The organism is Olivibacter domesticus (genome assembly GCF_900109575.1).
Classification (GTDB): Bacteria; Bacteroidota; Bacteroidia; order Sphingobacteriales; family Sphingobacteriaceae; genus Olivibacter; species Olivibacter domesticus.
On sequence record NZ_FOAF01000009.1, the window covers coordinates 173,015 to 230,685 of the forward strand.

Annotated in this window: 49 protein-coding genes and 1 tRNA gene (1 of these 50 cut by a window edge); 29 read left to right on the top strand and 21 right to left on the bottom strand. The window is 36.9% G+C overall.

Features of this window, described 5'->3' with window-relative positions; all coding sequences use genetic code 11:
* From BMY50_RS23220 to BMY50_RS23230, 3 genes are all read left to right on the top strand, one after another.
* Positions 1-287: the 3' portion of an N-acetylmuramoyl-L-alanine amidase family protein gene (locus BMY50_RS23220; protein WP_093329762.1), read on the top strand. Its footprint begins 586 nt before the window's first position; the window shows 287 of its 873 coding nt (coding positions 587-873); its start codon lies off the left edge, out of view; its stop codon occupies positions 285-287.
* Positions 287-1,165, top strand: coding sequence for an N-acetylmuramoyl-L-alanine amidase family protein (locus BMY50_RS23225; protein ID WP_093329765.1), 879 nt, complete (start codon positions 287-289; stop codon positions 1,163-1,165). Before BMY50_RS23220 ends, BMY50_RS23225 begins: the two co-directional genes overlap by 1 nt.
* 79 nt (positions 1,166-1,244) lie before the next feature.
* Positions 1,245-2,189, top strand: coding sequence for an MlaD family protein (locus BMY50_RS23230; RefSeq protein ID WP_093329768.1), 945 nt, complete (start codon positions 1,245-1,247; stop codon positions 2,187-2,189).
* Here BMY50_RS23230 and BMY50_RS23235 read toward each other — a convergent pair.
* The 4 genes from BMY50_RS23235 to BMY50_RS23250 all read right to left on the bottom strand — a co-directional run bounded on the left by BMY50_RS23235 (position 2,186) and on the right by BMY50_RS23250 (position 5,511).
* Complete coding sequence (locus BMY50_RS23235) at positions 2,186-3,097, bottom strand: ribonuclease Z (protein WP_093329772.1); 912 nt, start codon at positions 3,095-3,097, stop codon at positions 2,186-2,188. The genes BMY50_RS23230 and BMY50_RS23235 overlap by 4 nt on opposite strands.
* Positions 3,094-3,483, bottom strand: coding sequence for an STAS domain-containing protein (locus BMY50_RS23240; RefSeq protein ID WP_093329780.1), 390 nt, complete (start codon positions 3,481-3,483; stop codon positions 3,094-3,096). The genes BMY50_RS23235 and BMY50_RS23240 overlap by 4 nt, the downstream gene beginning before the upstream one ends.
* Positions 3,484-3,508: 25 nt before the next feature.
* The gene (locus tag BMY50_RS23245; protein WP_093329784.1) at positions 3,509-4,456 is read right to left on the bottom strand and encodes a phosphoribosylaminoimidazolesuccinocarboxamide synthase; all 948 of its coding nucleotides are present in this window, start codon (positions 4,454-4,456) and stop codon (positions 3,509-3,511) included.
* Between the two features lie 92 nt (positions 4,457-4,548).
* Positions 4,549-5,511, bottom strand: coding sequence for a PhoH family protein (locus BMY50_RS23250; RefSeq protein ID WP_093329787.1), 963 nt, complete (start codon positions 5,509-5,511; stop codon positions 4,549-4,551).
* 278 nt (positions 5,512-5,789) lie between these two features.
* Here BMY50_RS23250 and BMY50_RS23255 point away from each other — a divergent pair, with 278 nt between their 5' ends.
* The 4 genes from BMY50_RS23255 (at position 5,790) to BMY50_RS23270 (ending at position 10,420) form a co-directional block, all read left to right on the top strand.
* Entirely contained in the window at positions 5,790-6,572 is a 783-nt protein-coding gene (locus BMY50_RS23255) for an SAM hydrolase/SAM-dependent halogenase family protein (RefSeq protein ID WP_093329791.1), read from the top strand.
* Between the two features lie 19 nt (positions 6,573-6,591).
* Complete coding sequence (locus tag BMY50_RS23260; RefSeq protein ID WP_139202324.1) at positions 6,592-7,104, top strand: hypothetical protein; 513 nt, start codon at positions 6,592-6,594, stop codon at positions 7,102-7,104.
* Positions 7,105-7,180: 76 nt separating this feature from the next.
* On the top strand, positions 7,181-9,013 hold the full coding sequence (locus tag BMY50_RS23265; protein ID WP_093329799.1) for an ABC transporter ATP-binding protein: 1,833 nt from the start codon (positions 7,181-7,183) through the stop codon (positions 9,011-9,013).
* A gap of 18 nt (positions 9,014-9,031) precedes the next feature.
* A complete protein-coding gene (locus BMY50_RS23270) occupies positions 9,032-10,420 on the top strand; it encodes an MBL fold metallo-hydrolase (protein ID WP_093329803.1) in 1,389 nt (462 codons plus the stop codon).
* Positions 10,421-10,645: 225 nt separating this feature from the next.
* On the opposite strand, the gene dprA is transcribed toward BMY50_RS23270, so the two are convergent.
* The 3 genes from dprA to BMY50_RS23285 all read right to left on the bottom strand — a co-directional run bounded on the left by dprA (position 10,646) and on the right by BMY50_RS23285 (position 13,566).
* On the bottom strand, positions 10,646-11,737 hold the full coding sequence (gene dprA, locus BMY50_RS23275; protein ID WP_093329807.1) for a DNA-processing protein DprA: 1,092 nt from the start codon (positions 11,735-11,737) through the stop codon (positions 10,646-10,648).
* Positions 11,738-11,842: 105 nt separating this feature from the next.
* The gene (rsmG, locus tag BMY50_RS23280; protein ID WP_093329811.1) at positions 11,843-12,478 is read right to left on the bottom strand and encodes a 16S rRNA (guanine(527)-N(7))-methyltransferase RsmG; all 636 of its coding nucleotides are present in this window, start codon (positions 12,476-12,478) and stop codon (positions 11,843-11,845) included.
* Between the two features lie 32 nt (positions 12,479-12,510).
* Positions 12,511-13,566, bottom strand: a complete 1,056-nt coding sequence (locus BMY50_RS23285) for a glycosyltransferase (protein ID WP_238383864.1) — start codon at positions 13,564-13,566, stop codon at positions 12,511-12,513.
* A gap of 236 nt (positions 13,567-13,802) precedes the next feature.
* Between BMY50_RS23285 and tgt the strand changes: the two genes are divergently transcribed.
* The 3 genes from tgt (at position 13,803) to BMY50_RS23300 (ending at position 17,025) form a co-directional block, all read left to right on the top strand.
* Positions 13,803-14,933: a tRNA guanosine(34) transglycosylase Tgt gene (gene tgt, locus BMY50_RS23290; protein ID WP_093329819.1), complete on the top strand. Its 1,131-nt coding sequence runs from the start codon at positions 13,803-13,805 to the stop codon at positions 14,931-14,933.
* A 91-nt stretch (positions 14,934-15,024) separates the two neighbouring features.
* A complete protein-coding gene (locus BMY50_RS23295; RefSeq protein WP_093329824.1) occupies positions 15,025-16,101 on the top strand; it encodes an LptF/LptG family permease in 1,077 nt (358 codons plus the stop codon).
* 15 nt (positions 16,102-16,116) lie between these two features.
* A complete protein-coding gene (locus BMY50_RS23300; protein ID WP_093329827.1) occupies positions 16,117-17,025 on the top strand; it encodes a DMT family transporter in 909 nt (302 codons plus the stop codon).
* 27 nt (positions 17,026-17,052) lie between these two features.
* Here the strand turns inward: BMY50_RS23300 and BMY50_RS23305 are convergent, their stop codons facing one another.
* Positions 17,053-18,234, bottom strand: coding sequence for an acyloxyacyl hydrolase (locus BMY50_RS23305; RefSeq protein WP_238383865.1), 1,182 nt, complete (start codon positions 18,232-18,234; stop codon positions 17,053-17,055).
* Between the two features lie 1,384 nt (positions 18,235-19,618).
* On the opposite strand from BMY50_RS23305, the gene BMY50_RS23310 reads away from it, so the two are divergent.
* Positions 19,619-22,477, top strand: coding sequence for a hypothetical protein (locus BMY50_RS23310; RefSeq protein WP_093329841.1), 2,859 nt, complete (start codon positions 19,619-19,621; stop codon positions 22,475-22,477).
* A gap of 162 nt (positions 22,478-22,639) precedes the next feature.
* Complete coding sequence (locus tag BMY50_RS23315; protein ID WP_093329845.1) at positions 22,640-22,951, top strand: hypothetical protein; 312 nt, start codon at positions 22,640-22,642, stop codon at positions 22,949-22,951.
* 4 nt (positions 22,952-22,955) lie between these two features.
* Here the strand turns inward: BMY50_RS23315 and BMY50_RS23320 are convergent, their stop codons facing one another.
* Positions 22,956-23,636, bottom strand: a complete 681-nt coding sequence (locus BMY50_RS23320; RefSeq protein ID WP_093329849.1) for an MCP four helix bundle domain-containing protein — start codon at positions 23,634-23,636, stop codon at positions 22,956-22,958.
* Positions 23,637-23,827: 191 nt separating this feature from the next.
* Here BMY50_RS23320 and BMY50_RS23325 point away from each other — a divergent pair, with 191 nt between their 5' ends.
* On the top strand, positions 23,828-25,822 hold the full coding sequence (locus tag BMY50_RS23325; protein WP_093329853.1) for a tetratricopeptide repeat-containing sensor histidine kinase: 1,995 nt from the start codon (positions 23,828-23,830) through the stop codon (positions 25,820-25,822).
* Between the two features lie 16 nt (positions 25,823-25,838).
* Positions 25,839-25,985: a hypothetical protein gene (locus tag BMY50_RS28245; RefSeq protein WP_162276662.1), complete on the top strand. Its 147-nt coding sequence runs from the start codon at positions 25,839-25,841 to the stop codon at positions 25,983-25,985.
* Between the two features lie 59 nt (positions 25,986-26,044).
* Here BMY50_RS28245 and BMY50_RS23330 read toward each other — a convergent pair.
* Positions 26,045-26,134, bottom strand: a tRNA-Ser gene (locus BMY50_RS23330).
* A gap of 124 nt (positions 26,135-26,258) precedes the next feature.
* Positions 26,259-28,289, bottom strand: coding sequence for an HD family phosphohydrolase (locus BMY50_RS23335; RefSeq protein ID WP_093330000.1), 2,031 nt, complete (start codon positions 28,287-28,289; stop codon positions 26,259-26,261).
* Between the two features lie 359 nt (positions 28,290-28,648).
* Here BMY50_RS23335 and BMY50_RS23340 point away from each other — a divergent pair, with 359 nt between their 5' ends.
* From BMY50_RS23340 to BMY50_RS23385, 10 genes are all read left to right on the top strand, one after another.
* Positions 28,649-29,503, top strand: coding sequence for an SPFH domain-containing protein (locus BMY50_RS23340; protein WP_093329857.1), 855 nt, complete (start codon positions 28,649-28,651; stop codon positions 29,501-29,503).
* Positions 29,504-29,590: 87 nt separating this feature from the next.
* On the top strand, positions 29,591-29,776 hold the full coding sequence (locus BMY50_RS23345) for an Arc family DNA binding domain-containing protein (RefSeq protein WP_093329862.1): 186 nt from the start codon (positions 29,591-29,593) through the stop codon (positions 29,774-29,776).
* A 57-nt stretch (positions 29,777-29,833) separates the two neighbouring features.
* Entirely contained in the window at positions 29,834-31,012 is a 1,179-nt protein-coding gene (locus BMY50_RS23350) for an acetyl-CoA C-acyltransferase (RefSeq protein ID WP_202907927.1), read from the top strand.
* A 74-nt stretch (positions 31,013-31,086) separates the two neighbouring features.
* Positions 31,087-31,938, top strand: a complete 852-nt coding sequence (locus BMY50_RS23355) for a hypothetical protein (protein ID WP_139202325.1) — start codon at positions 31,087-31,089, stop codon at positions 31,936-31,938.
* Positions 31,939-32,192: 254 nt separating this feature from the next.
* Positions 32,193-34,370 carry a S9 family peptidase gene (locus BMY50_RS23360; RefSeq protein ID WP_093329870.1) on the top strand — a complete coding sequence of 726 codons (2,178 nt, stop codon included), beginning with the start codon at positions 32,193-32,195 and terminating at the stop codon, positions 34,368-34,370.
* 138 nt (positions 34,371-34,508) lie between these two features.
* Positions 34,509-36,146: a peptide MFS transporter gene (locus tag BMY50_RS23365; protein WP_093329875.1), complete on the top strand. Its 1,638-nt coding sequence runs from the start codon at positions 34,509-34,511 to the stop codon at positions 36,144-36,146.
* Between the two features lie 24 nt (positions 36,147-36,170).
* Positions 36,171-37,883 (top strand): peptide MFS transporter, encoded by a 1,713-nt coding sequence (locus tag BMY50_RS23370; protein ID WP_093329879.1) that lies wholly within the window; start codon positions 36,171-36,173, stop codon positions 37,881-37,883.
* Between the two features lie 252 nt (positions 37,884-38,135).
* Positions 38,136-38,864, top strand: coding sequence for a polyprenol monophosphomannose synthase (locus BMY50_RS23375; protein WP_093329884.1), 729 nt, complete (start codon positions 38,136-38,138; stop codon positions 38,862-38,864).
* Between the two features lie 122 nt (positions 38,865-38,986).
* On the top strand, positions 38,987-40,009 hold the full coding sequence (ruvB, locus tag BMY50_RS23380) for a Holliday junction branch migration DNA helicase RuvB (protein WP_093329887.1): 1,023 nt from the start codon (positions 38,987-38,989) through the stop codon (positions 40,007-40,009).
* A 107-nt stretch (positions 40,010-40,116) separates the two neighbouring features.
* A complete protein-coding gene (locus BMY50_RS23385) occupies positions 40,117-41,631 on the top strand; it encodes a bifunctional GNAT family N-acetyltransferase/carbon-nitrogen hydrolase family protein (protein WP_093329891.1) in 1,515 nt (504 codons plus the stop codon).
* 13 nt (positions 41,632-41,644) lie between these two features.
* Here the strand turns inward: BMY50_RS23385 and BMY50_RS23390 are convergent, their stop codons facing one another.
* Positions 41,645-42,208, bottom strand: coding sequence for a hypothetical protein (locus BMY50_RS23390; protein ID WP_093329895.1), 564 nt, complete (start codon positions 42,206-42,208; stop codon positions 41,645-41,647).
* A gap of 85 nt (positions 42,209-42,293) precedes the next feature.
* Between BMY50_RS23390 and BMY50_RS23395 the strand changes: the two genes are divergently transcribed.
* Positions 42,294-43,916: an ABC-F family ATP-binding cassette domain-containing protein gene (locus BMY50_RS23395; protein ID WP_093329902.1), complete on the top strand. Its 1,623-nt coding sequence runs from the start codon at positions 42,294-42,296 to the stop codon at positions 43,914-43,916.
* A 96-nt stretch (positions 43,917-44,012) separates the two neighbouring features.
* Here the strand turns inward: BMY50_RS23395 and BMY50_RS23400 are convergent, their stop codons facing one another.
* Together BMY50_RS23400 and holA are read right to left on the bottom strand one after the other, a co-directional pair.
* Complete coding sequence (locus tag BMY50_RS23400) at positions 44,013-44,669, bottom strand: TetR/AcrR family transcriptional regulator (RefSeq protein ID WP_093329907.1); 657 nt, start codon at positions 44,667-44,669, stop codon at positions 44,013-44,015.
* A gap of 248 nt (positions 44,670-44,917) precedes the next feature.
* Positions 44,918-45,925 (bottom strand): DNA polymerase III subunit delta, encoded by a 1,008-nt coding sequence (holA, locus tag BMY50_RS23405; RefSeq protein WP_093329912.1) that lies wholly within the window; start codon positions 45,923-45,925, stop codon positions 44,918-44,920.
* Positions 45,926-46,156: 231 nt separating this feature from the next.
* Here holA and BMY50_RS23410 point away from each other — a divergent pair, with 231 nt between their 5' ends.
* The gene (locus BMY50_RS23410) at positions 46,157-46,621 is read left to right on the top strand and encodes a type I restriction enzyme HsdR N-terminal domain-containing protein (protein WP_093330008.1); all 465 of its coding nucleotides are present in this window, start codon (positions 46,157-46,159) and stop codon (positions 46,619-46,621) included.
* A gap of 49 nt (positions 46,622-46,670) precedes the next feature.
* Here the strand turns inward: BMY50_RS23410 and BMY50_RS23415 are convergent, their stop codons facing one another.
* Complete coding sequence (locus tag BMY50_RS23415; RefSeq protein ID WP_093329917.1) at positions 46,671-47,315, bottom strand: hypothetical protein; 645 nt, start codon at positions 47,313-47,315, stop codon at positions 46,671-46,673.
* Positions 47,316-47,525: 210 nt separating this feature from the next.
* On the bottom strand, positions 47,526-50,171 hold the full coding sequence (locus BMY50_RS23420; RefSeq protein ID WP_093329925.1) for a valine--tRNA ligase: 2,646 nt from the start codon (positions 50,169-50,171) through the stop codon (positions 47,526-47,528).
* Positions 50,172-50,294: 123 nt separating this feature from the next.
* On the opposite strand from BMY50_RS23420, the gene BMY50_RS23425 reads away from it, so the two are divergent.
* Positions 50,295-51,578: an alpha/beta hydrolase gene (locus BMY50_RS23425; RefSeq protein WP_093329929.1), complete on the top strand. Its 1,284-nt coding sequence runs from the start codon at positions 50,295-50,297 to the stop codon at positions 51,576-51,578.
* An 81-nt stretch (positions 51,579-51,659) separates the two neighbouring features.
* Here BMY50_RS23425 and gyrB read toward each other — a convergent pair whose 3' ends face one another.
* Positions 51,660-53,618, bottom strand: coding sequence for a DNA topoisomerase (ATP-hydrolyzing) subunit B (gene gyrB / locus BMY50_RS23430; RefSeq protein WP_093329932.1), 1,959 nt, complete (start codon positions 53,616-53,618; stop codon positions 51,660-51,662).
* 179 nt (positions 53,619-53,797) lie between these two features.
* On the opposite strand from gyrB, the gene BMY50_RS23435 reads away from it, so the two are divergent.
* The gene (locus tag BMY50_RS23435) at positions 53,798-54,406 is read left to right on the top strand and encodes an OmpH family outer membrane protein (RefSeq protein ID WP_317040861.1); all 609 of its coding nucleotides are present in this window, start codon (positions 53,798-53,800) and stop codon (positions 54,404-54,406) included.
* A 37-nt stretch (positions 54,407-54,443) separates the two neighbouring features.
* Here the strand turns inward: BMY50_RS23435 and BMY50_RS23440 are convergent, their stop codons facing one another.
* On the bottom strand, positions 54,444-54,587 hold the full coding sequence (locus BMY50_RS23440; protein ID WP_093329937.1) for a 30S ribosomal protein THX: 144 nt from the start codon (positions 54,585-54,587) through the stop codon (positions 54,444-54,446).
* 84 nt (positions 54,588-54,671) lie between these two features.
* On the bottom strand, positions 54,672-55,106 hold the full coding sequence (locus BMY50_RS23445; protein WP_238383866.1) for an META domain-containing protein: 435 nt from the start codon (positions 55,104-55,106) through the stop codon (positions 54,672-54,674).
* Between the two features lie 327 nt (positions 55,107-55,433).
* On the opposite strand from BMY50_RS23445, the gene BMY50_RS23450 reads away from it, so the two are divergent.
* On the top strand, positions 55,434-55,688 hold the full coding sequence (locus BMY50_RS23450; protein WP_317040862.1) for a hypothetical protein: 255 nt from the start codon (positions 55,434-55,436) through the stop codon (positions 55,686-55,688).
* A 25-nt stretch (positions 55,689-55,713) separates the two neighbouring features.
* Here BMY50_RS23450 and BMY50_RS23455 read toward each other — a convergent pair whose 3' ends face one another.
* Both BMY50_RS23455 and rpiA read right to left on the bottom strand, forming a co-directional pair.
* Positions 55,714-56,442 (bottom strand): phosphatase PAP2-related protein, encoded by a 729-nt coding sequence (locus BMY50_RS23455; RefSeq protein WP_093329946.1) that lies wholly within the window; start codon positions 56,440-56,442, stop codon positions 55,714-55,716.
* Between the two features lie 262 nt (positions 56,443-56,704).
* Positions 56,705-57,403 (bottom strand): ribose 5-phosphate isomerase A, encoded by a 699-nt coding sequence (gene rpiA, locus BMY50_RS23460; RefSeq protein ID WP_093329949.1) that lies wholly within the window; start codon positions 57,401-57,403, stop codon positions 56,705-56,707.
* Between the last annotated feature and the right edge of the window lie 268 nt (positions 57,404-57,671).

Here is a 57,671-nt window from a genome sequence, read left to right on the forward strand (position 1 = left end):
GTTATATTGTATTTTCGTTGATGAAAAATCAATACCGCGACTTAAGTATTAAATTTGCAACTGTTATTCAAGAACAATATATTAATGCCGGGAGAACTGATAGAGGTGTTAAAGAGCAAAGCCTTGCTGTATTAGCCAGAGCCGGTATGCCCGCCGTTTTGACAGAAATGGGCTTTATAAGTAATCCTGACGAGGAAGCATATATGAATTCCCCACAAGGACAAAAAGAAATTGTTGATAATTTAGTAAATGCCATTAAAAATTATAAAAAACAGATTGAGAACTGATGTATAATATTCGCTTATCCATTACCTTTTTAATTTTAGTATTAGTAAGTACACTATTTATTTCTGCGGCTCCACCTATGAAACCAAACGGGAAGCCTCAAGAGTATCGCATGAGAACCATCGTTATCGACGCTGGACATGGGGCTCATGACACAGGTGCTAAAGGACGCATATCTGTGGAAAAAGACGTTGCATTACAAGTTGCATTAAAATTGGGAAGAGCTATACAGCGCGACATGAAAGGAATTAATGTAATCTATACACGTACAACAGATACGTTCATCCCTCTCTATGAGCGCATAGGCCTAGCTAACAGTAAAAAGGCTGACTTGTTTATATCTATACACTGCAACTCCATGCCAAATGTGAAGAAAAGAACAATTACTGGTTACAGGAGAAGAAACGGGAGGAGAGTTCCCATATACCGCACTACCAGTGTTCCTAACACAAGCACTAGAGGCACAGAAACATTTGTATCGGGATACGGCAGGCTGGACGAGCAAGATGCAGCGGTAAGAGAAAATGCTTCCATGTTATTAGAAGACAATTATAAAGATAACTACGAAGGCTTTGACCCAAAAGACCCGGAAAGTTACATTATCTTTTCACTCATGAAAAATGCCTATCGTGATCAAAGTATCAAATTTGCGTCTTTTATTGAGGGGGAATATGTTAAAACTGGTCGTGGTAGCCGTGGCGTAAAAGAATTGAGCTTGGCGGTGCTAGCTCGGGCAGGAATGCCTGCTGTTTTGACGGAGATTGGGTTTATCAGCAATCCGGACGAAGAACGTTACTTAAACTCCTCTAGCGGACAAGAAGAAGTAGTTAATAATTTATTAACTGCGATTAAAAGCTATAAAAAACAGACAGAGAATTAAACAAAACTATTATTTTGTTGTTCCAAGTAATGGATAAATGCCGTATAACATTATATTTACATTTCATTAAATAAAACGGATGAGGATTTCTAACGAAACGAAAGTGGGAATTTTAGCCACTGTAGCCATTGCTGTTCTTATTATAGGATATAGTTTTTTAAAGGGAAATGATGTTTTTACAAGTGAAAATACTTTTTACGCCAGCTATGATAGAGTGGATGGTTTGAGTGTTTCTAAACCTGTAATGGTTAATGGGTATCAAATAGGTCGCGTTTCCAAAATGCAATTACAATCGAGCGGAAAAATTCTCACCGAATTTAAAATCAAACAAGATTATGCTATTCCGGCAAATACCATCGCCCGGATAGCTAGCACAGATCTATTGGGCGGAAAAGCTATCGTTTTCGAGCTAGGCGACAGCCCGACATATGCAAATGATGGTGATACATTAAGAGCAAACATTCAAAGAAATATTCTTGAACAGGTTGAACCTGTACAGAAAAAGGCTGAAGCCGTGGTAGCGGTGCTCGACTCAGTGTTGAGTTCTATTAATAATACAATAAATGCAGATTTCCAACACAACTTTAATCGTAGTATTGCAAGTATTGCTAATACGTTAAATACCTTAGAGCATACCACAACGCAGGTAGATGCCATTGTTGGCACACAACGGACTAAACTTGCCAATATCTTAAGTAACGTAGAAGCCATTTCAGCCAACTTCAAAAATAATGGCGATAAAATAACCAACATTTTGGGTAACCTAGAAAGTGTTAGTGACAAAGCGGCTAAAGCCGATTTTGAACGAACCATTAACAATGCGAATGCAGCTGTCGCTGATTTACAGAATATTGTAAATAATATAAACAGCGGTAAGGGCTCTGTAGGTTTATTGTTAAATGATGAGAAGCTTTATGATAACCTAAATAATGCCTCGAAGAATTTAGACAATTTAATGATAGACTTAAAAGAGAATCCGAGCAGATATGTTCATTTCTCTATTTTTGGAAAAAAGAGAGATTAAATCTCAAATGTTTGCCCTTCTATAGCTAATGCGGTATTTGCAAACAATGTTTTACTTTCATCCAACAGTGGCTGCAAATCTTTATACCTCGCGGAGAAGTGGCCTATAAGAAGCTTATTTACGTTAACTGCATTAGCAATTTCGGCCGCCTGCAATGCTGTGGTATGAAAAGTTTCGGCAGCCCTATCTACCATCTCATGTAAAAAGGTGGCTTCATGATAGAGTAAATCGACATCCTTTATATAAGGCCAGTAGCTTTCGGTATAAATGGTATCTGAACAGAATGCGTAACTTTTTGGTAACGCAGCAGGTATTGTTAGTTCACTGGCCTTATAAATCTTTCCAGACGGATCAGTGTAATCTATACCTTTTTTTATTAATGGATAATAACCAATTGGAATATCCAAGCCTTCTATTATTTCCTTATTTATACGGGGAAGACGTTGCTTTTCTTTGAAAACATAACCCGTACAGGGAATTCGATGACTTATTGGAAAACTCGTAACCTCAAAATTACTATCAGCCAGTAGTTGCCTGGCTCCATCGGCCTTGGTGGCATGAAACACTAGGTTATACCTAAGTTGCGTTTCGGAATAATGAAGCTGCAGATCTATTATTTCTTTTAATCCCGAAGGACCGAAGACATAAAGATCTTCCTTCCTTCCATTAAGATGCATGGACGAAATAAGCCCTACTAAGCCTAAATAGTGGTCACCATGAAGGTGCGATATAAAAACATATTTTATACGGTTTGCTTTAAAATTATATCGCTGCAATTGCAACTGTGTACCTTCACCACAATCAATTAAACTTAAAACATCATTGCAGTTTAAAACTTGCGCCGTGTGATGCCTGCCATATAAAGGTGTTGCCGAATTGCTTCCTAAAATGGTTACTTCAAATCTCATTCTTCATCTGTTGCCACCTGTCCTCTAAACTCTTTTTCTAATTCTTCCATAAAGATTAGATCTTCTGCTTCATCGGAACTTGGTACAACATGTAAAACATCCTTCAAATTAGACAATTCAATCAGTTGCATTATTTTTTTACTTGCACAGCAAATAACAAAAACACCCCCTGCTGCATGACACAGCCTATGAGCTGTTAATGCACACCTTAATCCGGAAGTATCTGCGTCTTTTACCTGGGAAAGATCTAAAACAATATTTCTTTGGCCATCTGTATTCAACAATACAAATTCAGATTTAATCTTGGGCGCTGTAACGCCATCTAAAACTGCTTCATGAGGAGTAATGACTACATAACGCTCATGTTTATCGATTGTGAATTTCATACTTTTTAGTTTTTTAATCAGTTTCTTATAACAACTCCTGCAGGGCTTTATTGATATTGCCCTCCACCCTTTTCTCAATATCTTTTATGTCGTAGCGAATAAACTTTTCTCCGGTTATATGCTCATAAAGTTCGATATATCTTTCGGAAATAGAAGCTACTAATTCATCATTCATTTCAGGCACGTTTTGCCCTTCTTTACCTTGAAAGCCATTTTCAATTAACCATTTGCGGACAAATTCTTTCGAGAGTTGTCGCTGGGGCTTACCTTCACGTTGTAATTCTTCGTAACCTTCTTTATAAAAATATCTTGATGAATCAGGCGTGTGAATTTCATCAATAAGATAAATTTCATTGCCTATTTTTCCAAATTCATATTTTGTATCCACCAATATCAATCCTTGGGCGTGAGCAATTTCAGTTCCACGATTAAAAAGTGCTTTTGTAAATTTCTCCAGCTGCACATAATCTTCTTCGCTAACTATATTTTGGCGAAGAATTTCTACCCGTGAAATATCTTCATCATGCCCTATTGCAGCCTTTGTTGTAGGAGTAATAATGGGAGCTGGCAGTTTATCATTTTCCTTTAATCCATCCGGGAGCTTCTCACCGCATACTTCACGTTTCCCTGCAGCATACTCCCGCCAAGCATGTCCAGAAAGATATCCGCGAATAACCATTTCTACTTTAAAAGGCGCAGCAATTTTCCCTATCGTTGCGCTAGGGTCTGGCACATCGATCACCCAATTGGGCAAAATATCTTCCGTAGCTTTTAAAAATTTAGCCGCTATTTGATTAAGCACTTGTCCTTTATAAGGAATGGCTCTTGGAAGCACTACATCAAAAGCCGATATACGGTCTGACACTACCATTGCCAAAAATTTATTATCTATGGTATATACATCACGTACCTTCCCTTTATAAAAAGCCGTTTGATGCGGAAAATTAAAATTTGTTTCTTTTATTGCGTTCACTGTATTCAATTAAAAATTCAAAAGTAAAAAATAAAAAGGCCATCTATCAACCAACATTGGCTAATTGTCTAATTTCCAAATTGGCTAATTAGCTAGATATCGCCGTAGGCCTCCAATATTCTTTTTACCAGTTTATGCCTCACTACATCTCCCCCACTCAAATAAATAATATCAATTCCCTCAATATTATCTAACAATTTAATTGCACCATTAAGACCCGACTGTTGTTTTTTAGGTAAGTCTATCTGTGTCACGTCACCCGTCACAATAAATTTAGCTGTGGGTCCCATACGTGTTAAAAACATTTTCAGCTGCATCTCTGTCGCATTCTGCGCCTCATCTAAAATAACAAAGCAATTGTCTAAGGTTCTCCCCCGCATGAAAGCTAACGGAGCAACTTCAATTGTACGGTTTTCCAAATAAAGTTTCAATTTCTCTGCCGGGATCATATCATCCAATGCATCGTAAAGCGGTCTTAAATAAGGATCCACTTTTTCTTTTAAATCACCAGGAAGAAACCCTAAGTTCTCCCCAGCTTCTACCGCTGGCCGCGTTAATATGATACGTTTTACTTCTTTATTACGTAATGCTCTTACCGCCAAAGCAACAGCTGTATATGTTTTACCTGTACCAGCAGGTCCAATGGCAAATAGTATGTCATTTTTCAAGATGCTATCAACCATTTTCCGCTGATTGGCCGTACGGGCCTTCACAACTATGCCGTTTGGTCCAAAAACAATCGGTTCACCACTAAATGGTGCTGCAGCCTTTTCGACAACACTTTGGGCAGCCATTACCGCCGGAGTAGCACCCAATATTGTTTCTATGTCATTATAATTTATATGGTTAAACTTTTCTAAATGATTTAAAACAGCTCCAAATTTAGTTCTGAAAATACCACTTTCTTCTTCATCACCCAACACCTTCAATTCTGTTCCGCGCGCCACCAGCTTTAACTTAGGAAAATATTTTCTAATAAGTTCGAAATGTTCGTTTTGAGCACCCCACAATAAGGCGGGATCTACATGTTCTAGTGTTATTCGTAATTCGTTCAAATTCTGTATTTAATTAATTTATGTTACCAGTGCTAACGGTTCTTCTATTTTTCTTTCGCATTGTACGGTAATTGCTTAATGGATTTTTTATATTTTTGGAAATATTCGCAACTAAATATGAAAAAATCATGCTAGGTTTGCACCTTTAAATCCCTACGCAAGATTACTAATTATAGCGCATAAAAAAAAGTATTATGCAATAATAGGAAATCCTGTGTAAGTCGTAAAATTATGTATATACGCAGGGAATTATGGATAAAGCGGACTGAGATATAGATATGGGCATTATTACGTTAACTACTGATTTAGGACACAAAGATTTTTACCAGGCAGCGCTTAAGGGCAGCATCATTAGCCTATATCCAACTGTACGACTAGTAGATATTTCTCATGATATTGCTCCCTTTAATATTCAACAAGCTGCTTTCGTGTTAAAGAATGCGTATAAATATTTCCCAAAAGATACCGTGCATTTAATTGGTATCGATTCTGTTTTCAATAAGGACACACGTTATTTAGCGGTAAAACATAAAGGTCACTATTTTGTAGGGGCTGATAATGGCATTTTCTCGCTACTTTTTGAAGATATACCGGAAAAGGCTGTAGAGCTAAATATTATGCAGGATCTCAAATTTCTCCATTTTCCACTTACAGACATATTTGCCAAAGCGGCTACTCATTTGGCAAAGGGAGGAACGATGGAGGATATTGGGGACTTAGTCGAATCTTTGGTAAAAAGAGTTGTTATACAACCTATTATTGATGGCAGTACCATTCGTGGCAGTGTTATATATATCGACTCTTTCCAGAATGTTATTACAAATATTAATAAAGAGCTATTTAATCAAATACAAAAAAATAGAAATTTCGAACTTTTCTTTCGACGAAATGAATCGATAAAACACTTGAGCTGGCACTACAATGAAGTGCCCGAAGGAGAAAAATTATGTCTCTTTGGCATCAGTAATCACTTAGAGATTGCCATTAATAAAGGAAATGCGAGCGGGTTGCTTGGACTACAAGTTGGCGATATTATTCGAATAGAATTTAAAGAAAGATAGTTAAAAAACAAATTGCACAGTGAAATATATACCATTAACAGCTATCATTATCATGCTTTCTATAAGCGGCATTTTCGCCTCTTCGAAAGAGGATAGTACCGCTTATGAGAAACAGCGTGAGCGGGTTAATAAATTACTTGATCAACGTAGGGAACGTTTTGGCGAGTTTGATGCAAGCTTAACGGCTAGAAGTGGCATATTCGGATTAAAAACAAAAAAAGATATGCAATCATCTATCGATATCCTAAAACAGATAGTGCTTACAGATAACAATATTTTCAAAGAAACGAAAGCCCTACTGGATTATAAGGACTTTGAAAAGCAGACCGTTGAAGGCCAGGTAGAAGTATCTGGAGAACGTATAACAGGCTATATCAATACGATCAGCAAGCTTCAACGAAGCCAAGATCAGCTGGCAGAAGAGATCATGGTATTAGAAAAAAGAAGCAATATCTACCTTTCTCTACTCCTATTTGCATTTCTAGCGCTTATGACAAGCTTATATATTTTAACCAAAAGAAGGAAAAATTGACGCTAAAGTGATAGGGGGCAGCTTTAATGTAGCTACTTTTGCATGTTAAATTAATATAAAAATCGATATTCAATTAATGGCACGTGCTCGACTAAACAGTGGAAATGGGATTGATGAAGAACTACCAAAAACAAAAATCAATAAAGCATCTTTAAGCAATGTAGGTAAGCTTCTTAAATACCTGAAACCATATCGGGCGAAATTCATTATTGGAATGTTTTTCCTGTTCCTATCTAGTGTGTCATTGCTGGCATTTCCTGCTCTGATGGGAAGTATGGTTGATGCCGCACAGGGAAAACAAGGACTAGCCTTTATACCAGCTAATATAAAATCTATTGGTATTATTGCCTTTATCATCCTTTTCTTTCAATCATTTGTGTCCTTCTTCCGAATTAGGTTGTTCGTAGAGGTGGCTGAAAAAACGCTCGCTGATATAAGGCGCGATACTTATTTTAACCTGATAACCCTGCCAATGGATTTTTTTGCGAACAGGAGGGTTGGGGAGCTTAACAGTCGCCTTTCTGCCGATTTATCTCAGATACAGGATACTATGACTACCACTTTTGCTGAAATGATTAGACAAGCAATTTTACTCGTGGGAGGAATAAGCTTCCTATTTATTGTTTCGGTTAAACTTACTTTACTTAACCTTTCTATTTTACCAGTTATTGTAATTATCGCCGTATTTTTTGGTAAGTTTATTAGGAGTTTATCGAGAAAAGCGCAGGACAAACTTGCTGAATCAAATACAATCGTTCAGGAAACTTTACAGGGCATCAGCAATGTAAAAGCTTTTGTGAATGAAGCATATGAAGCGAATCGTTACCAAAATTCGTTGAAAGCAGTTGTTGATCTGGCTTTAAGGGGGGCCAGCTATAGAGGTCTATTTGCCTCCTTTATATTATTCTGCATCTTTGGAGCAGTCGTAAGTGTTATATGGTATGGCTCAGATCTTATAGCCAGAGGTGAACTTTCTGTAGGAGCCTTAACAACCTACATTATCTCTTCTCTATTTGTTGCAGGATCTATGGGTAGTTTTCCTGAACTTTATGCAAATGTGCAGAAAGCGGTAGGCGCTACAGAAAGAGTTATTGAGATTTTGGAAGAAGACAAAGAACAGGTATCTATCCATCCGGAGGAAAACGAGATAAAGGAAAGAATAAAAGGAGGTCTACAGTTTGATCAGGTAAAATTTGCCTATCCCTCACGACGCGAAATTACTGTTTTAAAGGACATATCGTTTTCAGCAAATGTTGGAGAGAAAATAGCCATCGTTGGCCCAAGTGGTACCGGTAAATCGACACTTGCTGCATTGATACTCGGCTTTTACAAACCCCAACAGGGCCATATTTTATTTGACAACAAAGATGCCAACGATTTCAAATTAACAGATATTAGAAATCAAGTAGCCATCGTTCCGCAAGATGTCTTGCTCTTTGGTGGATCTATACGGGAAAACATAGCATATGGCAAATTAACAGCTACTCCTGAAGAAGTAATTGAGGCGTCAAAAAGAGCAAACGCCCATGATTTTATTATGAGTTTTCCCGAGGGGTATGACACTTTGGTTGGGGAACGTGGTATAAAACTTTCAGGTGGGCAACGTCAGCGAATTGCTATCGCCAGAGCATTATTGAAAGATCCGGCGATATTAATTTTGGATGAGGCAACCTCTTCCTTAGATTCTGAATCCGAACGTTTAGTTCAAAATGCATTGGAAGAACTAATGAAAAACAGGACTTCCATCATAATAGCCCATAGATTATCTACTATTAGAGAAGCCAACAAAATTATTGTAATCGAGAAAGGACGTGTTGTTGAAAGTGGTACACATTATGAACTTCTTCAGCATGAAACGGGATTATATCGTTATCTTAGCAATCTTCAGCAGGAGAAGATTGACGGATAAATGCTAGAATAAAAGTTTATGAATTTAACAACATGGGGCGCAGCGCAACAGGTTACTGGCAGCATGCATCTCCTAGAAACAGCAAATTATAAAATACTTATAGACTGCGGTCTCGATTATGAACACGATAACAATCTTGAAAAAAATGAAAGCTTCCCCTTTAATCCAGCTGAAATAGACGTTGTTGTTTTAACACATGCTCACATAGACCATTCTGGCAATATACCTACGCTTATTAAGGATGGTTTTGAGGGTCAAATACTCTGTACCTCACCAACGGCCGCTTTAAGTGAGCTGCTGATGCTAGATTCTGTAAATATTTTTCTTAAAAAGGAAAAAAGGAAAGTTAAAAGAGGCGGTAAAAATTTCATTAAATATACTAAACCTCTTTATTTACAAAAGCATGTAATGGAGACTACAGAACGCTTTGTCACCCTGCCCTTCCATAAAGCATTTAAGGTTACCGGAGAAATCGAAGTTACGTTTATACCTATTGGACATTTATTGGGAGCAGCAGCCGTTTTATTCCAAATTGAAGAAAATGGAAAAAAGAAAAGAATTGCTTTTACAGGTGATGTAGGAAGAAAAGGATATCCTATTCTGCAAGACCCTGAAAAAATTCCACAAGTAGATTATCTGGTTTGTGAATCAACTTATGGTGGAAGAATACATAGCGATGAGGATCTTACCGAAATATTGATTAAAACTATTACAGATACATGTATTAAAACGCCCGGAAAGCTAATTATTCCAGCTTTTAGCGTTGGTCGTACGCAAGCACTTGTGTATAGCCTTAATAGGATTTTCAGTAAGAATTTATTACCCCCTGTGCAGATTTTTGTCGACAGTCCGTTAGCTAATTATGCAACAGACGTTTATAGAAAATTTCATTCTTTGTTAAACGAAGAAGCGCAAGAGTTTTATGCGCTGGAAGGCGATCAATTTGAGTTTGAAAATCTTAAATATATTGAAAACCTGGATGAGAGCAAGGATATTGCAAATTACTATGATCCCTGCATCATTGTCTCTTCTGCGGGTATGTTAGAAGGAGGACGCATACAGGATCACTTATATCAGAATTTGCAAAATTATTATTGCACTATTCTTTTTATTGGATATTGTGCAAAGGGAACATTGGGGCATCGATTACTTAGGGGCGATCCTGTCGTGAAAATAAAAAACAGGGAGCTTTCTGTTTATGCTTCAATTAAACAAACCGACTGCCTGAGTGGACATGCTGATCACAATGACTTGGTAGCGACCGTCTCACAGCAGTCTCCGGAAATACTTAAAAAGGTCTTTTTAGTACATGGAGACCTCCAACGTATGCAGGACTTGCAAACAGATTTAACCGCGAAAGGATACACCGTTGAAATATCCCAAAAAGGTGTGCGTTCGGTACTCTAAAACTTATCAAAAACAGGCCAAACAAAACAAGCCTTTTACTGTATTTTAAATATGGTAATTAGAAAATTATTCTTTAAATTTTTAGTATTTCTTAATGGCATAGTCCTCCCCAGTTTAGCACATAAGGACCCTTCGAAATTAAGCAAATTACAACAGGGTATATTAGCATGGCGTTACTGGGCATTAAAAAATTCGAAATAGAAAACTCCTATTATAAATAAAATTTTAAGGAATTCTGTACATTTTTCCCGGAAGAGCTATTATTCCTCCTTTCATTTCTAACTCTAATAAAATCATAGCTAATTTATTCTGCGGAAGTTTTAACCGATACAAGAGCGCGTCTATGCCCATCGGTCCAGCTTCTTCGAGCGCCTCATAAACATTTTTTTCAGTTGCACTCATTACAAAATCTACCTGCAATTGCTGGCTATGTATAACAGCATTCAACTCCCAGTTCATGATGTATTCTAGATCCTTTACCGAGCTGATTAGGTGAGCACGATTGGTTTTTATAAGATAATTGCACCCGTTTGAGTAGGGTTTACGTATGTCTCCTGGAAATGCACAAACGTCCCGATTGTACGTATTCGCTATCTCGGCAGTAATGAGCGCGCCACCTTTCAATGCGGCTTCTACAACGATCGTTACATCTGCCATACCGGCAATAATTCTATTTCTTGAAGGAAAGTTCTGCCTATCAGGTTTTGTACCTGAGGAATATTCCGTTAATAGACCGCCGTGCTTCAGCATCTCTAAAGCCAAGTTTCGGTTAGATGCGGGATAGATACGATCAAGTCCATGCCCTAATACGCCTATTGTTGGTAGATTGTTCTTCACGCAGGCTTTATGGACATAGCTATCTATACCTAATGCCAACCCACTTACGACCAATACATCATGCCCTCTTAACCCTGCTATAAATTCGTCGCATATACCTTTACCGTAATCAGTAGCATTACGCGTTCCTACTATACTTATAATCCGTTTAGCATTAACAGCTACATTTCCCTTGTAATATAAAAGAATAGGCGCATCATTGCAGAAAATCAATTTTTCTGGATAGTTATCAGCTTTCCAGAATAGTACATTAATTTTATGTTTTTCAATAAAAGCTATTTCCTTTTCCACCTCCTTCATTACATTATTTTGTAAAATAGAATTAGCTATCGACTCTCCTATACCTGGTATTTTTATCAACTGTTTTTTGGGTGTTCTAAAAATTTCTTCGGGGCTGCCACAATAATCGAGCAGATGTTTAGCGATGACACTACCAACGCCCTTAATCCGCGCAAGTGCCAGCTGGTAAATAAGGCTCATATTTCTTTGATAATAGGTTTACTTTCTTACGAGCTGTAAGATAATAAATATCGTACAAAGAAAAAAGAATTTCACGTGAAACCGTCAATAAAGCTATATCTAACCCTATCTGGCCACGTATACTAAAGATTTGGTCTCAAAAAATTCTTCAGAAAAGAAGTCAGTTAAGGGGTAGATTTCAGCATTCAGCTTTGATTCTTTAATCTCTTCGGTTAGATCTCCTCCTTTTAGGTATAAAATTCCGTTTGGTAGCGCGTGTATGGAATTTTTTTTGAACTTATTGTGTACCCATGGGTAAAATTCTCCCAGTCGTGTTACCGCTCTTGATATTACAAAATCATATTTGTCCTTTATTTGCTCAGCTCGGATGTGACTTGCTTTAATATTTTTCAATCCTATTGTTTGGGCAACCTCGTTAACAACCTTTATCTTTTTTCCGATAGAGTCAACCAGATGAAAGCTGGTTTCTGGAAACAATATAGCCAAAGGAATGCCGGGAAATCCTCCTCCTGTTCCAACATCTAATACACTTGCCCCTTCTTTAAATGAAATAAATTTAGCGATCGCCAAAGAATGTAAAATATGACGCTCATATAATCCGTCAATATCTTTACGCGATATGACATTGATCTGCGTATTCCAAAACTTATAGACATCTTCCAATGCATCTATCTGCTGCTTTTGAATCTCATTGAGGTTATTAAAATACTTATATATAAGTGCTGATGTTATCTTTTCCATAGTTGACTTTACATAAAGAATTGGTGGAAGTGCTATTTCCAATGAATGTTCTTTCTAAACAAGGACATAAATCCCATATATGAAATATAAAAGAAGTGAAATATTTCCATTATTGGTAGCCACATTATTAGCTCACGCACCTGCAATCTTTTCATAAGAGGGATATAAATGATCATTTGCAAAAGCAAACGAATTACATATCCTATAACAACTATCGGCCAAAAATAGGGTTGCAATATCAATATTAAAACGGCCGAAAAGTAAAAAAAGATAAATCCGAAAGCTTGTATGCTCAACATCAATTTATGTTTATTACGATAAGCGTTCCCTGCTCCAAAATGGCGTTTCTTTTGCTGTTTATAGGCTTGGTATGTAACTTTGGGATTACTCCATACCATGGCATCAGGATGAATACAGATTGCCACATTAGTACGCGTAGCATTTTGATTGACAAAAAGATCATCATCTCCAGACGGGATGTGCATATGAGTGGCGAATCCTCTCCCCTTAAAAAATAATTTTTTAGTATAGGCCAGGTTTCTTCCAACACCCATATATGCATTTCTTTTTAACGCATAACCAAGGTAATTTATCGCCGTTTGAAAGGTCTCATACCTAATATATTTATTTAATAAGCCTTTCATTCGGGTATAAGGGGAATATCCTAATACAATTTCTATATTGCCTTGAAACTCCTGCGCCATATATTTTAGCCATTGATCTGATTGAGGATAGCAATCAGCATCTGTCAATATTAAATGTTCATGCGAGGCACCCTTTACACCCAACGTAACAGCAAATTTCTTACCATGTCTTGTATGGGCATTTTCTGAGATATCGATGGTACGCAAATGTTTGTATCGCTGTTTAAATTCCTTTAAGACCCAATTTGAATCATCACTTGAACAATCGTTTACTACAATTACTTCATATAATGGGTATTCTTGTTCCAGAATTTCTGACAGATACATACGCAGGTTTGATTCTTCATTTCTGGCGCAGACAATAACGGATAAGGGTGGGTATTCGATATTCTCCTTTAAATCTTTAACCTTGTAAACCTTCAATTTTCTATATACAAAGAGCATGTAATATAGCTGGAATAACAAAAAAAAGCTAAACAAAGCGGGTAATATATAACGAAGGTATTGTTCCAATGTGTCTTTGAAAAGTGATAATTAGCTGCAAACTTAGATAAAATTGCTTTCAAACACAATTTTGTAATCTTTACTTTAACATAATAGATTGTATAATAGACACAATTTATCTAAGTTTGCACGTCAAAATAGCAAAATATATTGCGCCGCATAAAGCAGCATTCTACATGAAGTTCACGCTACAATCTACCGATAATTTGTCAAAGGCCCGTGCAGGGGAAATAGAAACTGCTCACGGAACGATACAAACACCTATTTTCATGCCTGTTGGCACCGCTGGATCGGTGAAAGGTGTTCATCAACATGAACTAAAGAAAGATATAGAAGCGCAAATTATATTAGGAAACACGTACCATCTTTACTTAAGACCAGGTCTTGATGTTATTCACGCAGCAGGAGGTCTACACAAATTTAACGGATGGGACAAGCCAATATTAACGGATAGTGGTGGCTACCAGGTATATTCGCTCACTGATGTCAGAAAGATAAAGGAAGAAGGGGTAACATTTAGATCTCATATTGATGGCTCTAAACATTTGTTCACTGCTGAGAATGTCATGGACACACAGCGTATTATTGGTGCAGATATTATTATGGCTTTTGACGAGTGTACACCTTATCCTTGTGATTATAAGTATGCAAAGGAATCACTAGACATGACCCATCGCTGGCTTAAACGCTGTTGTGAACGGTTTGATTCAACCCCCTCTCTCTATGGATATGAGCAAAGTTTGTTTCCAATAGTACAAGGTTCTGTATATAAGGATTTACGAGAAAAATCTGCCGAAACAATAGCTTCTTTTGACCGTGATGGGAACGCCATTGGAGGCTTATCTGTAGGGGAACCCGCCGAGGAAATGTATGCAATGACTGAAGTAGTAACGAACATTCTACCAAAAAATAAACCACGTTACTTAATGGGGGTTGGAACACCTATTAACATACTTGAAAATATAGCGCTAGGGATCGATATGTTCGACTGCGTAATGCCAACTAGAAATGGGAGAAACGGCATGTTGTTTACCAGAAATGGGATTATTAATATAAAAAATAAAAAATGGGAAGCCGATTTTTCTCCTATAGATGCTGATAGTGATTTACATACTGATCTGTTTTATACAAAAGCCTACCTACGTCATTTAATTCACTCAAAGGAGTTACTTGGCGCACAAATTGCGACTTTACATAACCTTCACTTTTATTTATGGTTGGTAAAAGAGGCCCGTAATAAAATTATAGAAGGTTCGTTTTACGAATGGAAGAATAAGATGGTAAAACAGCTGGGTGAAAGATTGTAGCTATATTGCAAAAGGCATTAATGTAACAACAAGCTATGTTAAGCCGTCTTGCTAATAGTAAAAAAACTAAATATTTTTATAGCTATATTATATGAATATTATAGACAAGTATATCATTAAAAAGTATTTAGGTACTTTTATTTTCACCATGGCCATTTTCACTGTGGTAGCGGTAATATTTGATATATCTGAGCGAATGGACGACTTCCTGAAAAACAAAGCCCCGCTCTCTAAAATTGTTTTCGAATACTATGCCGGCTTCATTCCATTTTATCTCAACTTTTTAAGTCCACTCATAAATTTTATTGCCGTCATCTTTTTCACTGCGAAAATGGCTGATCAAACAGAAATCGTACCTATCTTAAATGGGGGTATGAGCTTTAAACGATTTTTAAGGCCCTATTTTATTGCGGCCTCCATTATATGTGCCGTTACTTTTGTATTTAATATTTACATTATCCCTCGTACAAATAAACTTAAAATCGGATTTGAAAACATCTATGTGAAACCCTTAGACAATAACAGCAAAAGTTCAACCCATATGCAAATAGACAAGAATAGCTTTGTCTACATTGATAACTTTGATAACGACCGGAAGATCGGTTATAACTTTATTCTCGAGACCTTCAAAGGACAAGAACTTAAAGAAAAACTAATTGCCGATCGCATTACCTGGGATTCTATAAAAAACAATTGGAAAATAGAAAATTACACCATTCGTACAGTAGACGGACTAAATGAAAAGATGACAAAAGGAACCACTAAAGATACAACTTTAGACATGGCTCCCCGAGATTTTGAGATACGCGACAATGTTTTTGAAGCAATGACTACTCACGAACTTAATGAGCGAATTAAAAAAGAGGAGATTCGAGGGACTGGTTTAATGGTCAATATGAAACTAGAAAAATATAAACGTTTTGTTTACCCTTTTTCTGCATACATTCTCACATTAATGGGTGTTTCCTTGTCTTCCAAAAAAGTACGCGGGGGGATCGGCTTGAGTTTGGGGCTTGGTATTGCCCTTAGTTTCACCTATATCTTGTTTATACAATTCGCGAATATGTTTTCTCTTAAAGGCGGATTACCTCCAATTATAGCTATATTTATTCCGAGTGTTATCTTTTTACTAGTAGGTTTATACTTATTATATAAAGCACCAAAATAGTCATTTCATAAACACATGCCACAATCTAGCATTAACCGAAACCTGCTATTATTGCATTTAACGGTAATCATATGGGGTTTTACGGGTATATTGGGTGCATTAATTTCAATATCAGCCATTTATTTGGTGTGGTACAGGGTTCTGATTGCGTTCATATCATTGTTCCTTTATTTTAAGTTTACTAGACAATCTATCAAAATAAACAAGGGATCTCTTTTAAAATTCACCCTAACAGGAGGTCTCGTGGGACTTCACTGGATATTATTCTTTCAATCTATAAAGCTATCCAATGTCTCCGTTACATTGGTATGTATGTCTTCTTTAACGCTCTTTACAGCATTGTTGGAACCGCTGGTTAACAAACGAAAAATTGAATACCTTGAACTTATCATCGGTTTATTTATTATCATCGGTATCTATTTAATCTTTAAATTTGAAGCAAAATATGTAATAGGCATTATCCTTGGCTTATTATGTGCCTTTTGTGGAAGTCTATTCACTATCATTAACAGTAAACTCATAAAACATAGTAAAGCAACTATAATTAGCTTCTATGAAATGTTGGGTGCTTGGTTGTGGGTATCACTCTATCTTTTTTTATCGCAAAACTTCACAAATAAGATGCTATTGACTAATAGCGATTTAATATATCTGTTAATACTAGGAACTGTCTGTACTTCCGCCGCCTATGTGGCAGGTGTTTCTGTCATGAAAGAATTAAGCGCATTCAGAGTGGCATTAATTACAAATCTTGAGCCTGTTTATGGCATCGTTTTGGCCTTACTTTTCTTCAAGCAAGAGGAGAAAATGAGTCTTGGCTTTTATGCCGGAGCACTTATCGTTTTAGGGGCAGTTTTCTTATATCCGATATTTAAGTCAAAGATAGAACACAGAAAACTAAAAAAGCAATTGCCTATAATTTAAATCATTGCTACTTTTTTAGGCAGAACCTTATTTCTTTTTCCGTAGATCCAACGTGTACCCTGCGGTCCATTCAATAAAATCGGCCTTACCTGCATGAGCCTTTATAGAAACGCCTGCAAAAAGGTCTTTGTATACATTATAGCGTGCGCCAATACGTAAAAACATTGGTTTATTTTCTATGTTAAATTCATTTTTGTGAAGGTAGTAACCTATATTACCATTTAAGTATAATCTGGATGTTAGTAAATGATCTATATAAAAGGCTGGCCCACCGGAAAATAGTGCTCCAAATGTTCCAGCTTTTTCACCAGCAATAAGCGCATCATTCCCTGAGGCGGAGTAAAAGACGTTGCCCCCCACTCCCAAACGCCATTTGTATCCAAGAAACCGGCTCCAGAAGATCCCTAAAGTAGACTTAAAATATTTCTTGGGATTAGCCCTATCTAATTGCTTGAAGCCAAAGGCATAGTTAAAATGCAGCTCATCCTCTTTAGGATTAGGGCCTACATACTCCTTTCTAAAATCAAATGGTTTACTACTTGGAATATAGGTTACAGCCGCCGTCAAAGGTAACAAGTTAATACCTGTGTTGGGCAGTCTAAGGGCGCCATTAGAAAAATGGTGAAAAGCTAAGCCAAGACCAAATTGGAAATGTCTGCTCAATTGATAATTTACCTGTCCACCGAAATCAATATAAACATTATTCTTCGTACCTATTAATAAATTAAAGGGGTTTTCATCTTCATCATAGGGATTAAATCTACCTGAAAGGCCTAACGAAATTCTGTAATTAAAACCCCATTTACTATTTATACGCGGTCTAATAGGAACCGCCACAAAGCCATAAACCGCATAAGGATTACCTACGTGAGCAAGGCCAAATGTACTTGAGTACAATCCGAAACCATAGATGGGATAATTAAAAAGTTGATGATAAATATTTCCACCTCGTTTTGTTTGCCAGCCAATTTTTAAATTAAATGCATTGTAGTAAGCATCGTGAAGGGACTCTTTGGCACGCTCATTTCCAGCAAGGACACCACCGCTTTCGTGTTCCAATTGGATAACTAAGTGTTTCTTTTCATCAGTTATATAAGTGGAGGAATCACGAAGTGAAAAGGTGCGCGGGTGGTATTGTGCTGATGCGTAAAAAGCAAAATTGACAAAAAACAAGGTAATAAATGCAATAATTGAGTACGTTTTGAACATAAGCAAATTCATAAATTCGGGGATGTCAAAGGTAAAAGAATAAGCAGATATTTTATACTATTTATAGCTTAAAAGTGCTCCCCACAGACCATTTAGTTAAAAAACACAAATAGAGAGCCTCTAAAGCATCAAAACACAGCAAGTATAACTCTTATTGTAATTTCCAAAAGAGCGCCTTAAAACGCTTAAAAAACAGCAAATCCAAATCTACGAAATGCTTAAATTCCGAAAATCAATGATTATTCGATGTAGGTTGGGTAATCTATTTATTAAAAAGGTAGCCTAAAAAAGGAAAACATTTCACTATCGCATCATTACTTAGTGTATAATACCTTATTTCAATTCGTCTCAAAACCACGACAAAGTTGGTCTTCAATATATCTCCCTGTGTTAAGATTTTTATCAACGAAAATAAAGGCAGACAAAGCGTTTCACCTACCACCCTTTTTACCTATACCCAATTCAATATTTATAAAAAATGGCGATTCTCATTTTAATTTTATGCTGTACAAAGCATTGCTCAAAACACCTAAGCATTTCGGTTTTTTAGGGCCAAACATAAAGCAAAAAATAAAATTAGCGCCAGTACCTAAAAAGTGTCTTTCCTTTTAATCCCTTATCGGTGAAATAAACATCTACAAGCTTACCTTGTCTAGGGCGAAAGAACAATATGAAATTAAAAAAAAAAACAGAAAATTGAAATCATTTACTTTATCAACAAAATACACTAAGTATTTATTCACTTCAACAAAATGCTATTTAAATTTCAGAGCAAAAAAAATAGTGGTCAATAAACAAAGGAGCAAAAAAATTATAACCACACCTATATAATGTTTTTTTTAAATTGGCAAATCAAGTCATCTTTGAAAGGGGGACAGATCAAAAAAATTGCATACTCATTTTAACTACTGGAAGATAAAAGAAAATATTTCTAAAGATTTTTTCATTTAAATGACGGCACTATTTTACACCTATTCTAGCATTAAGTCAACGAAAAGAAAACAAGAAAAAACGTTCAAACACAAATAGCACTTTTCAATGGATATTAATTTATCTTCGTACAGAAACGCCCATCAAGACTAGCTTTTTCTCAGGCTGTCAAATCATAAAATATTTTATCTCTATAATATTCTCCCCAAAATTTAAACTGGCAATAGTGTACATTGTGAAGAAAAATCATACCTTAGTATTTAAGGTGCGTTCTTTATATTAACAAGTAAAAATATCAATATTTTAAATCGATATTTTCTATTAATTCATGTAAATGATAAAACCATTAAGTACTTAAAATCAAATACTTAAACTTACATAAACAAATAAATTATTTATATTAAACAAACACAGTACGCAATCAAAATACTACATTTTTTAGCAAACTTTTTTAATGAACGTATATAAAACACATATAATATTAAAAATCAATATATTAACAATAATTATATCAACTTTAATATCACATAGGGTAAATGCCCAAATTTTTGATGACTATCAAAACCCTCCAAGTGTAAATTGGAAACAAATAAATACCGCATCATTCCAGGTTATATATCCAGCAGAATTCGAAGAAGAAGCACAACGTCTCACCAATAAAATGGAACAGACTATAAGGGACCTCCAAAAGTCGATTAGTATAAAACCAAGAAAAATATCCATTATTCTGCAAAACAGAGATGTTGTTTCTAACGGTTTTGTACAACTCGCTCCCAGGCGATCTGAGTTCTCCACCACTCCCCCACAGGAAATGGATTACCAAGATTGGCTTAACAGTTTAGCGGTTCATGAGCTTAGACATGTGGTCCAATTTGACAAGCTAACGGGCTACCTGAAACCTCCCCTATTCGAGCAGCTTGCCCTCGCCATTTTCGGCATTACTTTACCCCCTTGGTTTTATGAAGGCGATGCGGTTGGTATCGAAACTGCACTGAGCTCTGCCGGAAGGGGCCGTCTTCCATCTTGGGAAATGCCATTCAGAACAAATACACTAAGTGGTATAAAATACAGTTATCAAAAAGACTTTTTTGGCTCATTAAAAAACATCACACCGGGGTACTATCAATTGGGTTACTTCATGACCACTAAAATGCGCAACGACTATGGGGGAAACTTTTTAGACAGCCTATTAACAAACATCAAGAAGAACCCCATCCGGCCCTATAACTTTAGCCGCAGCTTACAAAAATTCACAGGCCACAATACGAAGAGGTGGCATAGTGAAACGGTAGGCGAACTCGATAGTTTATGGCGCCACCAATTAGCAAAAACGCAACCCATAAACTACCCAGTTTTCCCTCAAGAACAGAAACAGGAAGTGATGGATTTCCTCTTGCCACAAATGCTTCCGAACGGAAAGATTCTCGCCATACAGCGGAGCTACCATAGTGTACCGAGGATTGTTTGTATAGATAGCCAAAATGTAGTTACTGAAATTATAAAAACGGGCATCCAAACACAAGCACATTTCTCGTACAACGCTAACAAAATAACATGGGATGAAATGCGCTATGATAAGCGTTACCTAAAGCAAACCTTTCACGTCATAAATGTCTTGGACCTTAAAACAAATAGATACAAACAGCTAACGCACAAAACTCGATTCTTCGCCCCTACTTTAAGTCATCAAGGAGATTCTGTTGCTGCAGTAGAAATAAATCTGCGTAACGATGTAAGCTTAGTTATTCTGAACAGTAATACGGGCAAAGAATTAAATCGTATAAAAATCCCGGAAGGCATTGTGCTCCAAAGTCCATATTTCAAAGAAGATGGAAAAAAGGTAATCACAATTGCCCGCAGTCAAAAGGGAACCAACCTAATGGAAATTGATCTTCAAACAAATGCTTTTACTTTTCTGATCGACTGGCAGCAGCAACAGATGGAGCGGCCGATATACACCTCTTTTGGTATCCTATTTAAAAGTCACTTCAATGGCATCGATAACATCTACTTACTTTCCGGACCATTAAAGACGATCAAACAAGTAACCAATGTTGCTTTCGGGGCATTCAATCCTTCTTACAACGAGCACCGAGCCACGCTGCTATTCAATAACTACCAGCCCACCGGTTATCTTATAAGCCAAGTTAAAATAGACAAAAACAAACTGGACAGTACTACCAAGAACCAGAATCATTTTATAAACTATTTTAAGCCCCTTTTAAGCCAAGAAAACCCAAAAGACACCATAATGCCTGTAGAACAAAAAATCTTTGCTTCTAGCGCTTATAATGAAGTTAAGCATTTATTCAACTTTCATAGTATTTCCCCAGTGGGCGACGATATTTCGAGCATTGATAATTTCGATCTTGGTTTGCAGCTTATGTCAGATAATATGCTAAATACCTTTTCAACACGAATTGGTTTTAACTATGATCAAAACACTAGTAGGTCTGATTATTTTGTATCTGCATCCTTCAAAAAGTGGTTCCCAAAAATCTCTGTTCAATATAGAAACCAAGCCCAGCTGAGCAGCATACGTTCACAAAACAATTCTAACGAACGGATCCCCCTACGTTGGAGAGAGCATTATACGGAAATTAAAACAACCATTCCGCTTACTTTTAATCGCTTAAATACAATCTATAGTACTGGGCTGGCCATTGGCACCAGCTATACAAAACGCTACCAGATAAGCATCCCTAATCTCAATATTGCAAACTTCGATAAAGTAAACTTTCCCTTGTTGGTGCAATATTACTTCAATAGAAATGAAAGAAGGAGCGTTCAAGACCTTGCACCTAAATGGGGCCAAAATTTTAATTTCATCTATCGCAACCTGGCATTTGATAAACGTTTGAGTGGAGCCATTTTTTCAATGAAATCAACACTTTATTTTCCCGGACTATCCAACAATCACTCGCTTCAAACTCGCTTCAATTTCCAGCAACGTTCGGGTGATTATAGCTTAACGAATGATATTCCGATGATTAGCGGATATGATCAATTAGCATCCTCTAAAGTTAACAACACATTATTTGTTGACTATAGGTTTCCAATAGCCTATCCGGATTGGGATATCGGTCCTTTAGCATTTGTAAAACGTCTTAAAGGGGGTTTCTTTGCAGATTTCGAAAACTTTGCCCAAAGAACAAATTTTTCTCCGCGCACTTTCGGGATCGAGTTGCGGGCAGATATGAATTTGCTACGATTCTATCTTCCTAATTTCGATGCCGGCATAAGGGCCATTTATGTTAATGAGTCTAGTCCACAGAAAGTAATATTTACGTATGGACTTAGTTATACATATTAAGCTTAAGCGGTTAATCAAACAATGATATAACTATTTTTTAGCAGAAGTCATTACCAAATTAAAAGTTTAAACAAAACAAGAGCGCTTATTTATTGTTTTAAACTCAAGCGTAAAATATTGTCATGTAATTCAAAAAAAGTATTTTAGCATAAAATTTATCTTATGAGTGCAAAAACCATTTTTATCATCATACTTACTGTATTAGTTACAATCGTACTGATGAAGAACACCGATGAGGTTATTTTTTGGATTTTTGGAGATCGGTATATTCCCAAATTAGCCATATTGGGCTCGATGTTTGCCTTTGGTTTAATCATTGGATTTTTATTGGGAAGGCCACGCAGGAAGAAAGAAATAAAAGAAATTCCTACAAAAGGTAACTTTCAAACAACAAGCACGCCGAAAGAAAACGAGGAGTTCACCGATCCGTATAGGCCAAACCTAAGTGATGATGATAGGAAATATATCGATTAACTGTTTAATTCATATTAAAAGGTTGTTGACTTTTAACTACACTTTTGGATTCTAAAACCAGCACTACCACCATTACGCCAATCACGATCGACAATCCAATTTGAAGGATGGAAAAAAGCTTTGTACCAGAAACAACGAATTGGGCATCGGCCATTAATTCTCTACCAACCTGCGTTTGGAGTTTCTCCAGCTCAGATAATTTAGAGATGGCCATACTCAAAGCAATCTCGCTTTCTTTTTTATACTGTTCTGTTTTCTGAAAAAGCTCAGGCAGAGAAGCACCCAATAATTGTTTCTCCAAATCCGTGTATGCTGCCAAAAGCTCTTTAAAGTTTTGCAAATATTGTTTTTCTTGTGCCACCAGATACGTCTCGCTATACTTGTTAAGTAAAGAATCTATAGCAAGACTATGAGGTTTCAGCTGATTACCAAGTCCTATTAGCTGAGAGGGGGAGGAACTACTTACAAAATCTAAAATCAAATATTTTTTCGCATGGAGATGTTCTGCCATGTAAAAGATATCTGAAGCTGGAACTAATCGGTCGTCATATAATGACAAGAGAGAATTGCTAATATTCTTAACGTTTTTATCTTCCAAAACCCTAATTAATATAGTACAAGCCATTATACAAAACAACAGAGAAGCAACTTTAATTTTTTGCTTTATAAAATACGTCCACTTCATAATCGAAATCAGTTAAGTTTGAGAGATCGGTTTACTCGCCTAGCTTAATGGTTTGGAAAAAAACAAACTTAATGAAAATTCTGCAGTCGCACAATTTGATTTACATAGAAACATGGCCTTGTTTCTACCTGTTTTCCGGTAATTTCTGTCAAAATTTCGAGAAGTAAAGAAATATTCACAATTTTAATAACATGTCCAAACTTTTACGCCTTACATTTTTGCTCTTAGCCTTGTCGCTATCCAGCAAAGCTCAACAACCTCTAAATGGTCCAAAATATGCCGACAGCTTACAATCCTTATTAAAGAAGGGTTTATCTGACAGTATTAAGGCGAGGGCGAATTTTCTTTTATTTACTTTTTGGCTCCCTAAAGATATCTCAAAAGCAAAGCAATATTTGGATGATGGTAAAAGGTTAAGTATAAAATACCCATTTTTAAAAGGAATCTCGTATGCACAAGATGGATATTTTTATTATGCTACAGATCCGGCAAAAAGTGAAATTGCCTATATGAAAGCAGATAGTATTCTTAAAAAATTCAACACAAAGGAAGCTTATAATGTCCGTTCAAACTTGTGGGTAAATTATGCGGTTATCCAACAACGCAAAGATGACGACAGAGCTTTTATAGATATTATATTAAACAAAGCCATACCGCTAGCCAAACAGTTTAGTGACAGCACTATGCTCGGCTCACAATATGTTGCAGTAAGTGTTGCATTTATGAATTTAGAGCAGTATGATAAAGCAGAAACTTATCTGAACACTGCTATTCAATTTTTAAGGAAATCAACAATAGAACCCTCCCGCTTGGTAGCGGCCTATAACAGGGCCGGAGAAAATTACATCTTATTGAAAAAATACCCAGAGGCCAAACAAGCGTTAGATAGTATTAAGCACATACTAACCCCCTACCCTCAATCAGAATTATACGCAGGATACTACCTGGTTGAAGGCATGTACTATCATCATCTAAATGAATTTCAAAAGGCATTGATCAGTTTTGACAAGGGTATTGGAAGTGCAAATGGGCCGAATAAAGTCTATAGAATTCAAGAGATTCAGTTTTTTAAAATCAAATCGCTAATTGCTGCAAAAAAATTTCAAGACGCGAAGAAAATACTGTTAAATCTTTCATCTGACGAAGAACTTATGTCGCTAGATGATAGTCGACTGGAAATATATGCGGGTATGTCAGAAACATATGCTGGATTAGAAGACACTCGGTTGGCCTATCTATGGAATAAACGTTACAGTGAATTAAGCGACAGCTTAAATGCTAGTCGGCTAAAAAATGACATACATGAATTAGAGATAAAATACCAAGATGCCGAGAAACAAAAGAAAATAACAAAGCTTGAAGCAGAAAAGGAAAAGGCTGTTCTCTCTTCCAAGAATACGAAGCTTGCAAATTGGCTATTAGGTATAACGAGTGTATCTCTTTTAATAATAGCTATTTTTATTCTGTACTATTATAGGAACAAAGGGAAATTAGCTACACAAAAAGAAATAAATTATAAACAACAACTGAAAGAAATGGAGCACCAGCAGCAATTAATAACCACAAAAGCTGTATTAGAGGGCGAGGAAAAGGAGCGAGCCAGAGTAGCCCGTGATCTCCATGACGGCCTCGGAGGTATGTTGGCAGGTGTCAAAATAAACCTTTCGGGTTGGGCGGCTAACCATGATACGCAAACACAGGATGTGGAGTTAAGCAGAATAATAGGCCAGTTAGATAATTCTGTAAAAGAACTAAGGCTTATAGCGCGGAATATGATGCCTGAAACCTTGCTCAAATTCGGTCTGGAAACAGCGCTTAGAGATTTATGCGAATCAATAATGTCTGAAAGTCTTCATGTTGATTTCCAACCTTTCGGCATTAAAAAGGACATACCACTGCCTATACAGATAACCGTTTATCGCATCGTTCAAGAAATATTATCTAATACTATTCGCCATGCCAAAGCAACCAACATCGTATTACAGTGTAGCTTGAACGAAGGAATTTTTTTCATCACAGCGGAAGACAATGGAATAGGCTTTGATGCTAATACTTTAAAGGACAAAGCAGGCATGGGACTGAATAATATTAAAAATAGAGTTGAATATCTAAAGGGTAAAGTAGAAATCATATCTACAATCAACGAAGGAACTACAGTAAACATAGAGTTAAACACAAAAATCTAAACAAAATACCTTCGCTATGCTCGGTGGTCCCGAAAAGGGGATTGGCGGTGTCGCGCTAGCCCCGCACGCAGAGGCTACCACCATCCCTGATAGGGAGGCTTCAAGCAATAGAAAGCCACTCGCTATGCTCATTAGTTTTTTTTCATTTAAGCCATTTGTTTGAGCAAGCTCACAAATGGCTTAAATGAAAAAACCCGACTCATCGTCGGGCTTTCTATTACTTGGCGGAGAGAGCGGGATTCGAACCCGCGGTACCGTTTCCAGTACGACAGTTTAGCAAACTGTTCCTTTCGGCCTCTCAGGCACCTCTCCTTTCCTTTTGGGAATGCAAACCTAATATAAAATTTTATTATTTCAAATTTTATAAATACCAAATACCATAATTTTTCAACTTATAAAGCTATCAAATTGGAGCACAAGCCAATAAATTATTTATTTATACTATTCGCTTGACTTCACCCTTCTTCACATCATAGTCAACTCTTACGTGATATATACTCATCAACATGCGTTTAAAGATTGCCCGGATAGTTTCAATCTCTTGCATGGTTATATTACTGTTCTTAAATTGCCCTTGACCTAACTTGCCTTCTATAATTTTATCAACCAGATTACTTAGATTTTCAGCATCTGGCTCCTTAATGCTTCTAGAAGCAGCCTCAACAGAATCGGCCATCATTAATACCGCTGTTTCCTTAGAGAATGGGATAGGCCCTGGGTATCTGAATACTTGTTCATCCACTATTTCGTCAGGGTGATCTTTTATAAATGCATTATAAAAATAATCTGTTCTAGTGGTACCATGGTGAGTTCTGATGAAATTTATAATAGACTCGGGGAGCTGATGTTTATGCGCTAAATCTACGCCCTTGCTCACATGTGAAATAATAATTTGAGCACTCTGCTCATAGGTTAATCCATCGTGCGGATTATACCCTTTCGTTTGGTTTTCAATAAAATACTGGGGATTTTGCATCTTGCCAATATCATGGTATAATGCACCTGCTCTTACCAAAAGGGCATTCCCCCCTATTCGATAAATAGCCGCTTCCGCTAAATTGGCGACTTGCAACGAATGCTGGAAGGTACCTGGAGCTTTATATGACAATTCTCGTAAAAGTGAAGAATTTGTATTTGTAAGCTCCATTAAGGTTACATCGGATGTTATACCAAACAAACGTTCAAACGCATAAATCAAAGGATAAGCTAAAAGTGTTAAGAGTACACTCACAATGAAAGGGACGAATGAGGCGTACCCAACATCCGAAATGGAGCCGTCGCGAATTAAGATAATACCTAAATAGGCAACAAAGTAAGTGATTAAAATTATGATGGAGGATATAAGAAACTGCTCTCGTTTTACCAATGTTTTAATACTATAAATACTCACCATACCTGCGGTAACCTGAAGAAAAGCAAATTCGAAACTATTAGGTACAAAAAAGCCCGACACTAATACCATAAGTAGATGAATATTCAAGGCAAGTCGTGTATCAAACAAAATACGTACAATAATCGGTACAATACAAAATGGAATATAATATAGGCTTGTGAGTTTAAGTTTGAGCGCCCACGACAATACCACAAGCATTCCTGTCACCACAAGCAGTATAAGCGACAGTAGCCTGTTGTTAGAAAAAACGTCAATTCTAAACAAATAAAGAAACACCATTAATAAGGTAATAACCAACCCTACTATGAGAAATTGGCCAACAACAACAACGTTTCTATCGCCTCCGATACGAGCCTCTTCTTCATAAGCTATCCTTAAAGATTCCACTTTTTGAAAAACCTCATTATTTACCATACTTCCTGAAGCGATAATTAACTCACCTCGCTGTACCATTCCCTTGGTTGTGGAAATATTACTTAATGCGTCTGCAACCAATTTATCCGTTAGCCGTTCATTGTAAATATAATTCGGTTGAATATAATCTCCAATTATACTTTTAAGCCACTCTTTTTCTGTAAGCGCCTTTTTTGACTCAATGATTGTGTTTGCGTAAACTAGAGCAGATTCCCTTGTGTAAACTTCCGCCGTGTTTTTCTTTTCAGCAACATTTTCAGTAGCTAAGTTAAAAGTATAGTTTTCTCCATTCGTCTGGAATCTCTTAGTTAGCGCAATAATACCTCTGTCATAAACATGAGACAAAATTTGGGTCACAGTAGAGCTATATTCAGGCATATCGTTATCTTCCAGACCACTCCCTTTCCACTTTGCTTCCAATTCGTTTAGAAAGCGCTCAATTTCATCTTTTTTTTCTTGAACATGATTATCATAAACAGGATAAACTGAAGATAAGATCTGTTCACGATCAGTCTTCAATTCGCCAGGTGTTTTTAATATCGCAAAATTATAAGGTGCAATCAAATCTTCATGCATCCATATTTTACCTTTTTCGTATTCAAACCTAAATCTCGGTTGTTTAGGCAAAAAAATACATATAATGACGACACTGAGAATCATCATTCCGTATTTGAGTGCTACAGGATTACCTGAATAAATGGAGGAAGGATTTCGACTTTTTGACACAATAATTTAGCTAATATTTTAATGCAAACCTTATACAAACTTAGATAAAAACTCCGAAAACTAAACTTTGTTCTCGAAACAAAGGTTTAACAACACCTAATACTGTATTCATCCACTACAAATTAAATAAACCTGAATTGGTTAAAGGATCCACCTACCCCTTGGAACAACACCAATTTGCAGTTCACGGGTACCTTCAAAAAAATGAGCAAACAAATTATTTATAGACAAAAAGAATAGGAAAATCATATATTTTTTGATATCATTGTGATATCATTATAAAACATAAAATCATGAAAGAAGAAAAATCAACCACTGCATTATCCGGCTATGTAGCTACTGTTATACTTTTAGTTATCGCCGTGACAATATATGTTAGCGCTGTATATAATAGTCCACTGTTTACTATTATCGGCATTATTCTCTCCCTGATTATCCTAAAGGGACTTACCGTTATCAATCCAAATGACGCTAAGGTTTTGATACTTTTTGGCGAATATGTTGGAACAGTGAGACAGGACGGCTTCTTTTGGGTTAATCCATTTGCAGTAAAACGAAAAGTTTCCTTAAAAGCACGTAATCTAAACGGGCATAAAATGAAGGTTAACGACAAATTAGGAAATCCAATAGAGATAGCTGCTGTTACTGTTTGGATGGTAAAAGATACCGCAAAAGCATTGTTTGCCGTAGATGATTATATACAATACGTACAAGTTCAAAGCGAAGCGGCCGTGAGACACCTGGCAAATTTATTTGCATATGATAACTTTGAAGACGAAGAAGCGACTATAACACTTAAAGACGGTGCCCAGCAGGTTAGTCAAATGCTAGAGAAAGAACTCAACGAGCGACTTGAGAGGGCGGGAATCGAAGTGATTGAAGCAAGAATTACGCATTTAGCTTATGCTCCTGAAATAGCCAGTGCTATGCTCCAAAGACAACAGGCTACCGCGGTAGTAGCTGCCCGTAAACAAATCGTAGAAGGAGCCGTGGGTATGGTAGAAATGGCATTAGAGCGATTATCAGAAAAGGAAATTGTTCAACTAGATGAAGAAAGAAAGGCGGCTATGGTTAGTAATCTGTTAGTTGTGCTGTGCGGAGAAAAGAGTGTTTCTCCTGTAGTAAATGCAGGCACGCTCTACAATTAATTGAAAGTGTTAGAAAAACATAAATTTGCATAATAAATTTTAGATAAATTCAAATAGTTTCTTTTATTAGGCTAAAGAAAACAGGGAATGGGAGAGAAAAAAGCATTTGCTTTACGTATTAATCAAGAAATGCTAAAAGAGCTAGAAGCATGGGCTTCTGATGAATTTAGGAGCACCAATGGTCAGATAGAATATTTACTCCATGAAGCCTTGCGTCAAAGAAAGAAAAATATTAAAAAAACCACTGTCAAGGAGAAAAAAATGGGAGAATAATCTAAAAAATGTAGATTTTAATTATCTTGTCTCGCAACCAAATATTTATATATCCACATGATTAACGAAGTATATATTGTCGCTGTTGCAAGAACCCCTATCGGTAGCTTCGGAGGAAACCTTTCTGGTTTTACTGCGACTGAATTAGGCAGTATCGCCGTGAAAGAAGTGGTGAGACGTGCCGGTTTGGAGTCCACTTCCATTCAGGAAGCGTATATTGGCAACGTTTTGTCAGCCAATTTAGGGCAAGCTCCAGCCACTCAAATTGTAAAACAGGCTAAATTAGGCAACATTCCGGCAACTACTGTAAATAAAGTCTGCGCGTCGGGCATGAAAGCCATTATGCTGGCGGCTCAAAGTATTGCTTTAGGAAATAATGACATAGTAGTAGCCGGCGGAACGGAAAGCATGAGCAATGTACCCTACTACCTCGATAAGGTGCGCAATGGTTATCGATTAGGACATCAGCAAGCTATTGATGGTCTTATAAAAGATGGTCTTTGGGATGTCTATAATGATTATCATATGGGATCGGCCGCTGAATTATGTGCAACCACTTTTAATATAAGTCGTGAAGAACAGGACGACTTCGCAGTAAGTTCTTACCAAAGAGCCCAGGCTGCATTAAAAAAAGGTGCATTTAAAGAGGAAATTGTGCCGGTAGAGGTGATAGACCGTAAAGGCACCAGCACCCTTATTGAGGAAGATGAAGAGATTAATAGTGTTAAGTTTGACAAAATCCCCACGCTAAAACCCGTCTTTAAGAAGGAAGGAACCGTTACAGCGGCAAATGCTTCTACTTTAAATGACGGGGCAGCTGCATTATTATTAATGAGCAAAAATAAAGCCGAGGAATTAGGGATAAAACCACTAGCGCGTATTTTGGGTTATGCAGATGCACAGCAAGAACCTGAGTGGTTTACCACCGCTCCGGCAAAAGCAATTCCAAGAGCATTAAAAAGTGCCGGTATACATGCCAATTCAGTAGATTTTTATGAAATAAATGAGGCCTTCTCCGTCGTTTCCATAGCCAACAACCAGGCGCTCGACTTGAATCCAGAAAAGGTAAATGTTAATGGAGGAGCGGTATCCCTCGGGCACCCTTTAGGTGCTTCTGGTGCAAGAATCGTGATTACCTTACTTTCCGTGCTGCAACAACAACAGGGAAAAATTGGTGTGGCCGGCATCTGCAATGGCGGAGGGGGTGCAAGCGCAATAGTAATTGAAAGATTATAAGACCTATTTTGAAATATTATATAAACTAGTATTGCAATGCGGCTAATTAATCTTTGCACTAATTCATTTTATCGATGAGGAAAAGCTGTATCATCTTATTGTATATTGCATCCTGTACCTGCAATATGCTCCCTTCTAGCGCTCAAACGCGCAATAATAAAGTTTTGCTAACAGATAGCTTGATCAAGTTGGGTTTTACGATGTACAACGAGGTCAATGAAGCCGAACGTTTACAGGCAAATTATTCTTTTATCAAGACATTGGTAGCGTTATTAAAAACGCCCTACTCATTCAACATGAAGCTAGATACATTGAAAATGATCTCCATACAGCAGCCGTCTGATAATTTATTTAAAATATTTTCGTGGCATATAAAACTAGATGACGGTTCATTTAGATACTATGGTACAATTCAAGTAAATACAAAAGACGGACAGCTAAAATTGAACCCAATAGTTGATCAATCTCCTAACATAAAAGATCCAGATCATGAAATTCTTAATGATGGCCAATGGTATGGTTGCCAATATTATGATATCATTCCATTTAAAAACATTAAAAACCAATACCTATTATTGGGATGGAAAGGTACGAATCCCGACATCACACAGAAAATAATTGACGTACTACAACTGTCGGATAACGGTGTTACCTTTGGTAAAGCAATATTTACCGGAAAAGGAATAGATAGTAGCAGAAGCCGGATGATCTACCGATTTAATGCGCGAACAAGTATGCTATTGAAGCATGAAAAAACCAACAACAACGTGATAATGGATCATCTGGCTCCGAGTGATCCTAAATTAAAGGGAGAATTTAAATATTACGGACCAGATATGAGTTATGACGCCTGGCAAATAAAAGACGGCCAATTAATTCTTGTAGAAGACTTGCCGCTTAAAAATGACCCTAATCCATCAAGATAATCCAGTTCTTCTATAGATCATTACCCATAAAACCTAAATAAGCATTATGAAATTTCGAATTTTCCCAACAAACCTATTACAATTCTATAATTTATATCTATAATTAGTAATTTCGGCGCCATGTTTTTGAACCGGTCTGAATTAAGTATAAGGACCTTTAGCAAGCAGCAGTTTTATAAAAATGCACGACTATACAAACAGATAATAGTTAGCATACAGAAGCATTACTGCTTTTAAAATGTAAATTTATTCGAATGAAAAAATCTTTAGCAATCCTAATGCTAATGGGAAGTACATCCTTTGCCCAGACACCAAAAAAAATCACCTTAGAAGATATTTTTCAAAAAGGTACATTTGACACTAAAACAGTAACTGGCTTACGCTCCTTAAACGATGGTAAAACTTATGTATCAATAGAAACGAATCCTGAAACTCATTTAAAATATGTAGCGCGAAATAATTACAGCGATGGAAAAACTATCGGCGCTATCTTTTCCGAGAAAGATTTGTTCTACAAAGGCAGAAAACTACCTGTCAGCACAAACTTCAATAAAGATGAGCGTAAAGTCATCATTGCAGATGAAGAAGAGGCAATATATAGACGTTCTTCTAAGGCAAACTATTATGTTTTTGATATCGCAACCAAGAAAATCACTGAGGTTTCCCCAAACGGAAAACAATTATTTGCCACTATCTCACCGGATGGAAATAAAGTGGCTTTTGTAAGAGATAATAATCTCTATATAAAAGATCTGAACACAGAAGTAGAAGAAAAAATCACACAAGATGGTGAAAAGAATAATATTATCAACGGGGGTACCGACTGGGTATATGAAGAAGAATTTTCATTTGCCAAAGCTTTTTTTTGGAGTCCGGACAGCAAATCCATCGCTTATTATAAATTCAATGAAACTAACGTTCCGGTTTATTCAATGACTATTTATGAGAAGCTCTACCCAACAGAATATCAGTACAAATATCCTAAACCTGGCGAGAAAAACGCTATTGTAAGTATACATCTATACGATACACAGCAGAAACAGACAAAAACAGTTGACATAGGCGAAGAGAAAGACCAGTATATCCCTCGTATAAAATGGACGCAGGATCCAAATATACTTTGTGTTTTCCGAATGAATCGTCATCAAAACAAGCTAGAATATCTTTTTGCTGATGCTAAAACCGGAAATACTAAAGTTATACTAACAGAGGAAAACAAGTATTATATTAACATTAATGACGATTTAACTTTCTTACAAAACGGTAAGCAATTTATTCATACCAGTGAGTTGGACGGCTTTAATCACCTTTATTTATACGATATATCAGGCAAGATGATTCGTCAGATCACAAAAGGCAACTGGGAAATAACGAAGCTTTATGGTGTTAATGAAGAGAGTAGCACGCTGTACTATCAAAGTACAGAAAGCTCTCCCTTGCAAAGGGATATATACGCAGTCCAAATTAATGGAAAAAATAAAAGAAAATTAAGCCATCAGCCAGGAACAAATAACGCCACCTTCAGCACTGATTTTAGCTATTATATACTAAATCATTCGAGTGCTAAAAGCCCTGCATATATTACATTACATGACAGGAAGGGTAAATTAGTACGCATCTTAGAAGATAATAACCAAGCAAAAACGATCGCTCAGGAATATGGCATCAAAGGATCCGAGTTTTTTCAATTCACTACGTCTTCTGGTATTGAACTAAATGGCTATATGGTAAAACCAGTTGATTTCGATCCTACAAAAAAATACCCGGTACTTATGTATGTTTATGGAGGGCCTGGCAGTCAGAATGTTGCCGACTCGTGGAGTGGATCTAGGAGTCTCTGGTTTAGTTATTTAGCGCAACAGGGATATATCGTAGCTTGCGTAGACAATAGAGGGACGGGATTTCGGGGACAAGCATTTCAAAAGTGCACCTATTTAAATCTAGGAAAACTGGAAACGGAAGATCAAATTGAAGGCGCCAAATGGCTCGCGAAACAGTCTTTCATCGATCCAGACCGTATCGGCATATGGGGATGGAGCTATGGAGGATACATGTCTTCTCTCTGTATTACAAAGGGTGCAGATATCTTTAAGTTAGCAATAGCGGTTGCCCCTGTTACAACTTGGAGGTATTATGATAGTATTTATACAGAACGGTATTTAAGAACACCACAAGAAAATGCTGAAGGATATGACCAAAATTCTCCTATAAACTTTGCTGATCGCTTAAAAGGCAAATTTTTACTCATTCATGGAACGGGCGATGATAATGTGCATTTCCAGAATAGCATCATGTTTTCAGAAGCACTGATCCAAGCTAACAAACCCTTCGAGCAGGCCTATTATCCTAATAAAAATCATGGAATCTATGGAGGAAATACAAGTTTGCATTTATATAATAAGATGACAGCATTTGTATTGGAAAATTTATAAACATTTAATTAATGGTCGTATGATAGCATATTATTCTGTTATTTTGCTTATTAACAGTGAAAAATTTGCTATACTGCGGTTGTCTAACTATCTTGCGACCAATCGTTAACAGTATTTAGAAACTAAACCGAGCTATAAATGCCCATAAATAAACCCAAGCATCCTAAAGGGTTACCAATTTTATTCCTTACCGAAATGTGGGAAAGATTTGGTTATTACCTATTATTGGGCATATTATTACTTTACTTAAAGGACCCTAAAGGCGGTTTTGGTTATGAAAATAAAGAAGCTTCTGATATCGTTGGAACTTACTTAGGCTTGGTATACCTCACCCCCTTTGTGGGTGGTTTATTGGCAGATAAAATATTGGGATATAGAAGGTCCATTATTCTGGGTGGTCTATTAATGTCTGCCGGATATTTCTGCCTAGCAGTTCCTAATTCAGAGATGTTCTGGATTGCCGTATTACTGCTAGTTATAGGTAATGGTTTTTTCAAGCCAAATATTTCTACCCTATTAGGAAATTTATATAATAACGAAACCAATAAGTCTTTAAAGGATGATGGCTACAACATTTTTTACATGAGTATAAACGTTGGTGCTTTTATTTGTAATTTTGTAGCAGCTTATATGCGTAACGCGTATGGGTGGGGCTACGCTTTTGCTGCTGCCGGTATTGGTATGCTAATTGGCGTATTATTCTTCATTGGGGGCAACAAACATATCAAGGCTGCTGACATCATGAAACCTGCAAAACCTGAAGATATGTCGATAAGTAAAGTATTATGGATTGTCATTATTCCAATGCTTATTTTCGGTGTTATAGGGTGGCTGATCCCCGGAAACATTTTTGGCTCTGACTCTACAGATGCTTTTATAATAGCATGTATTCCTGTTATAGGATTTTATATCAACCTCTTAATCAAGTCAAATAAAGATGATAAATCGAGAATTGCAGCGCTCCTTTCTATTTTTGCTGTAGTAATTGTTTTCTGGGCAGTTTTTAAACAAAATGCGTCGGCACTAACGAATTATGCTGAAACCTATACCGACCGTCAAATTTCAGCTGAAACAGCAACTTATTTAAAACCATTTGGTATGGTTCAGGAAATTTCTATACAGCCAGATACTTTTCCAAAATACGATGCTTACTTTCGTCCCGTCAAAAACGTTCAAGGAGAAATTGAAACGGTAATATCGCCAAATCCATACTTTCAAAACCTTGATAAAAATAACTGGCCAAAAGAAAACCAACCAATCCAATTAATATCCACCGAAATATTTCAATCAATTAATCCTTTTTTCATTGTACTTCTTACCCCTCTGGTAATTTCATTGTTCTCTCTTTTAAGAAGGCGAAAAAGAGAACCATCAACACCAGCCAAAATTGCTTGGGGCCTATTGATCACAGGTATTTCAACAGCTATAATGGCATTTGCGATTTATAGTACAGACATCACACAAGATAAATCTTCGGCCTGGTGGCTCATTGGGTCATATGCCGTTGTTACAATAGGTGAATTATTCTTATCGCCTATAGGCTTATCACTGGTTTCAAAAGTAGCACCAGCCAGATTAACTTCACTTTTAATGGGAGGTTGGTTCCTTGCAACGGCCATTGGTAACAAACTTTCCGGTGTACTTTCGTCTCTTTGGGACAACTACGACCACAAAGCAAATTTCTTTTGGGTAAACTTCACCGCATGTTTAATTGCGTCACTAATCATCTTTGCAATGATTAAATGGCTACGAAGCATTATTCAACAACACACATAAAAACAAATAAAAAATAGATTTACAATGAGTGAACCACAAATCTTAAATCAAGAACCACAAAATGTACAAAAGGGACATCCAAAGGGTTTGTATGTACTGTTTACCACTGAGATGTGGGAACGGTTCAACTTTTATGGAATGCGTGCCCTGCTTACGCTTTTTCTAGTCAATGCACTTGCATTTTCTGATAAGGACGCCTCTATAGTCTATGGAGGATTTTTAGGACTAAGCTATTTAACGCCTATGCTTGGTGGGTATATTGCTGATCGTTACCTGGGGAACAGGAACTGTATCATTTTAGGCGGTTTAGTGATGGGCGTAGGTCAGCTCTTTCTATTTTTTAGCGGTTATATTTATACATCCAATATCGACATTGCCAAGCTGGCTATGTGGACGGCCTTGGCCACTATTATTATTGGTAATGGTTTCTTCAAGCCCAATATTTCATCAATGGTAGGGCAACTATATAATAAAGGAGACAGCAGATTAGATTCTGCTTTTACCATTTTTTATATGGGAATAAATGTAGGTGCATTTTTAGGAATGTCTGTTTGCCCATTCCTTGGAGATGTTAAGGTTGGGGATATTAGGGTAGTAGAAGCTTTCAAATGGGGCTTTTTAGCTGCAGGCATGGCAATGTTTTTGGGGACCGTGTTATTCATTTTCCTTAAAAACAAATATGTTATATCTCCAAAAGGTGAGCCTGTAGGGGCAAAACCAGAATTTAGTGCCACCGAACAAAGGGATGCAACCGGTGAAGCTGAAAAGGCCAATTTCACTAAGGGCTCAATGGTAGCTGCTGTTGTACTTTTAGGGATATTGTATGTTGTTTTTCATTTTCTTTCACTGGACCCAAATCCGATAAAAAGTTGGGTTTATCCATTCATTTACGCTTCTGCCCTAAGTCTTGCATTCTTAATTTTGACGGATAAATCCATCACAAAAGTGGAACGTGATCGTATTGTCGTTATGTACATCATTGCCTTCTTCGTCATCTTTTTCTGGTCGGCCTTTGAACAAGCCGGATCATCACTCACATTCGTAGCCGATAAGCAAACCGACCTTAACTTTTTAGGCTTTCAACTTCCACCAAGTTTTATTCAGAACGCCAACTCCATTTTTATTGTAGTATTTGCTTTGCCTTTTAGTTGGCTATGGCTTAAACTTCAGAAAAGAAATCTCGAACCAATATCTCCAGTAAAACAAGCAATAGGATTACTGCTGTTAGCGGTTGGCTATTATATCATTGCCGTACAGATAGCAAAAATTGGCACAACAGGAAAATTAGCCGTGCACTGGCTTTTTATTATGTATCTGTTTCACACGCTAGGCGAGTTATGCTTGTCACCTATAGGTCTTTCATTAGTTTCTAAATTAGCGCCAAAACGGTTCTCTTCTCTTTTAATGGGCGTTTGGTTTATAGGAAATGCTGCTGGCTATGCATTAGCCGGAACACTTGGAGCCTTAATCCCTCCTACTGGAGATAAATTCGAATTTGCTGCATCAAAAGGCATTGACCTGCAAGCTGTTCTAGACGGCACCATCAAACCTACTACAGAGCAAATAGCTATACTGGCACAAGAAAAAATTGATACCATATATCCTACATTCGTTGGATTTACTATTCACAATTTATATGAATTCTTTATGGTATTCGTAACCTTATCCGGAACAGCAGCTATTGTCTTATTTTTAATTTCCGGTATCCTTAAAAAAATGATGCACGGAGTTCGATAATTAGCAGTTTTTTACGTGAAATAGAATAAGATATAAGAGAAGCTGGATTCAACTTCTCCTATATCTTGTTGTTTATCAATAGCCTATCCAAGTTGCGTTACCCTCACCTGTATTATCCCGATAGGCATGCGCAAAGGTGCCTTACCAGGTTTGTTATTGAATTTCTGAACTCATAAAGAATAATCGGATTCAGATTAATAAGTAAAAAAATAATTACTTTCGTATTTTAAATTATTTACGTAAATAGCAATCGTGTCAGATAGTATCGTCATTATTCCCACTTACAATGAAAAAGAAAATATCGAAAAGATAATCCGTAAGGTATTCTCTCTTTCTTTCCCGTATCACATCCTGATCATTGATGATGGTTCTCCCGATGACACCGGTGCTATTGTAAAGTCGTTACAAAGTGAATTTGATGGTCAACTGTACCTAGAAGAACGAACGGGTAAATTGGGATTGGGTACTGCCTATATTCACGGTTTTAAATGGTGCCTTGAAAAAAATTATGCATATATTTTCGAAATGGATGCCGATTTTTCCCACAATCCCAAAGATTTAATAAAATTGAGACAAGCCTGTGTGGACGGTGCCGATCTAGCAATTGGTTCCCGTTACATTAAAGGGGTCAATGTAGTTAATTGGCCTATGAAAAGAGTACTAATATCATACTTTGCCTCCGGCTATGTTCGTTTGATTACAGGTACTGAGATAAGGGATGCCACCGCCGGGTTTATATGTTATAAGCGAGAAGTACTTAAAACCATTCCTTTAAATAAAATTAAATTCGTTGGATATGCCTTCCAGATAGAAATGAAATTTACGGCGGTTAAATACGGCTTCAAAGTAGTTGAAGTTCCCATAATATTTACCGATAGAACGGAGGGGACTTCTAAAATGAGTACCAAAATTTTTAGAGAAGCTTTTTTTGGTGTTATTCAAATGAAGATCAGTAGCTGGTTTAGGCAGTACAATAAGTAAACCCAATTTTTTTAGTATTTTTGCTTTTATAGACATAAGTAGAAAGGCACACCGACTCAAACAGTCTTGATACTTGATACTAATGTCTTGATACTTGACACGAATAGTCTTGATACTTCAACATGAATGAACACTTAAATCCCAATGCAGACCATTTAAGCAAAACGGAAAAAGACGTTGAGAAAGTTTTACGACCTCAAGCTTTTGAAGACTTTACAGGTCAGTTTAAAATACTAGAAAATCTGCGGGTGTTTGTACAAGCCGCTAAACTTCGTGGAGAAGCATTGGATCATGTGCTACTGCATGGCCCTCCAGGCCTGGGAAAAACTACACTCTCTCATATAATAGCCAATGAAATGGGAGTAGGCATCAAGATCACTTCAGGTCCCGTTTTAGACAAGCCGGGTGATTTAGCCGGACTTCTTACCAACCTAGAAGAAGGTGATATCTTATTTATTGATGAAATCCATCGACTCAGTCCAATGGTTGAGGAATACTTATATTCGGCTATGGAAGATTTCAAGATTGACATTATGCTTGAAACAGGACCTAATGCTCGCTCCGTCCAATTATCGCTGAGTCCATTTACACTAGTGGGGGCGACCACTCGCTCCGGACTACTTACTGCGCCCTTACGTGCTCGCTTTGGCATTAATGCTCGTCTGCAATATTATGATGCAAAACTGTTAACAACTATTGTATTACGTTCTGCTGGAATCTTGCGTACCCCTATTAGCGACGAAGGAGCTTATGAAATTGCCCGCCGAAGTAGAGGAACTCCACGTATTGCCAATGCGCTTTTACGCCGTACACGCGATTTTGCTCAGATAAAAGGAAATGGAGAAATAGACACAGAAATAGCAAATTATGCTCTTAATGCGCTAAATGTAGATGAGCATGGCTTGGATGAAATGGACAACCGAATTCTAGTTACCATTATAGACAAATTCAAAGGTGGCCCAGTTGGGCTTAAAACCATTGCGACGGCTGTTGGAGAAGATGAAGGTACTATTGAGGAAGTATATGAACCGTTTCTGATACAGGAGGGTTATATTATGCGTACCTCACGGGGACGCGAGTGTACTGAATTAGCTTACAAACATCTGGGAAGAGCAAACTATCCAAAAGGAAATACGTTATTCTAAAAACATAGTTATGAGGTATCCGTTTCGAATTATGAGTCTATAAATCATAGATTATTGAACAGCGAAGCGTGCTCGTAACCCATAACTAACAACTCGCAACTTAATATATGAACATAAAAATCAGACCCTTAGGCCTTGCAGATTATAGTGATTTAAAAATTTCCATGGCAGAAGCTTATCATGGCACCGCTGGAGGGATTTGGCCAAAATCGAGTATCAAAAATCTATTGGAAATTTTCCCGGAGGGGCAGCTTTGTGTAGAAGTCAATGAACATGTGGTTGCTTGTGCATTGTCTATCATTGTCGATTCTAAAAAAACAGATAGAACCCACTCCTATGAAGAAATTACAGGCAAATACACCTTTAAAACACATGATCCTGATGGGGATGTTTTGTATGGAATTGAATTATTTGTACACCCCGATTACCGGGATTTACGTTTAGGAAGAAGATTATACGATGCAAGAAAGGAATTATGCGAGCAACTGAATTTAAAAAGTATTATAGCTGGTGGTCGCATTCCAAAATATCATGAACATGCAGACACACTCAGTCCTAAACAGTATATAGAAAAAGTTAAACAGAAAGAACTGTACGATCCTACCTTAACTTTTCAGCTTTCTAATGATTTTCACGTCAAGAAAATTCTTAAAAATTACTTACCCGAAGATGAAGAGTCTCTGGAATATGCCACCCTATTGGAGTGGAACAATATTTATTACGAGCCTAAAACAAGTTCTATATCTCCTACCAAACAGAATATTCGCTTGGGGCTTATACAATGGCAAATGCGCTTATTTAACAATACAGAGGCTTTTTATGATCAGGTAGAATTTTTTGTTGATGTAGTAAGTGGCTACGGTGCAGATTTTGCACTTTTCCCAGAATTTTTCAATACCCCTTTGATGGAACCGTATAATCATCTGCCTGAACGGGATGCCATGCGAATGCTGGCTAAACATACAGAAGAAATTAAAGATAAAATACAACGATTGGCAGTTTCCTATAACGTAAACATCATTGCAGGGTCTATGCCCTATCTAACAAAAGATGAAAAACTATATAATACCACTTACCTCTGCCATAGAAGTGGCAAAGTAGACGCATACGACAAAGTACACATTACACCAAACGAATTAAAATATTATGGCATGTACGGTGGAGATAAGGTTCAGGTTTTCGATACCGATTGTGGAAAAATAGGCATTCTGATATGTTATGATGTAGAATTTCCAGAATTAAGTCGCATCCTTGCAGACCAAGGCATGAAAATTCTTTTTGTGCCATTCTTAACCGACACCCAGAACGCATATACCAGGGTTCGTAACTGTGCACAAGCACGAGCTATTGAAAATGAGTGTTATGTGGCTATTGCAGGCTCTGTAGGGAACCTACCAAAGGTAAATAATATGGATATTCAATACGCCCAATCAGCAGTATTCACACCATCTGACTTTGCTTTTCCTACAAACGGGGTAAAAGCGGAAGCCACTCCAAATGCCGAGATGGTATTGTTTGCCGATGTTGATTTATATGCTTTAAAGGAGCTTCATGAATATGGAACCGTGAAAACGATGAAAGATAGACGAACGGATCTTTATAAAGTGAATCTATTGAAATAGCAACAATTGGCACTTAATCAATGAGTTTTTTATGCAAGGCCTTTCCTCTACTTTGCAAGGCTGCTGAACCATCTTTTAAATAAAATTCGATCTGGGCAAGAAGTTCATCCTTTATCCATGGAAATTGTGGTGTCATATAGTACAGTACATCCATACAATTGACACGTACCGCTACTGGGGTAGCTGGGTTTATTAACCATTCGAACATTGTCTCTACAATTCTTTCATGAACAGTGGAAGATAATTTATTGAACATGGTTCGGCGGATGTCGCTTGCTTTAGGATTACTTATATGCATTAATATCTTCGAAAAAAGCCGTTGGCAACTGTCATTATCTTGCTTCGGTAACTGTTTGATAAAATCATCTAGAATAGGTATAAATCTTATAGGGTACTTATCTTCCACAAACTCCAAAATCCAGGAAGCTCGAAAAGCTATTGGTTTTTCAGCATGGTAACAGAGTGTTAATAAATCCAACATAGAAAAATTCGTAGTGGCTGCTATTTCAGCCAACGCAATTGCCTGCGATTTCTTCAATGTTTTTGATATTTCTATTAAGAGTTGTTCCTTCGTCATAATCTTTATATTTCATTTCTTTTGCTTTCCACTTTAAGCTTTTCGCTTTAGGCTTTTCGCTTTCAATTGCCTATCTTTGCGCCCTATGATCAGTGTTTCAAATCTCTCATTACGCTTTGGTAAACGCGTTTTATTTGACGAAGTTAACTTAAAATTTACTCCTGGCAACTGTTACGGCATAATTGGTGCAAACGGTGCTGGCAAATCAACTTTTCTTAAAATTATTACAGGTGAGGTAGACCAAACCACTGGGTCTATCAACATCACACCAGGTGAGCGCATGGCTGTGTTGAGCCAAAATCACTATGCTTTTGATGAATATTCAGTAATCGAAACGGTTATGATGGGGCATAAAGAGCTGTATGATATCATGAAAGAGAAAGATGCTATTTATGCAAAAGAAGATTTTAGCGATGCAGATGGTGAACGTGCCGGAGAATTAGAGAATCGTTTTGCTGAAATGGACGGATGGAGTGCTGAAAATAACGCTGCTACCTTACTTAGTAATCTAGGTATCAAAGAAGATTTACATTATAAACTCGTTAAAGAACTAGATGGTAATCAAAAAGTGCGCGTATTATTAGCGCAGGCACTCTTCGGAACACCAGATATTCTGGTATTAGATGAGCCTACGAACGATTTGGATATTGACACCATTGCCTGGCTTGAGAACTTCTTGGCTGATTATCAGGGCTTGGTACTAGTTGTTTCTCACGATCGACATTTCTTAGATGCTGTTTGTACGCATATCGTAGACATAGATTTCAGCAAGATGACCATCTATACCGGCAACTATAGCTTTTGGTATGAATCTAGTCAATTGGCCTTAAAACAACGTTCTGATCAAAATAAGAAATTAGAAGATAAAGTAAAAGAATTACAAGAGTTTATTCGCCGCTTCAGCGCTAATGCCTCTAAATCTAAGCAAGCTACTAGCCGTAAGAAAGCGCTCGATAAAATCAACCTTGACGAAATAAAACCATCCAGTCGGAAGTATCCTGCTATCATGTTTAATGAAATGAATAGGGAGCCAGGCGATCAGATTCTTCAGGTTGAAAACTTAGGTAAAGTGGCAAATGGAGAAGTTCTCTTTGATAAGGTGAATTTCATGATGAATAAAGGAGACAAAATAGCTGTTTTAGCCGAAAACAGTTTAGCAACAACTGCTTTTTATGAAATACTAACAGGTAGAGACAAAGACTTCAAAGGAACATTTAAATGGGGTGTAACCCAAAGCATCGCAGATATCCCCATGGATAATAGCTCTTATTTTGAGGGTAAGAATGAAAATTTAATAGACTGGCTTCGAGAATATTCGGAAGCAGATCAAGACGATCAGTTTGTGAGGGGGTTCTTAGGAAAGATGCTTTTCAGTGGAGAAGAAGTGCTAAAAAAATGCTCCGTTTTATCAGGGGGGGAAAAAATGCGCTGCATGTTTTCAAGAATGATGCTGCAAAAAGCAAATCTATTACTATTTGATGAACCAACAAACCATTTAGATCTTGAATCTATAACAGCCCTGAATAATGGCATGAGAGATTTTAGAGGTTCAATACTCTTCACATCCCGAGATCATGAATTAACACAAACGGTGGCAAACAGAATAATTGAGCTAACGCCAAACGGCACTATTGATAAGTTAATGACTTATGACGAGTATATTAACAGTGAAGACATCAAACAGCAACGTGAGCGCATGCTTAAATAAGCGCTAATGTAAGGGTGTAAAATCCTTTTTTCTACACCCACTTAATTGAGGATTAAGACATTTTTAAAGAAACTTTGTACTTAATCCTTTTTTATTTTAGCATTTGTTCTTTTTTACTTCAGAAAAAGCCCATTTACTAATTTGTTCAATAGCAGTTTTTATCCGGCCTCGCCCCTCCTCTGTCTTAATATCAATTTCGCAAAATGTGCTGCCATTATGTTTCGCATGCAATACCAAGTAATAGATCCCCGCAACCTGTAAAGCTACTAAGCTTCTTAGGTCTATACCGCTGCCTTCAAAAAGTGGATCGGAAAGTTTGAACAATTCGCTACCTAAATGTTCACGTGCATCAGCAATATCACGCATTAAACTACTATGTTCACTTATTTCCCATAATACAATTTCCTGCATTTCTTCGGCCGTATAAAAGAAATCAAACTGCGCACTTAGCAATTTTGAAAGGGTATGTTCTCCAAAATCAGTCGGGCTTTCGACAATCTGCACCTTATCTACAAAACTTACCCAATAATCTTTCTCACGCACATATTTTTCAATAAGATTTTCAACGCTTTCGAAGTATCTATAAATTAACTTCTTATTTACGCCAGCTTTTGCTGCAATCTTATTAACACCTAAACCATGATATCCTTCCGCTCTGATGATTTCGCCCACAGCATTAAGTAATTTAAGTTTAGTCCTCTCCTTATCCCTTATTTCCCCTTGAGGTCGTTTTCTTTCCTTTTTCGTTAGCATAATTTAGCAGCATTTTAGGTTAATGTAAATCAGTATTTCCCACGAAAAACACACACTATTATTCCCCAACATGAGTGATGTTTTAAATACTTAAGCCAAATGTCGCAAACTATCTCGTATTAAGAAGATTTTTATTAAAATTGTGCAAATATAATTTAAAAGGTATTTTGCCTACTATCGCTATAGGCGGGCGATTGATATAGATGCGCAAGTGAGCCACAAAACATGAACAACAATAAATAGCCCAATTAGTGTAAAATCTTAAACATTAGTTCTTTCATTAAATCCTCTGACTCCAAATTAATCGCATCGACACCTTTGGATTTCAGATCATATTCTTTCAGGTAGTTCATCACATTAAACAATTTACCCGGAGGGTAACTACGCGCAGCCATTTCATAGTCCTTCAAAAAAAATGGATGTACGCCCATCTCCTTTGCTGCAACTTGTTGGCTTTTATCAGGAAGGTAATGATATTTCAATATTTTTGAAAAATAAGAATATAAGGATCCCATCACGACAGGAATTGGATTTGATTTCGGATTAGCCGCAAAATAATCAACAATTTGGTTCACCTTATACACATCTTTCTTTCCCAGAGCCGTATTTAACTCAAAAATGTTGAAGTCCTTGCTTATACCTATATTATTCTGTACATCTGCAATATTAATCTCTCGTTCTTTTGGAACGTTCAACATCATTTTGTCTAACTCGTTCGCAACTTTTGAAAGTTCAGCACCCAGATATTCACCGATCAAAGCAGCAGCTTGCGGGTGTATTTTCATCCCATGTTCCTTCACATAATCATCTATCCAAGGAGCCAATTTATTGTCATAAATTTTTGTAGATTCAAATACAATCCCACTTTTCTCTATGCTTTTATAGATTTTTTTACGCTTGTCGAATTTTCCATATTTATAGGCAAACACCAACACGGTGGTAATTAATGGGTGCTCCATATAAGCCTGAACAAAATCATCTGCCTTGTCCCATTTTAAGTTTTGGGCCTCCTTTATAATAATTACCTGATAATCGCTCATCATCGGATAACGCTTTGATGCGTTTACAACAGTAACCCAATCAGTGTCCTTGCCATATAAGATGGTCTGGTTAAACCCTTTCTCCGCCTCACTAAGTATCTTATGTTCTAAGGCGTTTGTTATTAAATCTATGTAATACGCTTCTTCTCCATGTAAAAGATAAATAGGCTTAATTTTTCTTTTTTGGATATCGGCTATTATAGTTGATGCACTCATTCTATCGTCTACTAACAGGCCATAGAGGTATCTAAAACTTCTTTACGTCACTTCGTCGAAATGACGATACTTTTTGGACGATCCCTATAGCATTAAACACAAAATAACAATAAATTCTGGCTTTTGACAAATAATAAAGGTTCATTAAAATCCATATTTTAACAAAATACTATTAAGTTTGCAATGAAGATACAAGACCTACAGAACGTCTTAAAAATTGTTGTCTTGAACATGTTAATTCCGACTCCACTAAATTTACCTAGCTATCCTTTTAAACTCGTTAGAGATAAGAACAAGCTTGTCATTTTTGACGAAATACGGAAAAAATATTTAGTTTTAACACCAGAAGAGTGGGTAAGGCAGCACTGGATACAACATTTAATAAATACCAAAGGTTTTCCAAAAACGCTCATCCAGTCCGAAGGTGGGTTAAAGTTAAATTCTTTACAAAAAAGAACAGATATTGTGGTTTTCAACAATTTGGGTAAGAGGGTATTAATAGCAGAACTAAAAGCTCCTTCGGTGAAAATAACACAGGCTGTATTTGATCAGGTTGCAAGATATAATATGGTGCATCGAGTACCTTATCTGCTCGTGAGCAATGGCATGCAACATTTTTATTGCCAGATTAATTTTGAAAATGGTTCTTATATATTTTTAGAAGAGTTACCGCATTATACAGAACTTAATATCTAAAAAGAAAGCCGCAATTAATCTGCGGCTTTCTTTGTTTATCAGCAATTTATTACTTTGCGGAAATGCTTAACTCAACCACATTTGCGTAAATGAAATTCATGGCTTTATGATTAGATTTAGCAGGATTTTCCTTTTTAAAGTCGTCAAGCAACCTAACCTCAAGATTATCTGTTCTATCAATATCTAAAACCCCTCCTAAGCAAGGATATTTTTGTGTTAAATCACCTCCATTAAAATCTTCTATATACCCGAATCCATCAACATTTGAATAAAAATTTGTAAAAGTAACGGGTAAAAAATTATTCGCTTTTACCAAATCTTTCAGCGTAGAGCCTACTCGAATACCTTCTTCTAATTGATAAGGACCCATATCATTGTTTACGCTTAATTTAGCGGCTTTATTAAATGGTGCACTAGCTTCCGACCAAGTTACCACTACCTCTTCCGGAGTGCCTTGTAAAACCTTCGTTATATTTAATTTCTTACCGTCGACATCTTTTGTTTCATCGGCCAGTTTATCTGCTCCAAACTCTTTTTCAAGATCTGCATGGGTATAACTTAATTTAACTTTGCCAATTCCTTCACAAGTTATAAGATTAGGATCTGGTTGTTTCTCTTCCGTACCTTTTTTTGACGAACCGCCGCAAGAAGCAAGGACAAAGCCTATAAGCGCTAAACTTAGAATTTTTCTCATTTTAATTTCGTTTTATAATCAACAATAAATCTCACGAATATAAGAAAATGTTGTACTTTTTTATATCGCCTCTTATAAGTTACCTAAATCAATTCGCAAACGCAATCATTCCTAAGTGATACACCTTCTCGTTCCACTTATTTTTTGAACCATAGTAAGCATATCACTATTTGCCCAACAAATAACTAACAACAAATAACCAACAGCGAGCTAAAGCGCGGCCAGGCTCTCTTCTAAAATCTTTAGCTTGGCTTCTGCGTCTATTTGTTTATTTCGTTCGTTTTGGACAATTTCAGGTTTTGCATTTTGTACAAACTTCTCATTTGCCAATTTCGCCTTAACCGATTTTAGAAAACCTTCAAGATAGTTGATTTCACCAGTTATTCTCTCTTTTTCTACCGCCACGTCTATATTCTGCAAAATAGAAACAAAAAACTCATCCTTTTCTGCTATAAAACCAAGGCTTGTATCAGGCTTTTCATTTACAAAGGTCACTTCATTAATATTCGCCAATTTACTAATGCTATCCATATAAGACCTGTAATCTCTTCCGCTATTCACTTTAACCGCTAAAGGCAACGGTTCTTTGGGCGAGATCTGCTTTGTATTCCTTATATTTCGTATTTCCGATACTACCTGTTGTATAACTACATAGTCTTTTAAAAGATGTTCATCAATATCACCACCTTTAGGATAGGGAGCAACAATACAGCAGTCCATTTCGGTTCTTATACCAAACAATTCGTCGTGCCATAATTCCTCTGATAAAAAAGGCATAAAAGGGTGAATAAGTATCAATAACTGCTCAAAAAGCTCCTTAGTATCTTCATACAAAACCTTTGCAATAGGTTGTTGGTAAGCTGGTTTCACCAATTCGAGGTACCAAGAACAGAAATCATCCCATATCAGTTTATAAATACTCATCAAGGCGTCAGACAAACGATAAGCAGCAAAATGTTCGTCGATCTCTCCAATGGCTTGGTTGAAGCGACTTTTAAACCATTCTACAGCATTTAACTCTGCTTCCGTTGCACTTGCATCCGTCGCTTCCCAGCCCTTAACTAAGCGAAACGCATTCCAAATTTTATTAGCGAAGTTCCTTCCTTGTTCGCAATAAGCCACATCGAACATCAAGTCGTTCCCTGCTGGAGATGACAAGAGCATACCAACCCGTACGCCATCAGTACCATATAGATTCATCAGTTCTATTGGGTCTGGTGAATTACCCAGAGATTTAGACATCTTACGACCTAGCTTATCCCTTACAATCCCCGTTAAATAAACATTTTCGAAAGGTGCTCTTCCACGAAATTCATGACCGGCAATCATCATCCGCGCCACCCAAAAGAAAAGTATCTCTGGAGCAGTTACTAAATCATTGGTTGGGTAATAATAATTAATATCTTCTCCATCGGGATTTTTGAAGCCATCAAACACTGAGATAGGCCATAGTCCAGATGAAAACCACGTATCTAATACATCCTCTTCTTGATAAATACCCCTGGTACTTTGCCCAACTTTCTCAAATTCAACAATAGCCTCTTTCTCTGTCTTAGCCACCACCCAATCCTGCTTATCATTATACCAAGCAGGAATACGTTGCCCCCACCATAGCTGACGGGAAATATTCCAATCTTTCACATGCTCCATCCAATGACGGTAGCTATTAATAAATTTATCAGGAATCAGCTTAACCTCCCCATTTAACACGTAGTCCAAAGCTGGCTTTGCAAGATGCTCCATTTTACAGAACCATTGCATGGAAAGTTTAGGTTCGATAGCAGCATCTGTTCTTTCGGAAAAACCTATTTGCGACTTATAATCTTCCACTTTCTCCAACTGGCCGGTCTCTTCAAGTAGTTTAGCTATTTTTTTACGAGCAATGAAACGATCCTCTCCTATCAATATTTGCGCCTTTTCATTTAAGGTCCCGTCATCATTCAAGATATCAATTACCTCTAACTTATGTTTTAGCCCCAGCTCATAATCGTTTAAGTCATGGGCCGGAGTGACCTTTAAACAACCCGTACCAAAATCCATTTCCACATATTCGTCTTCAATAATTGGTATTTCCCTATTAATCAGAGGTACGAAAACTTTTTTACCCTTAAGATGCTTATAACGATCATCATTTGGATTGATACAAATGGCTGTATCAGCCATAATAGTCTCAGGGCGAGTAGTTGCTATCGTCAGATATGTCAGTTGTGAGTTGCGAGTTCCGAATTGCGAGCTATCTTCGGCAATTTGATACTTGATATAATACAGCTTCTGATTAACTTCCTTACGAATGACTTCCTCATCAGAAACAGCCGTTTTCCCCTGAGGATCCCAATTGACCATACGTATACCGCGATAGATATAACCCTTTTTATAAAAATGGATAAAAGTATCAATAACGGCATCGGTTAAATCAGGATCCATGGTGAAACGCGTACGATCCCAATCGCAAGAAGCACCCAACTTTTTTAACTGTTCTAAAATAATGCCGCCATATTTTTCTTTCCATTCCCAAGCATACGCTAAAAATTCCTCTCTTGAAATATCTTTTTTATTAATACCCCTCTCTTTAAGCATTGCCACCACTTTCGCTTCCGTAGCGATGGACGCGTGATCGGTACCCGGCACCCAGCAAGCATTTTTTCCCTGCATACGGGCGCGACGAATCAACACATCTTGTATCGTATTATTAAGCATATGCCCCATATGCAATACGCCTGTAACGTTAGGTGGAGGCATTACAATTGTATAGGGTTCTCGATCGTCAGGAATGGAACGGAAAAACTTTTTTTCCAACCAATAAGAATACCACTTATCTTCCGCCTCTTTAGGATTGTAGGTTTTCGCTATGCTCATTGTATTAAAATTCAGTATATTATATAAGAGGTGCAAACCTACTATAAAATTCGCTTATTTGGAAGTTTAGTTATAGGACTTATCGGAATACTTTTTGTATATTAAGACAAAAAAGTAAAATACATGACAACTCGTATATACTCATTGCTTCTTATCGTATTGTTAATAGACGCTAGTAGCCTGTTCGCACAAATCAACAATATGGAAACAGCCTCGCAGTTTATCTCTTCATTAGCATCTTCCAAATATGATGACGCATTGAATAATACTTCGGTAGATTTTAAAGCAAAAGTAAGTACAGAAGCGATGGCTAAAATATGGAATGGGCTAAATGAACAATTTGGAAGATATGAAACATTAGTTATACCCGATAGCATAGATAAAAATGCAACACCTTTAACGCTTTCAGCAACCTTTCAGCATTATATCGTTCCGCTTACATTTCATTTTAATGCGGCGCATGAGCTAGTTGGTTTTTTTATACAACAAACGCCCAAAGTAAGATCCAATGTAAGTAAGAGTCCGGCTAATTTTCCTGAAGAAGAAGTAAAAATAAAAGTTAAAGGAGGCATTATTGGCGGCACAATCATGACACCTAAAAATCCACAGAAGGGTATGCCTATTGCATTAATTATTGCAGGCAGTGGCCCTACCAACCGCAATGGTAACAATCCATACGGAGCTCAATCCAACACCTATCTACTATTGGCGGAGGCACTGGCAGATAATGGTATCGCCAGCTTTCGCTACGATAAAAGATTAATTGGTGAAAGTGCTCATTTTGAAAACAATCAAAATAAAGTTGTATTTAATGATTTTGTGGAAGATGCTGTTATTTTAGGTCAATTTTTAAAAAGCAGGAAAGATTTTGGTAAACTTTATATCATTGGCCATAGTGAAGGTTCGAATATTGGTATGATAGCTGCTCAACAATTAAACCCAGCTGCATTTATTTCCATTGCGGGGCCAGGTGAGAATCTCGCCAAAATATTAGAGACCCAACTATTAACACAGCCGCATTTGGCTGATGAAGCAAAACCCATAATAAACCTACTAGTGCAAGGAAAAACGGTAAAAAAAGTGCCGCCAGAGTTGAACGGTCTTTTTGATAGCTCTATCCAGCCTTTTATTATTTCATCGTTTAAGGTAGAGCCATTAGCAGAAATCAAAAAATTAACGATGCCTATACTATTAGTGGCGGGAACGAACGATCTGCAAGTTCCTTTTAATCATGCAGAGAAACTCAAACAAGCGAACCCAAAGGCCGTATTATTATTGATAAAAAACATGAATCACGTGCTTAAAACAGCTCCAGCAAGTCAACAGGCAAATTTAAAAACGTATGCAAACCCTAACCTTCCTCTTAATACAGATTTAATCATCGGTTTGATCAATTTTTTGAAATAAAATTTAAAGAAAATAACAGAGGGCAAAAAAGTATTAAACACTTCTTTGCCCTCTGTCGAAATATTTCGCTATTTAATAGCCTTACACGTCTATTTTAGCATATTTAGCATTACGTTCAATAAATTCTCTACGTGGAGCAACCTCATCTCCCATTAACATGGAGAATACACGATCGCACTCGGCAGCATTTTCAATACTTACCTGGCGTAAAGTCCGCGTATCTGGGTTCATAGTAGTATCCCACAGCTGTTCAGCGTTCATTTCTCCCAGACCTTTATATCGTTGAACATGTACACTATCTTCTTTCCCGGCGCCTTTCAAGCGTTGAATGGCTGCTAATCGTTGATTCTCATTCCAAGCATACTCAAAGTCTTTTCCTTTCTTTACTAAGTATAGCGGTGGAGTTGCTATATAAACATATCCACTCTCTATCAACTCCTTCATATAACGGAAATAGAATGTCAAAATTAAAGTAGTAATGTGCGAACCATCCACGTCGGCATCTGTCATGATAATTATTCGATGATAACGTAGCTTCTCAAGATTCAATGCTTTTGCATCCTCTTGCGTACCGATACTCACGCCAAGCGCAGTAAACATATTCTTGATCTCTTCATTTTCATAGATCTTATGTTCCATCGCCTTCTCTACATTCAATATTTTACCACGTAATGGTAAGATTGCCTGGAACTCTCTATTTCTACCTTGTTTAGCCGTACCACCTGCCGAATCTCCCTCTACAAGGTAAATTTCACATTTTGAAGGATCGTTATTAGCACAATCGGCCAACTTACCCGGCAAACCACTTCCGCCCATTACCGTTTTACGCTGTACCATTTCGCGCGCTTTGCGCGCCGCGGCACGCGCTTGGGCAGCAATGACAACTTTTTGAACGATCGCTTTAGCCTCTCTTGGGTTTTCTTCTAAGTAAGTGCCTAAAATCTCACCAACAGCTATATCCACCGCACCCATTACCTCATTATTTCCCAATTTAGTTTTAGTTTGGCCTTCAAATTGTGGTTCGGCAACTTTCACAGAAATAACAGCTGTAAGGCCTTCCCGGAAATCATCCCCGGTAATCTCTACCTTGAGGTTTTTCAATAAGCCCGATTTATCGGCATAGGTTTTTAAAGTTCGGGTTAATCCGCGTCTAAAACCGGCAACATGTGTTCCACCCTCAATCGTATTAATGTTATTCACATAAGAATGTACATTCTCGGAGTAGGTATCATTGTATTGCAAGGCTAACTCAACCGGAATACCCTGCTTAATTCCTTCAACATGTATAGGATCAGGAATTAGCGGTTGACGGTTTCCATCCAAAAATTTCACAAATTCACTTAAGCCGCCTTCAGAGAAAAATTCATCATGTCTTAAAGATCCATCCGTTTGTTCGTCCCGTTCATCTTTAAGCGTCAAGCGAATTCCTTTATTTAAATAAGCCAATTCCCGCAGTCTTCCAGCCAATATATCATAGCTATAAACTAAGGTCATTGTAAAAATACTCGGATCTGGGTGAAAAGTCACCGTCGTACCTGTACGATCCGTTTCACCTATTACCTTTACATCATATAAAGGTTTTCCTTTTTCATATTCCTGCTTAAAAATCTGACCTTCTCTATGTACTTCAGCTATTAGTAATGTTGATAATGCATTCACACAGGAAACACCCACACCATGTAAACCTCCTGAAACCTTATAGGTATCTTTATCAAACTTACCACCAGCATGGAGCATAGTCATTACCATCTCTAGAGCAGATTTATTCTCCTTTTTGTTGATCCCGGTTGGAATACCCCTACCGTTATCTTCAACAGAGATTGAGTTATCTGTATGAATAGTTACATGAATGTCTGTACAATAACCCGCTAATGCTTCATCTATGGAGTTATCTACTACTTCGTACACCAGATGGTGTAATCCCTTAACACCAACATCACCGATGTACATAGAGGGTCTTTTTCTAACGGCCTCTAAGCCTTCTAATACCTGTATATTATCTGCGGAATAATTGGATTTGTTTTTGTTTTCTTCGCTCATGTATCGTTTAGTTCCAAAACACAAAAATACGAAATTTTACTGACAGTTTACTACATCATATAGAAACAATTACATTCTACATATCGAATAAATCGCTTCAAGAGCCTTATTGTGTAAAATTGGATATGAAAGCAATTTTACATAAGTTTGCGCTTTATTGATTAGGATTTAAACAACTTATGATGAACAAACCATTCGCTCATTTAACAAAAATCACCTTAGGCCTTATCTTAGCGGCGACTACAGTGGCTTGCAATAATAACCCAAGTAAAACACCAGCCTCCAAGTCTGGTAACGATAGTGCCGCTACCGTTTCTGGCGGAGACAAAATTGTATATGTCAATTCTGATTCTCTTTTAGCAAATTATGCCTACTTTAAAGACATGCAGGCAAAGCTTCAAGAGAAAGCAAAAAAGACGCAAGGCGAATTACAAGCAAAAGGTAATGCTTTTCAACGTGAAGTAGCAGATTATCAAAAAAATGCTGCCACCATGAGTGCGGAGCAACGTCAAAGTACGGAGGAGCGTTTAGCACGTAAACAAGAAGAATTAGGTAAATTTAATCAAAATGCCAATCAAGCATTTGCTAGCGATGAGGCGCAAGAGCAAGAAAAACTTTATAACAAAGTTTCTGATTATCTAAAAACACATGCAAAAGACAAAGGGTATAAATTTGTACTTACTTATGCTAAAGGTAATCCGGGTGTTCTATTTGCCGATGAAAGCTTAGAGATCACGAAAGAGGTGGTAGATGGCTTAAATGCAGATTACAAAAAAGAGAAAAAATAATCAATCATAAATTAAAGCAAAAAGGATTGATAGCGTGTCAATCCTTTTTGCTTTTAGGAGCAATCTTTTCTTTAACTTTTAATGTCGTATCTTCTTTATTTTTCTTCTTCCCAGGTCTAGTTTTACCATATGACCCCATAATGATTTTTCCTCTTTTGGTTTTTTTATCTCCTTTTCCCATAATACTGAATTAAATATTTTTGATAAATAACTGAGTGAACAAAAGTAGAATTCTAAGATACGAAAATTTGCAATAAGCTAGCTATTATTTAGCTACTCTCTTAAACCGCATAAGTGCTATATCTCCCATAATAAGATGAAGTGTTTTCCCCTCATCGGTAATATCATATTTATTGATCTTTTCTAGTGTACTTATGAAGGTACTTTCCCCCTGCCCAGGACAAGCCATTTTTGTCATACCTAGCCCATCTTTGAAACTTATACTATGTCCATCCCTATTTAATTTTCCAAAGAAGTTATTGCAGCTTGTATTACCACTTATTCTATTAGAGTCTGCCTCAACCTTTAAGAAGGGCTTTTTATTTGGATATAAACCATCAAAAGCAATCCGCGGACCACTGATATAATCAAGCTCCCAAGTACCAGACAGGTCATCTTTTTTCGTCGTCATACCCTTTTTTGCTGTACAGGCAGCAACGATGACGGTTAACATTGTCATTAGTATAAAAATTTTTCTCATATAATCATTGTTTAAAACAGATAAGACTATTTTCTGCATAACAGGTTTCATCTTAAAATGTTTTATTTTGGTTGTTAGTAACAAGACATAAGTAGCAAGATATAAGTATCAAGACACAAGTAGTAAGCTCCCTAGTAGTTATGACTTATCAGCTGTGAGTTTGACATTCATCGTTCATCGCTCATCATTTATAAATCTTTTTCATTGCTCAAACATTTTTTTAATATCGACATAATTCCATGCAAAATGCAATAACCCGAACCCAAACCACCTAATCATTTACTGTAATAGAATTTCCTTAACTTTGCATAAAAAATGACTATGCAAATGAAAGAGCCTTTTGATATTACCCTCAATGAGATCGACTATGCCATTTTCCCGGAAGAGGAAAGTATCTATACCGTGTATAAAGATGGTATTGAATATGTTAAAATCATGAAAGACACTGAAAGCAGCTGGCTAAAACTTGATCCTGAAACAGAGCTTCCTCGTTTCGAAGCAGATGATGAAATCAATGCTATTGGTAAAGAAATCATCGCTTATGAAGCAAGTACAAGCACACCATCAAATGACCTCGACTAGTTTACAAAAGACGCTTTCGGCTAAATTAAAACGGATTATTCCGATGGAATTCGGAAGAAACAGGCACACTTACCTTTTCCTTTGCAATTGCTAAATAAGCTTTATACCATCCACTTAAAGCTATTTCCCTACCTAACCAGAAACATACATAAGTAAATACAGGGGCAGCAAATACATCAATACTATAATGTACATGTTGTATCAGCACCATACTTCCAACCAAGATAGTAGCGAACAAGGCAATTAATTTATCCGTTTTATTATTAAAACACAGGAATATCAGAAACATAGTAGACGTATGGCCTGAGAAAAAAAGGTCTTTTGTTATAAAGTCTGCTTTACCATATGTAATATTGCTAATTGGGTCTACCAACGGTATGAGTCCAATTGGTGGATCTAGCGGGACAAGTGAAATGGACAACATCCTTGTAAAAAGCACTAGGATAAACCCGTATAAAGCAGTAATCATAATAGCGGGACTAGAAAAGCATCTATAAAACAACAAAGCGCTTGTTCCCCATATACAAATAAATAAAGGTATAGATAAATCTTTGGCCGGCAGCAAATTTAATAAAGGGTCATATAACAAGGTTCCATCTCTAAGTTCTATATGATCAAAGAAATGAGGTAGCACCAATAATAGTACTATGAGTAAAATATGACCGGCTATCAACCAGCTTTTAAAAGCCCAGCTCTGCATCGCCTGTTTCCAGGTAATGGTGATAGCTTGATTGGCATGAAATATAGGCTGCATCTCTTCTTTTAAAATCAACTGCAAATTTGGCTTAACATTTTGATAATATGAAATTAATTTTTTCTAATGTCTAATATTCTACTATAACAAGCTAAAAAGCCGTCAAAATGATTAACTCTTTGTAATGCAATAACGACAAAAGAAGCAAAAATGCTACGCCATATTTTATGCACGTAGCTAAATCCAAAAACTATAGTAACTACTCATCGTGTAGTGAATGCAGTTGAATAGATTAACAAAGAATCATGCTTTTAGAAAATCCTTATATAATCTGAGTATCAGCGTTCAGTATTTCGACGCCATTCTCACTTGCAACCAGTGCTTTATTTGCTAAATGGTAAAACAAAGAATGCTCTATAACGCCCGGAATTAATTTTACAGATTGATTCAATTGCTCCAAGTTGGTAGCCGACTTAAATTTGACGTCTAATAACATATTTCCGTTTTCTGTAATAACGGCTCCATCTTTTTGTTGCCCCATCCGGATCTGTAATTCAGCATCTGGATACATCACCTTTAACTTATTCCAAACAAAGCTCTCAGCCGCTGGTAAAATTTCTACACATAACGGAACAACGGTTTCCATTAATTGTGCGTTAAACTTAGATTCATCGACCAAAAGAATAAATTCTTTCGCCATAGAAGCCATTAATTTTTCCAGAGTATGTATACCTCCACCGCTTTTTAAAGCGTTCAGCTCAAGATCATAATGATCGCAACTGTCAAAATAAAAATCGATCTCCCTTATTTCGGCAACATCCAGTGTTTTTAAACCTACTGCTCTTAAACGGGACTTCGTCTTGTAGGATGGACTTACAAAAAATAATGTCTTAATAAAAGGCAAATCTTTAATAAAATCCACCAAGTAGCCAATGGTTGTACCAGCCCCAAGGCCTATTGTCTGACCCAATTTAATATAATCCAATGCCGCTTTGGCGGCTTGTTCCTTTTTATTGTTCATATTTTCTGTTAAAATGTTTGCAGCACATTTGAAATAAACAGCCTAACCATCTATATCAAAGATAGAAAGCCTTTCCAACAACAAAGCAAATTTCCTCATTTAATAAAAGTGCTTAACGTTCGCCAATTAAAGGTGGCATACATGGTCAAAAAAAAACAACAACTAATCTATAGTTTCTTAATTAAATTTAAAACAAACATCACCTATCAAGTAAATCCATATCAATAGAAATCACTTTTTTAAAAAAACTCTTGCTTTCTAAAAAATA

What these genes read in the sequence shown, in the direction of transcription:
- BMY50_RS23225 (WP_093329765.1), top strand. Translation starts at nt 287, where the DNA reads ATGTATAATATTCGCTTATCCATTACCTTTTTAATTTTAGTATTAGTA.
- BMY50_RS23230 (WP_093329768.1), top strand. Translation starts at nt 1,245, where the DNA reads ATGAGGATTTCTAACGAAACGAAAGTGGGAATTTTAGCCACTGTAGCC.
- BMY50_RS23235 (WP_093329772.1), bottom strand. Translation starts at nt 3,097, where the DNA reads ATGAGATTTGAAGTAACCATTTTAGGAAGCAATTCGGCAACACCTTTA.
- BMY50_RS23240 (WP_093329780.1), bottom strand. Translation starts at nt 3,483, where the DNA reads ATGAAATTCACAATCGATAAACATGAGCGTTATGTAGTCATTACTCCT.
- BMY50_RS23255 (WP_093329791.1), top strand. Translation starts at nt 5,790, where the DNA reads ATGGGCATTATTACGTTAACTACTGATTTAGGACACAAAGATTTTTAC.
- BMY50_RS23265 (WP_093329799.1), top strand. Translation starts at nt 7,181, where the DNA reads ATGGCACGTGCTCGACTAAACAGTGGAAATGGGATTGATGAAGAACTA.
- BMY50_RS23270 (WP_093329803.1), top strand. Translation starts at nt 9,032, where the DNA reads ATGAATTTAACAACATGGGGCGCAGCGCAACAGGTTACTGGCAGCATG.
- dprA (WP_093329807.1), bottom strand. Translation starts at nt 11,737, where the DNA reads ATGAGCCTTATTTACCAGCTGGCACTTGCGCGGATTAAGGGCGTTGGT.
- rsmG (WP_093329811.1), bottom strand. Translation starts at nt 12,478, where the DNA reads ATGGAAAAGATAACATCAGCACTTATATATAAGTATTTTAATAACCTC.
- BMY50_RS23285 (WP_238383864.1), bottom strand. Translation starts at nt 13,566, where the DNA reads ATGCTCTTTGTATATAGAAAATTGAAGGTTTACAAGGTTAAAGATTTA.
- tgt (WP_093329819.1), top strand. Translation starts at nt 13,803, where the DNA reads ATGAAGTTCACGCTACAATCTACCGATAATTTGTCAAAGGCCCGTGCA.
- BMY50_RS23295 (WP_093329824.1), top strand. Translation starts at nt 15,025, where the DNA reads ATGAATATTATAGACAAGTATATCATTAAAAAGTATTTAGGTACTTTT.
- BMY50_RS23300 (WP_093329827.1), top strand. Translation starts at nt 16,117, where the DNA reads ATGCCACAATCTAGCATTAACCGAAACCTGCTATTATTGCATTTAACG.
- BMY50_RS23305 (WP_238383865.1), bottom strand. Translation starts at nt 18,234, where the DNA reads ATGTTCAAAACGTACTCAATTATTGCATTTATTACCTTGTTTTTTGTC.
- BMY50_RS23310 (WP_093329841.1), top strand. Translation starts at nt 19,619, where the DNA reads ATGAACGTATATAAAACACATATAATATTAAAAATCAATATATTAACA.
- BMY50_RS23315 (WP_093329845.1), top strand. Translation starts at nt 22,640, where the DNA reads ATGAGTGCAAAAACCATTTTTATCATCATACTTACTGTATTAGTTACA.
- BMY50_RS23320 (WP_093329849.1), bottom strand. Translation starts at nt 23,636, where the DNA reads ATGAAGTGGACGTATTTTATAAAGCAAAAAATTAAAGTTGCTTCTCTG.
- BMY50_RS23325 (WP_093329853.1), top strand. Translation starts at nt 23,828, where the DNA reads ATGTCCAAACTTTTACGCCTTACATTTTTGCTCTTAGCCTTGTCGCTA.
- BMY50_RS28245 (WP_162276662.1), top strand. Translation starts at nt 25,839, where the DNA reads ATGCTCGGTGGTCCCGAAAAGGGGATTGGCGGTGTCGCGCTAGCCCCG.
- BMY50_RS23335 (WP_093330000.1), bottom strand. Translation starts at nt 28,289, where the DNA reads ATGATTCTCAGTGTCGTCATTATATGTATTTTTTTGCCTAAACAACCG.
- BMY50_RS23340 (WP_093329857.1), top strand. Translation starts at nt 28,649, where the DNA reads ATGAAAGAAGAAAAATCAACCACTGCATTATCCGGCTATGTAGCTACT.
- BMY50_RS23345 (WP_093329862.1), top strand. Translation starts at nt 29,591, where the DNA reads ATGGGAGAGAAAAAAGCATTTGCTTTACGTATTAATCAAGAAATGCTA.
- BMY50_RS23350 (WP_202907927.1), top strand. Translation starts at nt 29,834, where the DNA reads ATGATTAACGAAGTATATATTGTCGCTGTTGCAAGAACCCCTATCGGT.
- BMY50_RS23355 (WP_139202325.1), top strand. Translation starts at nt 31,087, where the DNA reads ATGAGGAAAAGCTGTATCATCTTATTGTATATTGCATCCTGTACCTGC.
- BMY50_RS23360 (WP_093329870.1), top strand. Translation starts at nt 32,193, where the DNA reads ATGAAAAAATCTTTAGCAATCCTAATGCTAATGGGAAGTACATCCTTT.
- BMY50_RS23365 (WP_093329875.1), top strand. Translation starts at nt 34,509, where the DNA reads ATGCCCATAAATAAACCCAAGCATCCTAAAGGGTTACCAATTTTATTC.
- BMY50_RS23370 (WP_093329879.1), top strand. Translation starts at nt 36,171, where the DNA reads ATGAGTGAACCACAAATCTTAAATCAAGAACCACAAAATGTACAAAAG.
- ruvB (WP_093329887.1), top strand. Translation starts at nt 38,987, where the DNA reads ATGAATGAACACTTAAATCCCAATGCAGACCATTTAAGCAAAACGGAA.
- BMY50_RS23385 (WP_093329891.1), top strand. Translation starts at nt 40,117, where the DNA reads ATGAACATAAAAATCAGACCCTTAGGCCTTGCAGATTATAGTGATTTA.
- BMY50_RS23390 (WP_093329895.1), bottom strand. Translation starts at nt 42,208, where the DNA reads ATGACGAAGGAACAACTCTTAATAGAAATATCAAAAACATTGAAGAAA.
- BMY50_RS23395 (WP_093329902.1), top strand. Translation starts at nt 42,294, where the DNA reads ATGATCAGTGTTTCAAATCTCTCATTACGCTTTGGTAAACGCGTTTTA.
- BMY50_RS23400 (WP_093329907.1), bottom strand. Translation starts at nt 44,669, where the DNA reads ATGCTAACGAAAAAGGAAAGAAAACGACCTCAAGGGGAAATAAGGGAT.
- holA (WP_093329912.1), bottom strand. Translation starts at nt 45,925, where the DNA reads ATGAGTGCATCAACTATAATAGCCGATATCCAAAAAAGAAAAATTAAG.
- BMY50_RS23410 (WP_093330008.1), top strand. Translation starts at nt 46,157, where the DNA reads ATGTTAATTCCGACTCCACTAAATTTACCTAGCTATCCTTTTAAACTC.
- BMY50_RS23415 (WP_093329917.1), bottom strand. Translation starts at nt 47,315, where the DNA reads ATGAGAAAAATTCTAAGTTTAGCGCTTATAGGCTTTGTCCTTGCTTCT.
- BMY50_RS23420 (WP_093329925.1), bottom strand. Translation starts at nt 50,171, where the DNA reads ATGAGCATAGCGAAAACCTACAATCCTAAAGAGGCGGAAGATAAGTGG.
- BMY50_RS23425 (WP_093329929.1), top strand. Translation starts at nt 50,295, where the DNA reads ATGACAACTCGTATATACTCATTGCTTCTTATCGTATTGTTAATAGAC.
- gyrB (WP_093329932.1), bottom strand. Translation starts at nt 53,618, where the DNA reads ATGAGCGAAGAAAACAAAAACAAATCCAATTATTCCGCAGATAATATA.
- BMY50_RS23435 (WP_317040861.1), top strand. Translation starts at nt 53,798, where the DNA reads ATGATGAACAAACCATTCGCTCATTTAACAAAAATCACCTTAGGCCTT.
- BMY50_RS23440 (WP_093329937.1), bottom strand. Translation starts at nt 54,587, where the DNA reads ATGGGAAAAGGAGATAAAAAAACCAAAAGAGGAAAAATCATTATGGGG.
- BMY50_RS23445 (WP_238383866.1), bottom strand. Translation starts at nt 55,106, where the DNA reads ATGAGAAAAATTTTTATACTAATGACAATGTTAACCGTCATCGTTGCT.
- BMY50_RS23450 (WP_317040862.1), top strand. Translation starts at nt 55,434, where the DNA reads ATGAAAGAGCCTTTTGATATTACCCTCAATGAGATCGACTATGCCATT.
- BMY50_RS23455 (WP_093329946.1), bottom strand. Translation starts at nt 56,442, where the DNA reads ATGCAGCCTATATTTCATGCCAATCAAGCTATCACCATTACCTGGAAA.
- rpiA (WP_093329949.1), bottom strand. Translation starts at nt 57,403, where the DNA reads ATGAACAATAAAAAGGAACAAGCCGCCAAAGCGGCATTGGATTATATT.